Raw genomic sequence first — 55,439 nt, forward strand, 5'->3', positions numbered from 1 at the left:
CGGCCGCTATCGGCGGCGCGGCGACCGGGCCGATCACCGGCGCGGAGACCAGGCTCAAACCGGCGACGGCCGCCGAGGCCGCCACCGCCTTCCAGGGCGAGGCGGAGCGCATATCTTTCAGTATTCCTCTCGACAAATCCGTGACCTCACCTTTTAAGGGAGGCCTTAGTAAGGCAACACTACTCCGCGCCCCGCGAACCGTAAAGCATATTTCTCGGCCCCGGCACAGCTATCATCGCCAAAACTACTCGGGCCTCGTCGCACCCGCTAACATCGACAGGGTTCGTGTCGATACATCCCACAGGGGTTCCACGAGCCCGATGAACCGATCGCCTCCCATAGTGTGAAAAGTATCTGTATGCCGCGCAGCCCGCTCCACCGCATCCGCGTTTTTAGCCCCACGACCCTCGCCTTTGCCTTCCTCTTCGGCGTGGCCAACGCGGCGCTATGGTTCCACCGCCAGACCACCGATGACTGGGCCTCCCTGTGGATCGCCGGGGAGATGGTGACCCGCGGCGATACCCACCTGCTCTACGACATCTGGGAGAAGGACTTTTCCCGATGGACCTCCCGCGTCTGGGACGCCTACGTGGAGGGCAACGATGACTACCGCTTCCCCCACCCCTTCGTGCACATCCCGTTCGTGGCGTGGTTCATCTCCCCGTTCACCCGGATCATGAGCTACGACGCCTCGCAGGCACTGCTGACCTTCGCCCAGGGCTTCTGCCTGGTCACGCTCGTGGCCTCCGCGTATACCCTGTGGTTTAAGAAATCCATGCGGCTGCCCCACCTCGCGGCGGCCACCTCCCTGCTGTGGCTAACCGCCGCCTTCCAGCTGTCCTCGAGCATCGGCCAGACCACGCCTCTGATCCTGGCGGCCGTCGCCTACGGCCTGGCCATGGCGGCGTCGCGTCCCCGGCTTTCGGGCTTCATACTGGGCATCGCCGCGGCCATCAAACTCACCCCGCTGAGCCTGCTGATCCCGCTGAGTATCTTCCGCCCCACCCGCAGGGCGGGCGCGGTCACCGCCGTCACGGCGGCGTCGATCGTGATGCTGTCCTGGCTGCTCGCCGGCAAGGAGGTCTTCCAGGAGTGGATGCACACCCTGACCTGGCTGGGCAGCAGCGGGATCGTGGACAAGGTGAACCAGAGCTTTGTCTCCGTGCTCCTGGAACCCAGCACGCAGCACAGCATCCAGATGGGCAAGCGCACCGAGGAGCTCTTCGTGCCCATCGTGGCCGACGTTCCCGCCTGGATCACAACGATCCCCCGCGCCATCACCGTGGCGGGGCTGATCGGGGTGTGCTGGGCGGCGCTGCGCAACCGGGCGCGCGCCTTCGAGATCCTCTCCGTGGGTGGCTTTACCCTGGCCACGCTGACCGCGGGGATCATGTGGACGCACTACCTCATCATCGTGGCCCTGCCGATCATGGGTACCCTGGCGCTGACCCCCCGCCACCGGGCCCGGATCGTCTACCCCGCCCTGGCGCTATGCACCGCGCTGCTCCTGCCGCCCTTCGCTCAGGAGTCCCCGTTCTACGTGCCGTGGCTGGGCCTGGTCTCCCTCTCCCTGCACCTCGTCCTCTTCCTGCTGGTGGCGGGTGCGCCGCGCACCCGGTACGGCTCCTCGCCCGCGCAGCACGACCCACCGGCCGCCGAGCCCCTCCCCCTCCTCCGAGAGCAAGAAAGGATCGCCCCCATCGTATGAGTTCTCCTACGGATTCCCCCCGGACGCTCAGCCCCGCGATCCTCGCCGTGGCCACCGCGATGGGCCTGGCCAACGCGCTGTTGTGGTTCACCCAGGCCGATGGCGGCCGGCTCGACGCCATCTGGGCGGCCGGCGAGCACGTCCGCTCCGGCAATACGTTCCTGCTCTACCGCTCCTCCGCCTATCCCGATCAGCCCTTCTTCTACCCGCCCCTGCTCGCGGCCCTCGCCGCGCCGATCACCGCCGCGCTTCCCCTGACCGCCGCGCAGTTCCTGCTGGCGCTGGGGCAGGGATTGTGCCTCGTGGTGTTCCTGGCCTGCGCCTACACCCTGTGGTTTCGCCGCACCATGCCGCTCACCTGGCTGATCCCCGCCGCGCTGGCGGTCTGGTTCAGCGAGGCCTTCCAATCCAGCAGCGCCGACGGCCACCTCACCGTGTTCGCCCTGGCCGCGGCCACCTGGGCGCTCACCGCGGCACACAGGCGCCCGGTAGTCTCCGGGCTGCTGTTGGGAGGGGCCTGCTGCCTGGCCGGCCCCCCGCTGGTGCTCATCGTTCCGCTCCTGCTGTGGGCCGGCACCCGCCTGGCCGGGGCGTGGGCCATCGTGGGGGCGGGAGCCACGGTGGTACTCTCCGCGCTGTGTACCGGGCTGTTCAGCGTGCGCGAGTGGGTCGCGGCCCTGCGCGAGGTTCTCGGCGGGGCCGTCCTCCACGAGGAGAGTCAGGCCTTCAGCGCCCTCGTCCTGGCCCCCCGGCACCCCCTGCCGCGCGGCATCCACACCCGGGTGCTCACCGAGGCCCCCCTGTGGGTTCACCTGATCGTCCTGCTCGCGGTGCTGCTCCTCGCGGCCGCCACCTGCTGGGTGGCCTGGCTCAACACCCGGTACGCCCAGCAGATCCTGCTCGTCGGGTGGCTGTGCACCGCCTTCCTCGCCTCGCCGCTGCTGTGGACGCACTCCCTGCTGGTGTTGGTGCTGCCCATCGCCGGCATCCTGGCGATGGTGCGCACCCGCCGCTACCAGGACGCCCTGTGGACCCCGCTGGCCATCGCGGTGCTTCTGCTCTTCTGGCCGCTCGCCTCCACCACCAGGCTCGCCGACGGCGGCATGGGGTTCCCCTGGGGCGGCCTGCTGGCCGCCACCGTCATCACCGTGCTCTTCTTGCTGGCCGCCGTGGCCCCCACGCAGGAACCGGGCCGGGCACTGCGCGAGGCAGCCGCTCGGCGCGAGATCGCCGCCGACGTCCGAGAGCGGTACCGCCGCGGTTCCCAATACGTGCGGGAGGCCTGGGAATGCCGGGGCACACGGGCGGAGCCCACGGACGACGACGCAGCCTCCGCGTCGCGGGAATAACGCGCCGGGCGCCCCGGTTGGGGTATGGCGGAATAATCGTTTCGCCCCGCGATGCGGGGCCCGTGGGAAAGGATCCCATGCTCGCCATCGGTTTCGCTTTTGCCCTCCTGGCCGCGCTCCTGCACGTGTTCATCTTCTACCTCGAGTCCTTCGCCTGGGAGAGCGAGCGCGCCCGCGCGCTCTTTGGCACCACCCCGGAGACCGCCCGCCTGACCAAGTTCAACGCCTACAACCAGGGCTTCTACAACTTCTTCCTGGCCGCGCTCGTGGTCGCCGGGCTGGTGGCCCTGCCGTGGAGCCACACCGTGGGCATCACCCTGGCCCTGGCGGGCGTGGCCCCCATGCTGGCGGCCGCGATCGTATTATTCGCTAGTTCCCCCGCGCACCGCCAGGCCGCCCTCAAGCAGGGCACGCTCCCGCTGCTGGCCGCGCTCTTCCTGGTGATCGCCGCCTGGTAAAATCCGACGCCCGGCGCGACCGTGCGCTAGACTAAGCCTGATTTTCTACCCAGAGGAGAACCTATGTTGAGTGTGAGCTTGAGCCTGATCGACGTCGCGGGGGACATCGTCTCCTACGCCCTGGCCGGCATCGGCAGCCTACTGCCGGGCTTCCCGCCGGCGCCGCCGCTGTCCTAAGCAGACGCCCTCACCCCGCGCCTCCCCGCCCTGCCCGGCGGGGAGGCGCGTTTGTTTATGGGTACCATCCGCGGCGGCCTCCCCCGGACGGCCCGTCAAGATTGCGTTAAGATCCACCCCGGCCCGCCGCGGGCGCGCCTAGGTTGTTGCGCATGGTTAGTGATCTTTGCTTCCTCGCGCTTAGCGGTGCGGTCTTTTTCTGCCTGCTCCTGGCGGTGAAGGGGGTGGATTCCCTATGACCTGGGATTGTCTGCTCGGCCTGTTGCTGGGGGTCGCCGCACTGGGCTACCTCGCGGTGGCGCTGGTGCGCCCGGAGGACTTCTCATGATCGCGGCGCTCGTCCCAGCACTCGGCACCGTGGCGCCGATCGCGCTGGTGCTTGCCGCCCTGGCCGCCGCCTACCTGCCGCTGGGAGGGTACCTGGCCCAGGTCTTTTCCAGCCCTCGGCATACGCTCCCGGAGCGCGCCCTGTACCGGCTTATGGGGGTTCGCCCGGATACCGCGCAGCGGTGGCCGCGCTACGCCGCGAGCGTCCTGGTGTTTTCCGCGCTGGGCCTCGTGGCCTTGTACCTCCTCCAGCGCGCCCAGGCGGCCCTGCCCCTGGCCCAGGGCATGGGACCGGTGGCCCCGGCCACGGCGTGGAACACCGCGGCCTCCTTCATCACCAACACCAATTGGCAGTCCTACGCGGGGGAGGCCACCATGAGCCCGCTGACCCAGATGATGGGCCTGGCGGTGCAGAACTTTCTGTCCGCGGCGGTGGGGCTGAGCGTGGCGGTGGCCCTCATCCGGGGGTGTGCCTGCCACGACGAGCAGGGGCGCATCGGGAACTTCTGGGTGGATCTCACCCGCGGCGTGCTGCGCGTTCTCCTGCCCCTGGCGGTGCTCGCGGCGGCGGTGCTGCTCTCCCAGGGGGTGATCCAGAACCTGCACCCGGCGGCGACCGTGAGCACCTTCACCGGCGGCAGTCAGGTGATCCCGGGCGGCCCGGTGGCCTCCCAGGAGGCGATCAAGGAGCTGGGCACCAACGGCGGCGGGTATTTCGGTGCCAATTCCGCGCACCCCATGGAAAACCCCACGGCGTTGTCCAACGCGGTAGAGGTCTTCCTGCTCCTACTCCTGCCGGTGTGCCTGACCCGCACCTTCGGCGTGATGGTGGGAGATCGTCGCCAGGGCTGGGCGCTGCTGGGGGCCACGAGCGTGCTGTTTTTTACCTCCCTGGCGGCGGTGGTGGCCCTGGAGGGCGGCGCGGCGGGCGGCCTGGAGGGCCGGGAGATGCGCTTTGGCACCGTGCCCTCGGCGTTCTTCGCGGTGGCCACCACCATGACCTCCACGGGGGCAGTGGATTCCGCCCATTCCAGCTATAGCCCGCTGGGCGGCGGGGTGCTGCTGCTGAATATGCTGCTGGGCGAGATCTCCCCCGGCGGGGTGGGCTCGGGCCTCTACGGCCTCCTGGTCGTGGCGCTGCTCGCGGTGTTCGTGGCCGGGCTGATGGTGGGGCGCACCCCGGAATACCTGGGCAAGCGCATCGGCCTGCCGCAGATCATCAAGATCTGCCTGTACCTGCTGGTCATGCCCGCTCTGGTGCTCGGCGGGGTGGCGCTGTCGGTGGTGCTCCCGGGAACGCGGGCGAGCCTGTCCACCGCCTCGGATGCCCCGCACGCCCTGACCGAGCTGGTGTACGCCTTTGCCAGCGCGGCCAACAACAACGGCTCCGCCTTCGCCGGATTGCAGGCCGATGCCTCGTGGTTCCAGATCTCGCTGGGGGTGGTCATGCTCCTGGGGAGGTTCCTGCCCATGATCGCGGTGCTCGCCCTGGCCGGCTCGCTGGCCGCCCAGGCCCCGCGACCGGTCACCGCGGGCACCCTGCCCACCCATCGCCCGCTCTTCGTGGCCCTGCTGGTGGGAGTGGCGCTCGTCGTGGGAGCCCTGACGTTCCTGCCCGTCCTCGTTCTCGGCCCGCTCGTGGAGGCCTCATCCCTATGACTTCTCGTGCCCTTTTCTCCGCCGTACCCGTGGCCGTGCGCAAGCTCCACCCGCGCCGCCTCATCGGTGTGCCCGTCCTCTTCCTCGTGGAGGTGGGCGCCGCCTTCACCCTGCTCATCGGGGTGATCCAGCCCCGCTTCTTCACGTTCTTCCTCTCCGCCTGGCTGTGGGCCACAGTCTTTTTCGGCGTCCTGGCCGAGGCGGTCGCGGAGGGTCGCGGCCAGGCGCAGGCGGCGTCGCTGCGCGGCGCCCAGGGCCAGCTCACCGCCCGGCGCGTGGAGCCCGACACGCCCCTCGACGCCCCCGTGGTACAGGCCAGCACGAGCGCCCAGGCCCTGCGCCGGGGCGATCACGTGCTGGTGCTCGCCGGCGAGGTCATTCCCGCCGACGGCGACGTCGTGGCCGGGAGCGCCAGCGTGGACGAATCCGCGATCACGGGGGAATCGGCCCCGGTGATCCGGGAGGCCGGGGGCGATCGCTGCGCGGTCACCGGGGGCACGACGGTGCTTTCGGATCGCATCATCGTGCGCATCAGCAACGAGCCGGGCCAGGGCTTCATGGATCGCATGATCGGCCTGGTGGAGGGCTCGCGGCGGCACAAGACCCCCAACGAATTGGCGCTGAACACGCTGCTGACGGTGCTGACCGTCATCTTCGTCCTGGTGGTGCTCACCCTGGCCCCGGTGGCGGCCTTCGCGGGGGCGGTACAACCCACGACGATCCTGGTGGCGCTGCTGGTGTGCCTGATTCCCACCACCATCGGGGCGCTGCTCTCCGCGATCGGGATCGCGGGCATGGATCGCCTGGTGGAGCGCAACGTGCTGGCCATGTCGGGCCGCGCGGTGGAGGCCGCGGGCGACGTATCCACCCTGCTGCTGGACAAGACCGGCACGATCACCATGGGCGATCGCCGCGCCGTGGAGCTGCTACCGGTAGGTGCCACCACCACGGCGGAGCTCGCCCTGGCCTGCCAGCTTTCCTCCTATGCCGATGACACCCCGGAGGGGCGCTCGGTGCGCGCCCTGGCGGACTCCCTCACCGCTCCCCTCAACCCGCGGGATTATCCCGACCTCAGCTTCCTGGCCTTTAGCGCACAGACCCGCACGAGCGGGGCGCGGATCGGTCGGCGCGAGCGGATCCTCAAGGGCGCGGCCAGCGAGGTCTGCGGCCGCGTGGCCCGCCTGGGCGGGGTGATACCGGCGCGCGCGACCCAGGTGATCGAGGAGATCAGCGCCTCCGGCGGCACGGCCCTGGCGGTGACCCGGATCAGCGAGGATGATGCGGGCGCGCCCACCTCCGCCGCGCTACTGGGGGTCATACACCTCAAGGACGTGGTCAAGCCCGGCATGGCGGAGCGCTTCGCGCAGCTGCGCCGGATGGGCATCCGCACCGTGATGGTCACCGGTGATAACGCCCTGACCGCCCGGGCCATCGCCGCGGAGGCGGGCGTGGACGACGTGCTGGCGGAGGCCACCCCGGAGGACAAGCTGGCGCTGATTCGCCGGGAGCAGGCGGCCGGGCGCCTGGTGGCCATGACCGGCGACGGCACCAACGACGCCCCGGCCCTGGCGCAGGCGGACGTGGGGGTGGCGATGAACACGGGCACCTCCGCGGCCAAGGAGGCCGCCAACATGATCGACCTGGATAGCGACCCGACCAAACTCATCGACATCGTGCACGTGGGCAAGCAGCTGCTGATGACCCGCGGCGCGCTGACCACCTTCTCCATCGCCAACGACGTCGCTAAGTACTTCGCCATCATTCCCGCCATGTTCAGCACCGCCTTCCCCGGGCTGGCGGCGCTCAACGTCATGGGCTTACACAGCCCGCACAGCGCCATCGCCGCGGCGGTGATCTTCAACGCCCTGGTGATCGCGGGACTCATCCCCCTGGCGCTGCGCGGGGTGGCGTATCGCCCGCGCGGGGCGGCGGCATTGCTGCGGCGCAACCTCGCCGTGTTTGGGCTCGGCGGCGTGCTCGTGCCCTTCCTAGGCATCAAGGCCCTGGATCTCCTGCTTTCTCTTCTCCCCGGAGGTGTCCTGTCATGATGTCCGCTCGGTTGAGGCGCACCGTGCGCGCGGGGGCCGTGGCCCTGGCCGTGTTCACCCTGATCCTGGGATTGTGCTATCCGCTGGGCATGGTGGGGTTCGGCGCATTAGTGCTGCCGCATCAGGCGGCGGGCAGCCTGCTCTACGACGCTGCGGGGACCCCGCGTGGCTCGGTGCTACTGGCGCAGCCCGCCCCCGACGGCGGCGCGGCGAACGGCCCCGCCCGGGCCTGGTTTTATCCCCGCCCCAGCGCGGGGGAGGGACGAGCCTCCCACGCCTCGCCCGCCGATCCCGCCTACCGGGAGACGGTGGAGCACCGCCGCCGGGAGGTCGCCGCGCGCGAATCCCTACCCCCGAGCGAGGTACCGCCGGAGGCCCTGGCCGCCAGCGGCTCGGGGCTCGACCCGCACGTCTCGCGGGCCTATGCTGAGGCCCAGGTTCCCCGGGTGGCGCGGTACTCGGGGCTGCCCGAGGAAACGCTGCGCAACCTCATCGCCCGCCACGGCCACGGCAGCCTGGTGAACGTCACCACACTCAACGCCGCCGTGGCCCAGGCCGGGGCCGCGCGTTTCCCGGTACACGAATAACGTCAGGCGCAGGGAGGTTCCGTGGACGCAACGCACCATCCCGCAGACCCAGCCTCGGCCGTGCGGCGGGGTCGGCTCAAGATTTACCTGGGCTTTGCCCCCGGCGTGGGCAAGACCTGCGCCATGCTCCACGAGGCCCACGAGCTGGCCGCCCAGGGCCGCGACGTGCTCGTGGGAGTGGTGGAGGATCACGGCCGCCCCCGCACCGCCGCCCTGGTGGAGGGGCTGACGGTGCTGCCGCGCGCGCCGCGCCGCCCGGGCGAGGCCGAGCAGTACGGAGAGCTCGACGTGGCGGCGGTGCTGCGCGCCCGCCCGCACACCGTGCTCGTCGATGAGCTGGCGCACACCGTGGTGGGCGGCCCCGGCGCGCCGGAGACCAAGCGCTGGCACGACGTCCACCGGCTGCTCGATGCCGGGATCAACGTGCTGAGCACCCTGAATATCCAGCACGTGGAGTCCCTCAACGACGTGGTCTTTGCCATCACCGGGGTGCGCCAGCGCGAGACGCTGCCGGATCGGGTGCTGCGCGAGGCCGACCAGATCGAGCTGGTGGATCTCTCCCCCGATACGTTGCGGGTGCGCCTGGCCCAGGGGTTGGTCTACCGCCCCGAGGCCGCCCGGCGCGCCCTGGATAATTACTTCCGGCCGGGCAATCTCACCGCGCTGCGGGAGCTGGCCCTGCTGTGGCTGGCGGACAAGGTGGAGGAGGGCATGGCCCAGTACCGCGCCGAGCGGGGCGGACGGGCCGCCTGCCCCACCCGGGAGCGGGTGGTGGTGGGGGTTTCCGGAGCGCCCGGCTCGGAGGCGCTGATCCGGCGCGGGGCGCGCATCGCCGGGCGCGTGGCCGACCGCGAGCTGGTGGTGGTGCACGTGGCGGTGGAGGAGGCGCCCCCCGCCTGCGCCCCGGAGGATCTGCGTCGGCTCCAGCGCCTCACCGAGGACCTGGGGGCCACCTGGCGCGTGATCACCGGCGACGACGTGGCCGATACCCTCCTGGGCTTCGCCCACACCCAGGGGGCCTCCCAGCTCGTCATCGGGCTGGGGCCGCGCCGCCTGCGCCCGTGTCGCCTGCCCTCGCGCGGGGCGCAGTTAAGCCGTCGGATCATCGACCGGGCCGGAAACGTGGACGTGCACATCGTGGCCTCGCCCCGCGGGCGGCAGGATCATCCCGGGGAGGCGTCGCGGGGTTCCCACAGCTACCTGGGGGCCGGGCGGCGCGCAGCGGGCTGGGTGGTGGCGGCGCTCGCGCCGCCGCTGGTCACCCTGGGCCTGCTGGGGCTTGCGCCCGGGCCGGATTACCTGGGCGCGGTGCTGCTGGGCTACCTGACCATCGTGGTGTTCGCCGCCCTGGCCGGGGGCTTGCGCCCAGCGCTGCTGGCGGTGGCCTCGGGTTCGCTGCTGGTCAATTGGTTTCTCACCGCCCCCACGCGCACCCTGACCATCACAAAGCCGGAATCCCTGCTGAGCATCGTCTTTTTCCTCATCGTGGCGGTGAGCGTGGCGTGGGTGGTAGATCTGGCCGCGCGGCGCACGCACCAGGCTCAGCGCAGCCAAACCCAGGCCATCATCCTGGGGGACCTGGCCCGCGGAGCCCTTCACGAGGGCGACGACCTGCCCTTATTGCTGCGGCACATTCAGCAGACCTTCTCCCTCGATCGGGTGGAGATCCAGCGCCGCCACCCCGGCGGCCACCAGTGGGTCACCCTCGCCTCCACCGCGCCGCGGGGCCTAGGCGATGCCTGGGATCCCGGCCACGCCGGGCACGTGGAGCTGGGGCCGCGGCTGCGGCTGGTGCTGTCCGGGCGCGACATTACCCCGGAGCAGACCGCCATGATCGAGGCGCACGGCGCGCGGATCACCGCCGTAATGGATCGTCAGGAGATCGACGCCGCCCGGCGCGCCGCCGCGGCGCTGGCCACCAGCAATCGCGTGGGCTCGGCGCTGCTGGCGGCCGTCTCTCACGATCTTCGCACCCCGCTGGCCAGCATCAAGGCCGCCGTCTCCGGGCTGCTGTTGGGGGATGTTCCCCTCCCCGCCGAGGCGCGCGTCGCGCTCATCGAGAGCATCGAGGAATCCGCGGATCGGCTGGAAACCGTGGTGGGTAATCTCCTGGACATGAGCCGCCTCAACGCCGGGAGCATCGCCGTGCATCGGCGCCCGCTCAAAATCGCGGAGGTGGTCGCGGCGGTGCTCGCCGAGCAGCCCGAGTACCGAGAGCAGGTCGGCGTGGAGGCCCCCCCCGATCTTCCTTCCGTGTATGGCGACCACGGCCTGCTGCAACGCTGCCTGGCCAACCTCCTGCACAACGCGGTGACCCACGGGGCCGCACCCCTCGCGGTGTGCGCCGCCGCCGGACCGGACGAGGTGGAGATCCGGGTCATCGACCACGGTCCCGGCATCCCCGCCGAGCGGCGCGACTGCCTCTTTACCCCCTTCCGCCACCACACCGGCGCGGGCCTGGGGCTGGGCCTGGCCGTGGTGCAGGGATTCGCCGAGGCCATGCGCGGCACCATCCGCGCGACCGAGACCCCCGGCGGGGGCACCACCATGATCCTGAGCCTGCCCCGGGTGGTGCGCGATGCCTGAGCACCCCCGCATCCTGGTGGTGGAGGACGACGCCGCCCTGGCCCGCGTGCTGCTCATCCACCTGCGCGCTCGCGGGTACGACGTCACCGCCGCGGCCACCGCCGCCGAGGCGCTGCGCGCGGCCCGAGACCAACGTCCCCACGCCCTGCTGCTCGACCTGGGGCTTCCCGACGCCAGCGGGCTGACCGTACTGCGTTCGCTGCGCGCGTGGAGCGAGGTGCCCGTGCTCATCCTCTCCGCGCGCCACGATCACGAGGGCAAGATCAACGCCCTGGACGAGGGGGCCGACGACTACGTGACCAAGCCCTTCTCCCTGGGCGAGCTGCTGGCCCGGTTGCGCGCCGCGCTGCGGCGCTGCCCCTCGGGACCGGCCGCCCCGGTGGTCATCACCGCCGACGGGCGGCTGCGCATCGACCTCGCCCGGGCCCAGGTGCTGCGCGAGGGCCAGCCGGTGCACCTGACCCCACACGAGTGGGGCGTGGTGGCCCACCTCGCCGGGCGCGCGGGCCAGCTGGTGCGCAAGGCGGATCTGCTCCACGCCGTGTGGGGCGATGCCTACGAGCGGGAGACCAACTACCTGAGGGTTTACCTCTCGCAGGTGCGCCAGAAGCTGGAGGCCGACCCATCTCACCCCCGGTATTTTCTCACCGAGGCCGGGATGGGCTACCGCTTTGTGGGCTCAGCGGAAGATACACCCGCCCACCCGCGCGGCTAAACTCCTCGGATTTTTGGGCCATGCCCGCCTCGATCGCCTCCACGGAGGTCAGGCCGTGCTCGCGGGCGTAGTCCCGCACGTCCTGCGAGATCCGCATGGAGCAGAACTTTGGCCCGCACATGGAGCAAAAGTGGGCGGTCTTGGCCGGCTCCGCCGGGAGGGTCTCGTCGTGGAACTCCAGGGCTGTGTCGGGGTCAAGCGCCAGGGCAAACTGATCGTGCCACCGGAACTCAAAGCGCGCCCGGGAGAGGGCGTCGTCGCGCTCCTGGGCCCTCGGGTGTCCCTTGGCGAGGTCGGCGGCGTGCGCCGCGATCTTGTAGGTGATCACCCCCGTCTTGACGTCATCGCGGTTGGGCAGCCCCAGGTGCTCCTTGGGAGTGACGTAGCACAGCATGGAGGTGCCCGCCTGCCCGATGACCGCGGCACCGATCGCGGAGGTGATGTGATCGTAGCCGGGGGCGATGTCCGTGGTCAGCGGGCCGAGGGTGTAAAAGGGTGCGCCGTGGCACCAATCCTCCTCCCATTCCACGTTCACCGGGATCTTGTGCAACGGCACGTGTCCCGGCCCCTCGATCATGACCTGCACGCCCCGGGAGCGGGCCACCCGCGTCAGCTCCCCCAGGGTGCGCAGCTCCGCCAGCTGCGCCTCATCGTTGGCGTCCGCGATGGAGCCGGGGCGCAGGCCGTCGCCCAGGGAGAAGGTGACATCGTAGCGCGCCAGGATGTCGCACAGCTCCGCAAAGTGCGTGTAGAGGAAGGACTCCCGGTGCTCCTTGAGGCACCACGCCGCCATGATCGAACCCCCGCGCGAGACGATGCCCGTCACCCGCTCCGCCGCCAGCGGCACGTAGCGCAGTAGCACTCCGGCGTGAACGGTCATGTAGTCCACGCCCTGTTCGCACTGCTCAATGATGGTATCCCGGTAGATCTCCCAGGTGAGCTTGGTGGGATCGCCCTTGACTTTTTCCAGGGCCTCGTAGATGGGCACCGTGCCCACCGGCACCGGGGAGTTGCGCACGATCCACTCGCGCGTTTCGTGAATATCCGCCCCCGTGGACAGATCCATGATCGTATCGGCCCCCCAGCGGGTGGCCCACACCATCTTTTCCACCTCCTCCGCGATGGAGGAGGTCACCACGGAATTGCCCATGTTCGCGTTGATCTTCACCGCGAAGACCCGACCGATGATCATCGGCTCCAGCTCCGGGTGCCGCCGATTGGCGCAGATCACCGCACGCCCCGCCGCCACCTCGCGGCGCACGAACTCCGGCTCCATGCCCTCGCGCGCGGCGCAAAATGTCATCTCCGGGGTGATGATGCCCGCCCGCGCCCACGCCAGCTGCGTTTGCACCGCCAGCTCCGGGTGCTCCTTACTCGCCGCCACCGGTGCGGGACGCTCCCAGGACTCGCGCGTGCGCGGCAGGCCGCGCTCCAGGTCGAGGTCGGGGTGGGCCTCCGTGTAGGGCCCCGAGGTGTCATAGACCTCGAAGCCCTCCCCCGTGGTCAGCTCGATCACCCGAGTGGGCAGGCGCAGGGCGGTGACGGTGCCATCCGTGTTGCGGTGTACCACCTCCCGGTAGGTCTTGTGGCTGCGATACATAGGGCCAGTGGTAACGCGAGTAGGCATGATGAAAACAGGGCTCCTTCCCTACGCCGGCATGATCCGGACAGGTTCGAACGGTCGCCCCTCGATCCCGCTGGGGCCTCTCAGCGCGCGGCGTGCGCGCTCCCGTGGCTTTTCCTCACCGACGCTAGCAGACGCGGCGGCGGTAGCGCTGACCTGGCAGGCACTCCTCGGTAAGGTCTTTGCCCACGACCTCACCAGGTCTGCCCCCGCCGAGATCCTGCCGGTCGTCTCCTACCTCGGATACGAGCCCCGCCGCGCACCCCGATGACGCCGGGCTTGACCTTAAAGCCACCGAAAAAGTGCGAGCCGCCCCGTCTCCCGCGTGCTTACCCGCACCGGAGTACGAGTCGCCATCCCCGAGGGGTATGTCGGCCGCCGCTCCTCAAAATGACACTGGTGAATTCCTGCCAGACACCAAACGCAGCGAGGATGGGTTCGCCCACAGGGGATTAAGGCATTCTTTCTTGACCCTGCCCGATCCCCTCATGCATGATGGGTAATGGATGAGCCATCCCGCCTGTCCGATCAATACGAAAGGGCCTCACAGCCGCCAAGCACATGAGACCCTTTCAAGCGCTAGCCGGTGACCACCCGTAATACCTCGCGAATAGTATTCGCGAGTTCAGTGGCTACCAGCGTGACAAGTAGCTGGCGGGTCTTTTCGCGTATACGCCGAGCATAATGACGAAAACATGTCGTCGCACCTCCTCTCACCGCTGTAGAAATGGCCCGCACTACGGTGTGAGCCTCAGCGCTGCGGTGGCGCTAAGCACCGCAGTGAGGAACCAGGCTATGCCTGGTGGAGACAAATTACAGGCACGAGGTGATGAAGCCTAGCCCCGCCACTGGGAGGGCCGCTGGGCGTGCCACGCCCGCGCCCGCACCTCCGCAGCGTCCCACAGGGACGTGCGGGCATCTAGGTGCTCGGCAGGGCGGGAAACATGTCATTTCATTGCGGACGCACCCGTGCTAGGTGGACGAGCTCACCCTGCCATGCTCGGCGCACATCGCCCCCGTCCACCGAGCTCTCCCGGTGTCGCTATCCGCGATGAAGATGGTCATAGCGGTACTCAATCAGGGCGGCTCGGGTATCGAGCACGAGGCATAGCGTCGCCATGGCCGTGGTGGTCGCGATGATCACCGGATGGGCATGGGTGATGATCGTAGCGACGGCAACGATGACGGCAGCGGTGGTCATGGTGTCTCCCTAATATGTTAGTAGGGCGGTGGTTCCCGGCCAATTGGTCTAGCCGGGAACCTGTCCTCCGCCTCTCGCCTATTTACCCTGCTCAGAGAGCTGGAGATGGGACTCGAACCCACAACCTACGGTTTACAAGACCGTTGCGCTACCAATTGCGCCACTCCAGCACTGACACCACCGCGCGATCCCGAGATCGTCCGCGAGGCTATCGCCACAGAAATGCTACAGGATCGCCCACCCCGGTACCCCACCGATCCCCGTATATTGGGCCTTACCTGCCCGTATGCAGCCCGCCCCGGCGCGGCGCTAAAGTTTCTTCCACCGCGGTGCCCGCCCCGCGCGCATGCCCGCGCACCGCATCCCATCGCCCCATCTCACCCACCCAAGTAGAAAGGCCGCGAGATGCCCTCTATCCGCGAACGTCTGCGCGCCTGGCGTCATCAGTCTCCCCACGCGGCCACGATCGATACCGCCAAGGCCGCTCCCCCGCCGTCGCCCCTGGCCCCGGTGGATCTGACGGATTATAACCAGGTGGCCGGGGTGATGGATCTGGCGGCCCGGATCGGGGACATCTTGTTGTCCTCGGGAACGTCTAATAGCGATACCAAGGCGCAGATGCACGCCGTGACCTCGGCCTATGGCCTGTGGTGGTGTCACGTGGACATCACGATGAATAACATCACGGTGTCCACGCAGATCGGCACCTCGCGCAAGTCCCCGGTGACGGTGTTTCGGGTGGTGCGCACACTCACCACGGATTTTTCGAAGCTCTCCGCGGTGGATCGCCTGATTCGCTCCATTCAGGCAGGCGCCACGCCGCCCGAGGTAGCCGAGCGGATCCTTGACGATATCGAGGCCCAGCCCACGGCCTACGGGCCCACGACCTCCATCTTCGGCTGGGGCCTGATGGGTGGCGCGGTGGCCGTGCTGCTCGGCGGCACCATGCTGGTGGGCGCGATTGCCTTCATCACCTCGATGTCCATCATGGCGATGAGCCTCTTTCTTTCCCGGCACCACCTGCCGGTGTTCTTCCAGAACGTCATCGGCGGCATTATCGCCACCATTCCGGCGGCCCTGTCCTACGCCGCCGCGGCGGAATACGGGGTGGAGCTGCGCCCCAGCCAGATCGTGGCCTCGGGCATCATCGTGATGCTGGCAGGTTTGACGCTGGTGCAGTCCCTCCAAGATGGCATCACGGGCGCGCCGGTGACGGCCAGCGCGCACTTTTTTGAGACGCTCCTGTACACCGGCGCGATCGTGGCCGGGGTGGCCATCGGCCTGCAGCTGTCCTCCTCCGTGGGCATCGAGCTGCCCCCCATGGAATCGGTGGCGGCCCCCAATCCGGCCTCCGCCAGCGTGCGGGTCGTAGCCGGCACGCTGGCCTCGGTGGGCTTTGCCATCGCCTGTTACGCGGAGTGGTCGGCGGTGGCTCTCTCGGGCATCACCGCGATGACGGGGTCGATGTTCTATTACTTCCTCTTCTCCCCGCTGGGTATCACCACGGTGATGGCCGGTTCCATGGCCGCCGTGATCATCGGTTTTGCCGGTGGCCTGCTGGCACGACGGTTCCAGGTGCCCCCGCTTATCATCGCCATCGCGGGCATCACGCCGCTGCTGCCCGGCCTGGCGGTGTACCGGGGTATGTACGCGGCCCTCAACGAGCAGATGCTAGTGGGCTTCACCAACATCGCCACGGCCCTGGCCATTTCCTGCGGCCTGGCCGCGGGCGTGGTGCTGGGCGAGTGGATCGCCCGCCGGGTACGACGGCCGCAGCGGTTCAACCCCTATCGCGGCTTTCGGGTGGCGGGGCGGGCCACGCTGCAGGCCCAGCAGCCGCGACGCCGCGGCTCCCAGCGTCAATAATGCCGCTCAGCGCGGCTGGCGGGCCATAGCGTAGAATGATGGGCCGGAGTATTGCCCTACGCACCAGGAGGATTCGTGCCGCCCAAGGTTACTGATACCCGCCCGAGCACCGAGACCCTGCACCGGGTCGAGGAGGAGACGGCCGCCGCGGCGCGCCGCATCGTGGCGAGCTATGCCGAGAACATGCTCGATGGGGTGACCCTGATGTCCATGCTCGGGGTGGAACCGGCGGGGCTGGTGTACCGCAAGTTCGAAGAGGAATACAAGGAACCGGAGCCGAAGAAGCCCGCCAAGCGCACCCGGAAATCCACGAAGAAGACCGCGGCCAAGAAGTCCGCCGCAAAAAAGACCACCAAGAAAACCACCAAAAAGACGACGAAAAAGGCCACCAAGAAAACCACGGCTAAGAAAACGGCCAAGAAGTCCGCCGCAAAAAAGACCACCAAGAAGGCGTAGCGAGCAATATCGCAGAGAGAGAGCGACTACCCTGGTCAGCATGGGCGACAGCAAGAACGACTTTGTGGTGGTGGCCAACCGCCTGCCGGTGGACATGCAGCGCGACGAGGACGGCTCCCCGCGCTGGGTACCGAGTCCCGGTGGGCTCGTCTCCGCCCTTTCCCCCGTCCTGGAAAGCCACCGGGGCTGCTGGGTGGGCTGGCCCGGGGTGATCGGAGAATCCCCCGAGCCGTTTCGCACCGAGGCGGGCGTGCTGCTCTTCCCGGTGACCCTCTCCGCGGCGGATTACCGGGACTTCTACGAGGGCTTTTCCAACGCCACCCTGTGGCCGCTCTACCACGATCTCATCGTCACCCCGGAGTTTCACCGCGAGTGGTGGGCCGCCTACCGCGAGGTCAATCTCACCTTCGCCCAGGCGGTGGCGCGCGTGGCCGCCGAAGGGGCCACCGTCTGGGTGCAGGACTACCAGCTGCAACTCGTGCCCGGGATCCTGCGCCAGATGCGCCCGGACCTGACCATCGGGTTCTTCCTGCACATTCCCTTCCCCAGCCCCGATCTCTTCCGCCAGCTTCCCTGGCGCGAGGAGGTCATGCGCGGGCTGCTCGGGGCGGACGTCATCGGTTTCCACCTGGAGGACAACGCCCGCAACTTCCTCACCCTGGCCGCCCAGGTCTCCGGCACCGCGGGCAGCCACACCGGGCTGCCCGATACCCTGTGCACCGACGGCGAGGTGTCCACCCGGGCGATCACCGCCCACATCGCGGCCCCCGACGGCCGCCGGGTGGGCGTGGGCGCCTTCCCCATTTCCATCGACATCACCTCCATCCCCCATCCCCCGGCCGATTCCGTGGCGGCGCTACGCCGGGACTTGGGCGACCCGGACCTCCTCCTGCTCGGCGTGGATCGCCTGGACTACACCAAGGGGATCCTGCAGCGCCTGCGCGCCTACGAGGAGCTGCTGGAGGGAGGGGCGCTACCCCCCAAGACCGTCTTTTTGCAGATCGCCACCCCCTCGCGCGAGCGGATCGAGCACTATCGCCGCACCCGCTCCCGCGTGGAGGAGGCCGTGGGCCGCATCAACGGCCAGTACGGCACCCCGGGACACCCGGTGGTGGAATACCTGCACCGCTCGGTGCCCAAGGCCACCCTCGCCACCTACTACGCCGCCGCGGACATCATGCTGGTCACCCCGTTCAAGGACGGCATGAACCTGGTGGCCAAGGAATACGCCGCCGCCCACCCGGACGGCAGCGGCGCGCTGGTGCTCAGCGAGTTCGCGGGCGCCGCCGAGGAGTTCCCCCAGGCCTACCTGTGCAACCCCTTCGACCTGGAGGCCATCAAGCGCGGCATTCACCAGGCCGCCACGGATCTGCGCACCGCGCCCGACGACGCCCGCGCCCGCATGACCGCCATGCACCGGCAGGTGCGCGAGCACGACGTCGATCTGTGGGCGCAATCCTTCCTCGGCTGCCTGGCCCGGGCCCACGACGCGGCCGCCACGGGGGCATGATGCGCGCATTCCGCCGAGTCGCCGCGCTCTGCTGCCTGGGGCTAGGTTTTCTTCCCGGCTGCGCCGCCGAGCCCGACGCGCTCGTGGGCCCCACCTGGCAGGTCACCGGCCTCTACCTGAAACCGGGCGACAGCGGCGAGCTGCCCTCGAGCGCAGCGGGCCTGGCGGCGTTCTCCTTCGGGGAGACCACCGTCACCGGCTCCACGGGCTGCGCCCGAGTGCGGGGCATCGTACACTTCAGCAAGGACGGTTCCCCCGCCGCCGCCCGGGAGGCCGATGCGCTGGCCTTCGAGCACCTCGACGTCGAGGACGCCCAGGCGGACTGCCGGGGCGGGGCGGCCCACGTGGACGCCGCGCTGCGCGAGCTGCTGAGCGGCCCCTACGCGGTCTCCCGGCCCTCCGCGGCGGAGCTGGTGCTCACGCAACGCTCCGAAGCCATCGATGCCCCGGTCATTCGGCTGACCGCGGATGTGGGCTAAGGCCCCTCACGTTGAGCACCGCCCGCTACGGCATCCGGTCCTCGACCGTCCGCACGGTATCCATTATCGCCTTTTTCATCGCTCGCGAGGCGCCGTAACGGGCCAAGGAATCAGCCACCGCGTCGGGCACACGGCTCCATACCTCGGCAACTATCGCTAATACTCGCTCCGCGTCTTGCCCGGACTTTTCCGCGTAGTGCCGCCAATCCCGCCCCTGCACCCTATGAGCATGATATTGCTTCCCCACGCTCAACGCCAGTTCTTGGCTATACGCAGGGTAAGCGGCAACGGATAAAAGATCATACGCCGGGGCTAACCGGTTTCCCAGAGGGGTGATGAGGATAGAGTGATTTTTCGCGTGCGCATCGGCGTTGCCAATAGCCACGTTAAACGCAAGCAGCCGATTAAATTGGTCCACCTCTCCCACGGGATTGGCAACATTATCCCGCAAAAATGGAATAATATTCCGCAGCGCCGGCCCTTTTTCCTTCTGATATTTCGCCTGGGCACGGTACTCCAAGGCTTGGGCAAAATCCTCTTGGTGGATTCTTAGTATGTCTCCTCCCTGATCGCGAACCCTGTCATAGCGGGTGGTAACAAAAACGCGCTGCCCACCAATATTTTCCACTGCCGAGGCGCTGGTTTTGATTCCCACCGCAGCGGCGGCATGCATCATCGCAGCCTCATTGATATCAATGTCTGTGAGATTCTCAGGCGCGGGCTTCAGGATATGAGTGGAGGGCATGTCACCGTACGGCATTCGCCAGCCATCGGCATCCCGATAGAGCCCCAGCTTCGGCTGTTGCCCGGCGAGAGAGATGCGCGGCGCATATGTTGTATTCGGCATTGCACCACGATGGGCGCGTAAGTCTGCGAGGAAGGCTCCCACCTCAGCATCACTCAATGCGATGCTATGACGGAACCCATGTGGCTTCTTGCCCGCTGGCACAAATCTCGCCGCCCCCGCCATGTCTTCTCCCACCACGGCCAAGACCGAGGTCGGATCGTTCATATCCATTCCCCGATAGCGCTTCTGTCAATCCTCCAGAGTTCCGGTGTTCTCCGGCAGCAATGCCTCCAGATAACGCGTAGTCTTTTTTACATTATGTGGACGATCTTGCAGCGGCATGGACAAGGACAGGGGAAAGGCATCCTTTGCGGCTAACCACTGGCGGGTATAAGTAAGTTCCGGCGCCATCGCTCCATCGTCGGCGCGATGTCTGATGGTTCCCGCATGTACACCGGCCAGGTAGAGGTCAAGATCAACGCTCATACATTATCCGTCCACAAATGCGCCTGGGAGAGATCCGGCGGCGGAAATTCCTCGCTATAGATACTTTTCAGCGGCCCTATTGCCCGCGCGATCGCAAAGAAATTATCCTCCGCCAACCCCGGGTGCCCGTTTTCCAGACGAGATAAGGTGCGCCGGCTGATGCCGGTTTTCTCGGCTAGGGCGGCCTGGGTGAGTCCCCGTTCCTTCCGTGCCTCGGCCACCTCCCGGCCCAGGCGCTCACGGACGTACGCCGGCAAAAAAGGCTTCACCAGGCCCTGCAATGCCCGCATGTCCACCGCCTTTCTTCCTGTTGCGGAGTAAGCGGGCTCAACCGCACCCGCCATGCCACGGGAGATAAATACTCAGACCCCACATCGTACACCACATTTGCGCAGTTCAAAGCCCACTACGCCCCGTTCGAACAGGTCCGCCACGCCCGTTGGGTACCGTGGTTTTTATGTCTTTGAGCAGCACCGTCTCCCCCGCCGCCCGCGCCCCGCGCCTGCTGGTGGTCAGCGATTTCGATGGCACCCTCGCCGGCATCAGCGAGGATCCCATGAACGTACCCGTGCAGTCCTCCTCCATCGCGGCACTCAGCGCCCTGGCCGGTATGCCGGACACCCGGGTGGTCATCCTCAGCGGCCGCGACCTCGCGCAGTTGGACGTCGTGTGCCCCACCCAGCCGCCGATCCTGCGGGTGGGCTCGCACGGGGCCGAGCCGGAGGGCCACGAAGCCACGCTGAGCCCCACCCAGCGCACGACCCTCGACGCGCTCGCTACCGAGCTGGAGGCCCTGTGCGAGGGAGTCGAGGGGGCCTTCGTGGAATACAAGCCCTACCAGCGGGTTTTCCACTACATCCGGGTGCGCGACGAGGCCCTCATGCGCCGCTTGCTCGACGAGCTGGCCGCCCTCGACCCGCGCGGCACGCACGTGACCTGGGGCAAGCGGGTGGTGGAGTTCTCCGTGTCCACCGCCACCAAGGGCACGTGGCTGCGCGAGGAGATCGACCGGTGGCGCCCGGACGTCACGGTCTTCCTGGGTGATGACACCACCGACGAACGCGGCTTCGAGGCCCTCGGCACAGGAGATCTCTCCGTGAAGGTGGGGTCGGGGGACACGGCGGCGAACACCCGGGTGGCCGACATCGCCGAGGTCGGCAGTATGCTCGACGCCCTGGCCCGCGCCCGGGCCGGGCGCATCGACACGGCCGCGCTTGCCCCCGCCCGGCGCCGTGACCTCGCGGCGGCGGAGGTGGCCTCGGTGCTCGCGCAGCTGAGCCCGGAGCAGGAGGATCGGGCGCGCGCGGCCCTGGCCCCGCTGCTCGGGGACTGCGCGCACCCCGCGTCCGCGTGGGCGCGGTGGCGGGGGGACGCCGCACCGGAGCTGGCCGGGGAGATCATGCGGCGCGGCCACGCCCTGGCCGCCGAGGTCGGGGCGCGCACCTACTTTCCCGCGCTATGAGGCCCGCGGAGCCCCAACGGTGCGCCCGGGGAAGAACTCCGTGGGCAGGATCGTGCGGTGCGCCGGGGGCTGTTCCTGCCCCAGCTCCAGCAGGGCGGTGCCCGCCGCCACCCCCTTCATGCGGTTGGGCTGCACGACCGTGGTCAGCCCTTCCCACAGGGCCGAGGCCACGCCATCGAACCCGGTCACGGAGAGGTCCTCGGGGACCCGCCACCCACGCTCCCGGGCGTAGGCCAGCGCCCCGCTGGCCATCGAATCCGTGGTGCACAGCACGGCGGTGAGATCCGGGTGGGTGCTCAGCAGCTGCTCTGCGGCGGAGCGGGCGCGGGGGGCGTCGTTAATGTGCCTGGTCACCACGGGCACGGCGGCGGGGTCGATCCCCGCCTCCGCGAAGACGTCGAGCGCCCCGAGCACGCGGTCGCGCTGGATGTGCAGACTCGCCCGGTGCAGATCGCGGTGATCGATGAAGCCATCCACCGGATCGCGGTGGAGGCGGATCGCCAGGATGCCGACGCGCCGGTGCCCCGCCGCCACCAGGGCGCGCGCGGCCGGGGCGATCGCGCGGCGGTCGTCGATTCCCACAAAGGGCACCCCCTCGATGGTGGTGGGCTGCCCACAGATCACGGTGGGCAGCCGACGATCGAGCACCGCCCGCAAGTCGGGATCGTTCTCCGCCACGGAATACACCAGGAAGCCGTCCACCGCGGCCCCCGCCACGAGGCTGGTGCGACGCCGCCCCTGCGCGCCCACCGGGATGAGGGTAAGCGAGGTCTCGTAGTCCGCGCAGGCCTCGGCCACCCCGGCGAGGAAGTCTACCGAGGGCTGATCGTCAAAGGCGTAGGTGAGGTCCTCGGTGAGCACCACGCCGATAGCCCCGGCGCGACCGCTGCGCAGGCTGCGGGCGGTGGGATCGGGGCCGGCGTAGCCGCGCGCCTGAGCCACAGCCAGGATTTTGGCCCGCAACCTGGGGGAAAGCTGCTCCGGGTGGTTATAGGCGTTCGACACCGTGGTGCGGGAGACCCCCAACTCGGCGGCGAGGGAGGCCAACGTGGCCTTGTGAGCATTCCGGCGAGGCATAGGGGCAGGATACCTCCGCTCGGCGGATCCACCCGTGTTCCCAACATGTTCCCATATTGACAACTATTTGCAATAAAGGTTAGGTGGACGGCATGATTCAATCGCGCACCGCCCTCCTGGGCGCCCTCAGCCTCGCCGCGCTCACCACCCTAAGCGCCTGTTCCGACGATTCTTCGGATACCGCCCGCACCGCGCGGGGGGAGGACCACCCCACCATCGTCGCCTCAACCTCCGTGTGGGGCAGCCTGGCCGACAGCGTCACCGAGGGCACCGATGCGGAGGTCACCTCGATCATCACCGGCAACGCCACCGATCCCCACCACTTCAACCCGAGCGCCGCGGACATGGCGCGGGCCCACAACGCCTCCTTCGTGGTGGCCGGGGGCGGTGGTTACGACGCCTGGCTCTACGAGGGCCTCGACGACGCCAAGGTCATCCACGCCTTGCCGCTGACCGCCCATTCTCACGACCATCACAACCACGGGGATCACGACCACGACGCCACCAACGAGCACGTCTGGTTCGACCTCGACGCCGTCTCCGAGGTGGCCCAAGAGATTGCGGATCGCGTGGACGGGGCGAACGCCGCCGACACCAAGGCGGATCTCGCGCAGCTCAAGCAGCGCCTGGCCGCGCTGCCGGAGGCACGGGTGGCGCAGACGGAGCCCATCGCGGATTACCTCATCGAGGATTCTCCACTCAAGGAATCCACCCCCCAGGGGTATCGGCACGCCACCCTTGCTGAGAGCGAACCCGCAGCCGCCGACCTCGCAGAATTCCTGGAACTTATCAATTCCGGCGGAATTGATGCCTTAGTTTATAACCCGCAAACCGCCACGGACATGACCAAGCGCATCCGCCAGGCCGCGGAGGAGAAGGGCCTGACCATCGTCGAGATCGCGGAAACCCCAGCTGAGGGGCAGGATACCATCGATTTCCTTACCCAAGCGATTAATAATCTCGAATTGATTTAGTATTAAGAAGTGCTAGGTTTTCTCGACGGACACGTACTCCTCACCATCTTCCTCGTCATCACGGCGGGCACCATCTTCGGGGCCATTCCTTTTGGGCCGCTGCGCTTCGGCGCCGCCGGGGCGCTCTTCATGGGCCTGGCCATCGGCCCCTTCGTCGATGTGCCCGCCGAGTCCCTAGCGCTCTTCCAGGAGCTGGGCCTGGGATTATTTGTGTACATGCTCGGCCTGGAAGCCGGGGAGACCTTCTTCCGCGACCTCAGGGAGCAACTGGGCATGATGGTGGCGGCCATCGCCGCGGTGACGCTGGCCGCCGCCACGGCCATCCTCGGCTCCGGGCTGCTCGAGATCACCCGCGAGGTGGCCCTGGGCGTCTTCTCCGGCGCGCTGACCTCCACCCCCTCGCTGTCGCTGGCCCAAGAGCAGACCGGCTCGGATAGCCCCGCCGTGGGCTATTCCCTGGGTTATCCCACCGGGGTGATCCTGGCGATCCTGCTGGTGGCGCTCACCATCGGGCGCAATTGGAAGGCCACGCGGGACCGGGAGAACCCCGATGAGAAGGTCCTGCGCCTGGTGCGTATCTCCGTGACCAAGGAACCCCGCTGGGAGCGCCTGGACGAGCAATGGGCCGAGCAGTTCCGCCTGTGCACCATCCGCCGGGGCGGGCGCACCCGGGTGGCCACCGATCCCACCATCATCGAGCGCGGCGATACGGTGGTCATGCTCACTACCAAGGCCGCCCTGCCGCACCTGATCGCCACCCTGGGTCGCCGCCTGGGGCCGGTGTCGCACCAGCAGGGCGGCAACCTCACCGTGCAGCACTACCGGGTGTCCAACAAGGACATCGCCGGCAATGCCATCGCCAACCTGCCCCTCTACGACAAGCATCGCGCCCAGGTGGTGCGCATCCGACGCGGCGACGACACCATCCTGCCCACCGACGAGACCACGCTGGAGGCGGGCGACATCGTGGAGATGGTCATGCCCACCTCGCGCGCGGAGGACGTGCGCACCTACCTGGGCGATTCCATCCAGGCCTTTTCCGAGCTGGATTGGATCGCCGCGGCCGGCGGGCTGGTCGTGGGCTTCCTCATGGCTCTGATCGAGGTGCCGCTGCCCGGCGGCTCCTCCTTTGCCCTGGGCGCGGCTGCCGGCCCCCTGCTGGCGGGCATCCTGCTGGGTTCGCTGGGACGCACCGGGCACACCGCCTGGCAATTGCCCCGCACCGCCAATTACACGCTGCGCCAGTTTGGACTCATGCTTTTCCTCGCGGCGGTGGGCACGGCCTCTGGGCCGGCCTTCGCGGAGACCGCTTTTAGCGCGGACGGGGTGCGCGCCATCGCCCTGGCGGCCGCCGTGTGCCTGGCGGGAGCGGGTAGCTTCTTACTCATGTGCTGGGCCATGGGGCAGTCGTCTACCCGCTCCAATGGCGGCATGTCCGGCCTCCTGGGGCAGCCCGCGGTGCTGCAATACGCGCTGCAAAACGCCTCGGATTCCCGGATCATGTCCGGCTACACCGCCGCCTTTGCCATTGCCCTCGTGTACAAGATCGTGATTATCCCGGTGATGCTCGTTGTCTGACCCCCTCGTCCTGTCCCACGCCGCGCTCTCCCCGCTGTGGGAGGGCCTCGATCTCCGGGTGCGCCCTGGGGAGTTCCTCACCGTTCTGGGCCCCAACGGGGCGGGCAAGTCTACCCTGCTGTCCGCCATCATGGGTGCGCGTCGGCTCAGCGCGGGAACCGTCCGCACCACCGGCGCGATCGGCTATATCCCGCAGCAGCGCATGTTCCCCCCGGACCTGCCCCTGCGCGCCCGCGACCTCGTCTCCCTCGCCCTGCGCCACGGGGTGCTGCGCGCGCGCTCGCCCCAGCGCGGGGAGGTCGATGAGGCCCTGGCCGCGGTGGGGGCCACCGGCATCGCCGAGCACCGCGTGGGGCTGCTCTCCGGGGGCCAGCAGCAGCTGCTGCGCCAGGCCCAGGCGCTGGCCCGCCGCCCGGCCCTGGTGCTGGCCGACGAACCCCTGCTCAGCCTCGACCCCGCCGCCCAGGCGGCCACCGTGGCGCGCCTGGATGCCTATCGCCGCTCCCGCGACGCCGCCGTGGTCTTTGTCACCCACAGCATCAACCCCGTCCTGGGGGTGACCGACCGGGTGCTGTACCTGGGCCCGCGCGGGCACCTGGTGGGCACCGTGGACGAGGTGATGCGCTCGGAAACCCTCAGCGCGCTCTACGGTTCCCGCGTGGACGTGGTGCGCGTGAACGATCGACTGGTGGTGCTCTAAATGCTCACTGCGGATACCCTCTACCTGCTCGGCGTGGGCTTCGTGCAGCAGGCCCTCGTGGCCGCCACCCTGCTCGGCCTGCTTTCCGGGGTGATCGCCCCGCTGATCGTGGTGCGGCAGATGTCCTTTTCCGTGCACGCCACCAGCGAACTGGCCCTCATGGGGGCCTCGGCGGCCCTGCTGGCGGGCCTCAACATCGGCCTGGGGGCGGTGGTGGGTTCCATCGTCGCGGCGATCATGCTGGCGGTCCTCGGGCTGCGCGGCCAGCAGGACAGCGCCATCGGCGTGGTCATGAGCTTTGGCCTGGGGCTGTCGGTGCTGTTCATCCACCTCTACCCCGGCAACTCCGCCACGGCGCTGACCCTGCTCACCGGGCAGATCGTGGGGGTCTCCTCCGCCTCCCTGTGGTGGCTGGCCGCCACCACCGCGCTGGTGGTGGGCGCTGTGGCCCTGTGGTGGCGCCCCCTGCTCTTCGCCAGCGTCGATCCGCCCATGGCCGCCGCGGCCGGGGTGCCGGTGCGGCTGATCGCCGTGGCCTTTGCTGTGTTGGTGGGGCTCACCGCCGCGCAATCGGTGCAGGTGGTGGGCGCGCTGCTGGTGATGGCGCTGCTGATCACCCCCGGCGCGGCCGCCGTCCAGGTCACCTCCTCCCCCCTGCGCGCGGTGATCCTCTCCGTGGTGTTTGCGGAGCTGGCGGCGGTGGGTGGCCTGGTGTTCTCCCTGGCCCCGGGGCTGCCGGTGTCCGTGTTCGTCACGGCCCTAAGCTTCCTGATCTACCTCTTGTGCCGGGGTATCGGCTGGTGGCGGGGGCGCACGGTGCGCCGCGACGAGGTGCGCGCCCGCCGCTAGGATCGTGGGACATGGAAACCCACACCCTCGACTACCAGGGACGCACCCGCCGCTACCACGTGGTGGCCCCGCCTCACCCCACCGGGCACCCCGACCTGCTGCTCTACCTGCACGGTTCCCGGCAATCGGGGCGCATCTCCGCCCGCTTCACCGGGCGCACCTTCGAGGCGGTGGCACGGCGCGCCGGCGCGATCCTGGTCTATCCCGACGGGGTGGACCACCACTTCAACGACGCCCGCCGCGAGCTCGACGAGCAGTGCCGCCGCGAGGCCATCGACGACGTGGGCTTCCTGCGCGCGCTGGTGGCGCGCTTCTCCCCCGCGCGGGTTTTTGCCTGCGGCTATTCCAACGGCGGCCACATGGCCATGCGATTGCTGCTGGAGGCCCCCGGCCTGCTCGACGCCGCCGCGATCTTTGCCGCCACTGCCCCGGCCCCGGATAACCTGCTGGTTTCCACCGACGCCTACCGCCCCACGCCGGTGCTTTTCATGCACGGCACCGCCGACCTCATCGCCCCGTATGCGGGCGGGCGCGTGGAGCTGGCGGGGGCGGCCCGAGGGGAGATGACGTCCGCACCGGAAGGAGCGGCCTGGTGGGCCGGACTCAACGGCCACACCGGCCAACCACGGGTATCCCGCCCCAGCCCCAACGTGACGGTAAACGTCTGGACGGACGCCGCCCACCCGCCGGTGCAGCTGTGGGTCCTGCGCGGGGTAGGCCACGTGGTGCCATCCGGCAAGGACGTTCCCGAGATCCTGGGGTCGAGCACCGACGAGATCATCGGGGCCGAGGTGGCGGCGGGGTTCTTTGGGCTGGGCTAAGGGGCTCCCACACGGGCCTGGTACCATTTTAAAAATCGACAAGTGGTGGTATTGTCAGCGCGGCCCCAGATCTTGAGAGATCCTCTCCAGACTGCGGTTCCGCTATCGACCCTGCGGCACGAGCAGATGGTGCCGGAAGCGCAATTGCAGGTATTGCAGGATGATGAACAATCATACGCCGGTTCAGCTTTTCTCAAAGCTGGCAATTTCCGTAGCGGTAGGACTATTATTTGCCCTTTTGGTTCATTCCTTGGGATAGCAGGGCACAAAAAATATTTCAGTTTCGGGTCTCGTCGCTGGGGTACTATATCACCGCCCTCCTCCAGAATGGCCAAAAGAACAAGACGGTAGAAAAGTAATAGTACAGGCAACACGTGGGCAATCCACGCGGCGCCCCTTCTCCGTCCGGGTCACCCCTCACACCGCTTAGTCGCCACCATTCGCCAGCAAAAGATTCAACGGATCGCTGAGAAATAAACCTCTACCCCGCCACCCGCCGCTGCCGTGCAAACTCGGAGAGCACCGCCCCGGCCGCCACGGAGGCGTTGAGGGACTCCACCCAGGACTCCATGGGGATGGACATCAGCACGTCGCAGTTCTCCCGCACCAGGCGGGAGAGCCCCTTACCCTCGGAGCCGATCACGATCACCACGGGCTCGGTGCCGCCGTCGTAGGTGTCCAGGGTGTGCTGGCCTCCGGCCTCCAGGCCCACGATCTGGTACCCGGAGCGCTTGAACTGCTCGATGGTGCGGTTGAGGTTGGTGGCGCGGGCCACCGGCAGGCGCGCGGCGGTGCCCGCGGACGTGCGCCAGGTCACCCCCGTGACGGAGGCCGAGCGTCGTTCCGGGATGATCACGCCGTGGCCGCCAAAGGCGGCGGTGGAACGGATCACGGCCCCCAGGTTGCGGGGGTCGGTGATGTTGTCCAGGATCACCACCATGCCGGGCCGCCCGCTGTCCGCGATGGCGCCGATGAGGTCGTGCACGTCGGCGTACTTATAGGGAGGGATCTGGAGGCCGATGCCCTGGTGCAGGGTGTTACCGGTGAGCTTATCGAGTTCCGGGCGCGGCACCTCCGTCACGGCAATGCCCCGGGCGGTCGCGATGGCCACGGCCTCGGAGAGGCGGTCGTCGTGCCCGGTGCCCACCGCCACCAGCATCTGGGTGGCGGGCACCTTGGCGCGCAGGCACTCCACCACGGGGTTCCGCCCCACCACCAGCTCCGCGGCGTCCTTGTTTTTGACGTGCCGTCCGGAGTTGCGCCGCTCGCGCTCGATCTTGCGCTGATGCGCGGCGTGATACACCCGATCCTCGGCCTTGGGCGTGGGACCCTTGCCGCGCAGGCCGCGTCGGCGCTGGCCGCCGGAGCCCTTGGTGGCTCCCTTTTTGTTGCTCTTGCGCAGGGCCCCGCGCCGCTTATCGTTTCCGGGCATGTCCGTGTTCCTCCGTGTGCTTTTCGTCGTCTCGTCTCCGCAGCCTTAGCGGCTCAGCGGACCGCGAGCGCCCATTGCGCGCCCTCGGGGGTGTCGGTGACCTCGATGCCCGCGGCGGCCAGCCGGTCGCGCACCTCGTCGGCCACCGCCCAGTTCTTCTGCGCGCGGGCCTGGGCGCGGCGCTCCAATTCCGCCCGCACCAGGATCTCCAGCGCCCCGTGGGCGGCCCGGTCGCCGCCCGCCGGGGCCGACCAGTCGTGGGGATCCACGCCCAGCACGCTGGTCATGGCGCGCACCTGGGCCCCGAGCTCGCGGGCGCGCTGCTCGTCCCCGGACGCCAGGGCGGAGTTCCCAGCGCGCACGGCGGTGTGGATCTCCGCTAGCGCGCGGGGCACGGCGAGATCCTCGTTCATGGCGGCGTCGAAGGCCTCGGGGCGGGTACCCAGGGGCACCTCGCCCAGGCGGCGCAGGAAGTCCTCGATGCGCCGGTATCCCGCGGCGGCCTCCTGGAGGGCATCCTCGGAGTATTCCAGCACGCTGCGGTAGTGCGCGCTGCCCAGGTAATAGCGCAGCTCCACGGGGCGCACCTGGGTGAGGATGTGCGGCACGGAGAGCACGTTGCCCAGGGACTTGGACATTTTCTCTCCGGACATGGTCACCCAGTGGTTGTGCAGCCAGTAGCGGGCGAAACCGTCCCCGGCGGCGTGGGACTGCGCGGCCTCGTTCTCGTGGTGGGGGAACTGGAGGTCCAGCCCGCCGCAGTGGATGTCGAACTCCCCGCCCAGGTAGTAGGTGGCCATCGCGGAGCACTCCAGGTGCCAGCCGGGCCGCCCCGGCCCCCAGGGGGTGGGCCAGGAGGGCTCGCCCGGCTTGGCGGCCTTCCACAGGGCGAAGTCACGGGCGCCGCGCTTGCCGCGCCCCTCGGTCTCGCCCTGCTCCATCTCCTCAACGCGGTTGCCGGAAAGCGCCCCGTAGTCCGATCCCTCGGCGGCGGCCCAGGCAGCGACGTCGAAGTACACCGATCCCTCGGCGGCGTAGGCGAAGCCGGCGTCGATGAGCCGGCGCATGTACTCCACCATCTGGGTGACGTGCCCGGTGGCGCGCGGCTCCACGGAGGGCGGCAGCACCCCCAGGGTGTCATACGCCCGGGTGAACTCGCGCTCGTGGGTGCTCACCCACTCCCACCAGGGGCGTCCGTGCTCGGCGGCCTTGGCGAGGATCTTGTCGTCGATATCGGTGACGTTGCGAACAAACGCGACGTCGTAGCCCTGGGCCAGCAGCCAGCGGCGCAGGATATCAAACGCCACGCCGGAGCGCACGTGCCCGATATGCGGCTGCGCCTGGGGGGTGGCCCCGCACAGGTACACGCTGGCCTTTCCCTCGCGCAGGGGCCTGAACTCCCGCAGGCTGCGGGTACCGGTGTCATAGAGGCGGAAAGTCACGCCTCTTAGTGTAACGCCACCCCGGGACTAGTACTGCTGCCAGGCGGGCTTGTGTTCCTCCACGGAGCGGTAGTAGGAGGCATCGTGCAGCAAGGCGGCCGCCTCCTCGTCCACCAATACCGTGGCGTGGCGATGCCATTGCAGTATCGACGCCGGGCAGGACGCCGCCAGCGGCCCCTCCACGAGGCGGCGGACGGCCTCGGCCTTGCGACGGCCGGTGGCCAGCAACAGAAGGTGCCGGGCGCGTTGGATGGTGCCCAGACCCTGGGTGATGACCTGCCGGGGCACCCGCTCGGGGGAGTCGAAGAAGCGTGCGTTGTCCGCCACCGTCTGCGGGTGCAGGGTCTTGATCCGGGTAAGCGAGTTCAGGGAGCTGCCCGGCTCGTTGAAACCGATGTGCCCGTTGGTGCCCACGCCCAGCAATTGCAGGTCCACGCCCCCGGCGGCCTCGATGTCGCGCTCGTAGTCCGCGGTGGCGCGGATCAGATCCTCCGCCATGCCCGCCGGGGCATGAACGCGATCGTCGTGGACGTCCACCTGGGCGGTGAACTCGCGGCGGATCGTGGCGTGATAGCTCTGCGGATGATCGTAGGGCAGCCCGATGTACTCGTCGAGGAGGAACATCTGGGTGTGGGCAAAGCTCAACCCCTCCTCGCGGTGACGGCGAATCAACTCGCGATAGGTGGCCAGCGGCGTCGATCCGGTGGAAAGCCCCAGGGTGGATCCCTCGCGCGCGTATCCGCTGATGATGGTGGCGGCCTGCTCGGCCACCTCCTGCGGGGTTGGCCTGATGAGGATTTCCATGATCCCGCTCCTTAGATAATCGGTTCTTGTCTGTCCTCATTCTTACCGTCGCGCACCCCGCGGTGCCATACCCCCGTGATCTCCCCCCGATCGTCCATGACCGCGAACGTCGCGGGCATGCCGGGCCGCAGATCCCCGGCTTCCTCGGCCAGGCCCAGCAGGCGCGCGGCGTTCGTGGAGGTCAGCCGCACGGCCGCCACCGCCCCGTGACGGCGTCGATAGCGCCAGAACTGCTGCGCCAGGGTGCTCGTTCCCCCGGCGATGGCGCCCTGCCCCGCCCCCTCGGTGCGCAGGCGCGCCACCGAGGCGCACACCTCCACCCGCAGGGGGCCGAGCCGGTACTCGCCATCCGGCATGCCGGCGGCCTCCATCGCGTCGGTCACCGCCACGGCCCGGGTGGGCACGGCGGCGGCGACCAGGTCCACGGTGGCGTCGTGGAGGTGCACGCCATCGGCGATCACCTCCACCCAGGCCTCCCGCCGGGCGGCGGCCTCCAGCAGCGCCGCCACCGGCCCGGGGTCGCGGTGATGCAGCGGGGGCATGGCGTTGAACAGATGCGTGGCCGAGACCGTCACCCCCCGGGCCCGGGCGTGGCCCAGGATCTCTCGCACGCACTCGCCGCTGGCCTGCGTGTGCCCCAACGAAGCGACGACCCCATACTCCGCGCACACGTCCACCAGCTCCCGGGCCCGCCGGGTCTCTGGGGCGAAGGTCACCTGCCGGATGGTGCCGCGCGACGCCTCGATCAGGCCGCGCAGCATGGCCGGGTCGCCCGGCTGGATGCGGTCGGGGGCCTGTGCGCCGCAGCGGGCGGGGCTGAGGAAGGGGCCCTCCAGGTGAATCCCGTGGATTTCCCCCTGCTCCACCAGTTCGCGCAGGATATTCACCTGGCGGGTCAACTCCGGCTGGGTGCCGGATACCAGGCTCGCCAGCAGGGTGGTGGTGCCGTGGGCGCGGTGGAACCGCGCCGCGCGCAGGCAGTCCTGAACATCACCGGTGGGAAAGGCTCCCCGATACCCGCCGTGATTATGCACGTCCACGAAGCCGGGTACCGCCGTGGCGGCCTCTCGTGGCGCGGACCCGGGCAGCTCCTCCAGGGCCACAATCACGCCGTCGGCCCAGGTCAGGCGCGCATGCGGGTACTCGTGCTGGGCGGTGACCACGCGACCGATGAACTCATCCATGATCGCACTCTAGCCCACCGGGGGCTATTTTTCCCCGGCATCCTCCTCCGTGAGGAAGTTCCGTTCCTTGGCCTGCTCCAGGATCATGGCGCGCAACGGGGCGTAATGCTGGCGCACCGCCTCCTCGTAGGCCAGCACGTCCTCCGCCTTTAAGGCGTCCAGAATCTGAATGTGGGCCGCCACCGCATGCTTCAGGCTCTCGCCGGTCTCCAGGCCCAGAGCGGGGGCCACCACCGCGTACACGCGGCGAAACACATCGGTGAGCTCCTGAATCAGAGGGTTGGTTACCTTGGACATGAGCAGGTTATGGAACTCCTGGTCGCCGGAGGCGAAGGACTCTTCGGCCTCCATCCCCTCCTGCTGAGCCAGAGAATCCACGAGCGTGCGCAGCTCGGTTTCCGTCTCTTCGTCCATCGCATCGATGAGCTGACGGCCCAGGGAAATATCCAGGGCTTCGCGGGCGTCTACCAAAGACAATAGTCCGTCAAAGCTGCGCTCGGCCTCCAGCACGGTACGGAAGATCAGGCCATTGACCAGTGGCTCCAGCGACATCTGGGAAACGTACGTGCCGTAGCCGTGCCGCACCTCCACGATATCCAGGGTGGCCAGGATGCGCATGGCTTCGCGGATAGAAGAGCGCGAGTAACCGAGCTGCTCGCACAATGTCGCCTCGGAGGGCAGGACATCACCCGGAGCCAGCTGATTGGAACGGATATACTCCTTAATTCCTTCCATCACCGTCAAAGCGGCGGAAGGAGTCCTGGCATGGAGGCTCAGGGGCATACGATCAACACTCTTTCACTTACTCGCGACGCCGGGGTCAGGGGTGGCGATCCGCGGCACCGCCTAATCAGATGTCTGACGCTATGGGTTGATTATAACGAAAGATGTTCATTAACACCACCCTTTGCCACGAAGCCCCCCCGAGCCGTGGTCAGTGGCCTTGCGCGACAGAATCGCGGTGGCATACAGCGCCAGTATGACACCAGGGAAAGTGCGTAGAGACATGCGGGGCGCTGCCGACAGGTGCATCGACAACCGTGAAACCCTCAGCCCACAGGCGAGCGAGGGGCCAATCAACCTGGAATCCGCACCCGAAGAATTACCCAGCGGTCGCTCGCTAGTTGGCCCCTGGACAAGATCCGCCGCAGACTGGGCGCTCAATCTCCATCAGAGCCTACCCGCGGTAACGCTTTCCGACCACTGAACATCCCCAACACCATAACTACCCAGACACCGTGGGCGCCGCCTATCGATGCAAGGTGAAAAACTCGGCCAGAAAGAACCGGCTCTGAAGGCCTGTCCCCCAGCTCCGGTGCCCTGTACCTGCGGGTACTTGTCCCGCTATATGGGTGACACGGTAGCTCGCCCCTGAACGAAAGACTAGTACCCGGTGACCGGGCTGACATAATACTGCTTCGAGGCAAGGGGATCTAGCGCAGCGAACCCCGCGGCAGCGCATTTCTTCTCTCGACAGCGACGCTTGAAAGTCAATCTTCCCCGATGATCATCACCGACCGGCCCCCTTGCTCGGCGCACCGGCGACGAAAGCCGCCACACCGGGCCACCGCGAGGCCTTAAGACTCTACCGCGCGCCACACCACGGCCGTGGCCACCGCAGCACGCCCCTCGCCGCTTCCGGTAAAACCCATGCGGTCGGTGGTCGTGGCCGAAACGGACACCGGTGCCCCCACCGCCTCGGTCAGCACCGCCTCGGCCTCCTCGCGCCTCGGCCCCATCGCCGGGGTCTGGCCCACCATCTGCACAGCGGCGTTGCCCACCGCGTATCCGGCGCGCGCCATCGCCGCCGCCGCCTCACGCAGGATCTGCACCCCGGACGCTCCCTCATACTCGGGGCGTCCCACCCCCACCAAAGAACCGATATCGCCGAGATTCGCGGCGGAAAGCAGGGCGTCCACCAGCGCGTGACTCACCACGTCGCCATCGGAGTGCCCCTCGCAGCCGTCCGCGTCCGGAAATACCAACCCGGCGAGGTAGCAAGGCTTACCCGGCTCAATACGGTGCGCATCCGTCCCGATGCCCACGCGGGGAATGATCACGATGCTCCTCCTGGCACGTCAAAAACAGTCGGTTCCACCTCGTCCACGATGGTACGCGCCAGCATCATATCCATCGGCGTGGTCACCTTGAAGGCCATCGGATCGCCGGGAACGCACACCACCGGCTGGCCTCGCCATTCCAGCAGGGAGGCATCATCGGTAGCCTCGAAGCCGGGATTCTGCGCCGCGAAATAGGCGCGATTGGCCGCCCGCAGCGTGGCCAAGTCGAAGCCCTGGGGCGTTTGCACGGCGCGCAGCAGCGCCCGGGAGGGGGTCTCCGCCACGGCGGTCCCCCCCGGGGAATCGATCCGCTTGATCGTGTCCGCCACCGGCAGCACGGGAACCACGCCCACGTGCCCGGCCAGCACCTCGCGCGCCACCCTGGCCACCAGGCCGGGAGGGGTAAGGGCCCGGGCGGAATCGTGAATGAGCACCACCCCCTCGGTGTCGTCGATGGCCTGGAGGCCCCGCCAGACGGAATCGGCGCGCTCGCCGCCGCCGTGCACGAGGCGCACGGGCACCTCGCCGCCATCGAGGAGCCCCCGGCGGCCCAGCAGATCCGCCGCGTAGGCCTCCATCTCCGGGCTGATGAGCACGACGATCTCATCGACCACGCCGGAGGTTATCATCACGGCGATGGAGCGTTCGACCAGGGAGCGTTCGCGCAGCGTCACAAAAGCCTTGGGGACCTCCGCCCCCAGGCGCGTGCCCTTGCCCGCCGCCGCGATGAGGGCCGTGACCCTGCGGCGGGAGTTAGTCCTCGTCCTCATCGTCGAAGTTGAGGTCGTCCAGGTTCACGTCGAGGTCGTCGGCCTTGACCTCGGCGTCGGTGGTGGAGATGCCGGCGGCCTCCTTGTGCCGCTTGATCGCCTCGTCCACCTCGCCAAGGAAGGCGTCCGCCTTCTCCTTATCCTCGGTATCGGCCAGGGCGATTTCCCCCACTAGGATCTGGCGGGCCTTGGCCAGCATGCGCTTTTCTCCCGCGGAGAGGCCCCGGTCCTGATCCCTACGCCACAGATCGCGCACCACCTCGGCCACCTTATTGACGTCGCCCGAGGCCAGACGCTCCTGGTTGGCCTTGTACCGGCGCGACCAGTTGCCGGCCTCCTCCACGTCCGTCTCACGCAGCATGCCAAAGACCATGCGCAGGCCCTCGTCGCCCACCACGTCGCGCACGCCCACCAGCTCGGCGTTCTTGATGGGCACGCGCACCACCAGGTCGGATTGGTTGATCTTAAGGACGAGGTACTCTAGCGTCTCTCCACCGATCTCGCGGTGCTCGATGTTCTCGATGACGGCGGCACCGTGGTGCGGGTAAACAACGACGTCCCCGACCTTAAAATCCATTCCCCACTCCTTGAGGTCACTGAAGGTAAACGCGAGCACAGCTGCGGCCACGCGCCAAGAAAACCCTGCGTCAAGGCTCCCCGGCGAAGGGCATAACAGAAACCCCACCTTACCACGCAATCACCGAGAGACCCCTCCGCATTATGGCTACCCCTGCCGGCCGCACCCAACTAGGACAGCCCTGCGAGAAGGGTTAGGGTGGAGGGGTATTAACTGTGTTTTTCCGCAAGATCGCATGGAGGACAATCCCGTGAAGCCCCTGAAGTCCACCGCCCTGGGTGCCGTCGCCCTCTCCGCGCTCGCGCTGGCTTCCTGCTCCGCAGGCCAGGTGACGCAGACCTCGGGCCAGGTCGCCGCCGTCGATGGCGCCTCCGCCCACAGCGAAGACGAGGCGGTGGTCCTGCGCGATGTCACCGTGATCGTGGCCGACTCCGGCGAAGCCGCCCTCAAGTTCACCGCCATCAATCAGGATCCCCAGCCGGTTTCCCACCGCCTGCAGTCCGTGAGCATCAACGGCAAGCCGGTGCGGGTGGATCAGACCCCGGAGATCAAGCCCGGGTGCAGCCTGGTGGCCGACTCCGCAGCGGGCATCACCGACTTGAACAAGGACATCGACGCCGGGTGCATCGATTACACCGCCACCTCCGTGGACAACGATCACTTCGCCCCCGGCGGCAACGCCGAGGTGCAGTTCACCTTCGACACCGGCACCATCCCCGTCACCGCCACGATCTCCGCGCCGAACCTGGACTCCGGCACCGTCACCCGCGACTTCGACCGCTACGGCGAGCACGGGGCCGACCACGCGGGGCACGACCAGGGTCACGCAGGCCACTAATTTACGGATCGGGCGCGCGGAGGGATTTCCTCACAGCGGGCCCGTCCCGATTCCCCTGCGCCACAGACCCGCCCAGAACCGGCGATCATCAACATCCGCCACGCCCGTGAGGAACGCCGCCCCGGAGAACAGCAGGGGCAGGGCGACGTCCTTTTTCTCTAGGAAAAACCGATACGCGGCGGTGTACTCCATATTCTCAGGGCCGGAAACCTGTGATAAAGGGCCTCCTTGATCATGCCCCACCTCCCCTTCGGGGCATCGATGCCCACGTCCGACACCCGGGGATCAAGGAGGCCCAGCGCCCAGTCAAGCGCGCGATCGACCACCGGAAGCAGCTGCATCGCCACCAAGCCCACAAGAAAGGCTACGGCCGCACGCCGCGCCAAGGCGCGATAATTGACTTTCCTGAGCGCCCGCGTTACCTCGGGCGATTCCCCCTCAAAGTATGCCCGGGAGGCATACCCCTTAAAAACCGGGACGTCCCCCACTCCAGGCACGTCCTGCGCCGCGATCAGGGGCCGATCCCGGGAGTCGTTTTCTGCCCTTTTCCCAGCAAGAAAACCCAGACTATAATCCCCTCTTCTTCAACTTTTTCAGCGGCACCACCGCCGCCGGTGATTCCCCCAACCGCACGCGGACACCCCCCGGCGCACTTCCCCGGCCTCCACGATCACCGATATGGTTCCGTAACTGCCGTGGCGCAATGTCCATCTTCTGTCCTGCACGCCCCTGCTCCTCCACCATGCCTCGATGGACGCGGAAAAGTAACCCGCGCCCACCAGCTCCGCGTTTCCCCTCATGCTAGCCGCTCGCATCCACCCCTATCACTATGCTGTGCCTCATGGCGAAGAAACCCCGCAGCATCCACACCTGCACCGAATGCGGATATTCCTCCCCCAAGTGGTTGGGCCGCTGCCCCGAGTGCGGCGCCTGGGGATCCATGCAGGTCGCGGCGGTTCCGCTGAGCGCAGCCGGAGCGGTCAAGGGACGCGGGGCGTCGCTGAGCGGCGGGATCGCCACCCCCGGCACTGTGGGGCTCACACCCACCTCCCCTGCCGCCCCCATGACCACCATCAGCGCCCAGGCCACGCGCACCATCCCCACCGGCATCGGGGAACTCGACCGCGTGCTCGGCAGCGGGATCGTGCCCGGCTCCGTGGTGCTCATGGCCGGGGAACCGGGGGTGGGCAAGTCCACCCTGCTGCTGGAGGTGGCCGCCCGTTGGGCCGCGCAACCCGCAGCGGACTTCGATGCCACGGGCGCGACCCGCACCGCGCTCTACGTCACCGCCGAGGAGTCCGTGGGCCAGGTGCGGCTGCGCGCCGAGCGCACCGGGGCGGTGCGCGACACCCTCTACCTGGCCGCGGAACCCAACCTGGACGTGGTCTTCGGACACGTCCACCAGGTCAAGCCCTCCCTGCTCATCGTGGATTCGGTGCAGACCATGCAGGCCGACGGCGTGGAGGGGGTGGCCGGGGGTGTGGCGCAGTCGCGGGCGGTCACCGCAGCCCTGACCACCCTGGCCAAGACCACCGGTATTCCCATCCTCCTGGTGGGGCACGTGACCAAGGACGGCAACGTCGCCGGCCCGCGCGTGCTAGAGCACCTGGTGGACGTGGTGCTCAACTTCGAGGGGGATCGCCACTCCAGCCTGCGGATGCTGCGCGGGATCAAGAATCGCTTTGGGGCCACCGACGAGGTGGGCTGCTTCGAGCAGACCGCCGAGGGCATCCGGGAGGTTCCCGATCCCTCCGGGCTCTTTCTTTCCCACCGGGATCGCACCCCGGACGGTTCCGCCGTGACGGTCGCGATGGACGGGGTGCGCCCCATCCTCGCGGAGGTGCAATCTTTGGCCGTGGACTCCCCGGCCAAGAACCCTCGCCGGGTGGTCACCGGCCTGGATGCCACCCGGGTTCCGATGGTGCTGGCGGTGCTCACCGCACGAGCGCAGGTGGACACCCATACCAAGGACGTGTACGTGGCCACGGTGGGCGGCATGAGGATCGGGGAACCCGCCACCGACCTCGCCGTCGCCCTGGCCACCGTCTCCACCATCGAGGGCAGGCCGCTGCCTGCCCGCTGCGTCTTCATCGGGGAGGTGGGCCTGGCCGGGGAGCTGCGCCGCGTGCCCTCCCTGGAGCGCCGCCTCCAGGAGACCGCTCGGCTGGGATATACCCGCGCGATGGTACCCGCCGGGGAAAAGGTCTCGGTTACCGGGATACGCGTCAGCCCCGCCGCCACGGTGAGGGAGGCCATCGCAGCGGCGGGGTTGGGCGGCTAAGGCTCAGGCCAGGTTGAAGGGCTGCGCGGGTATTCGCGTATCCATTAGGCCCAAAAAATAGTAATAATGGCGCCTCAACGGGGAGATCTACCAAGATGAGCAGGCTTCAACACCCATCACTGGTAAGGATGTACGGGCAAGGAGCCGACGACGAAGATTGTTTCCTCTACCTTGACGAGTCCTACTCAATCCCCGATGCCTACAAAGACGGAGCATTCTATATTCTCTCCGCTGCCCAGGTTCGACATGCCGATCTTGCTGGCACCCGGCGCGAGCTACAGAAGATTGTCGGCGGTGGTTGGTGGCACACAACCGACGCGCTGCGATCAACTCAGGGACGTACAAAAACCAAGAAGTTATTGGAGCAGATCAACGCCTGGGCTGATCCCTACTTCATCACCATCGCCACTCCACTAGACGAAAGATTCGACTCAGAAAACGCGCGCAGGGACTGCCTTCGAGCACTCATCTCGTATGTGTACTCACCAGCGGTATCCACAACGCCGCGCGGAATCGTCTTCGAGGCACGCCACCACCAGAAGGAAAACAACAGGGATCGCCGCCTAGTGAGGTTGTTACGAGAAGAAGGCATCATGCCCGCCGACGTTCACGTTGCATGGGTTAGCCCAGCAGAAGAATGCCTGCTGTGGCTGGCTGATCTGACCTGCATGGCGTATCGTCGTCAACTCACTCATCAGGACGACACGAGCAGATACTTCGCTACGTACCTTGAGGCTCATGTACACGTCATTGAGGTTCCTCCCAGCAAGGGGCCTCCTTTCGTAGCATAAAAATGGCCCGCACCTGCCAGTAGCTCCGGTGCGGGCCGAGTCAAAGTTCACCACTCGGTGAAGATTAACTCCACGATCTCCACCATAGCGCGATTGCGTTTGTTGTCAATGAGGGGTGAGTCCACGCTAGAGCCCCGCCGCCACGGTGAGGGAGGCCATCGCAGCGGCGGGGTTGGGCGGCTAAGGCTCAGGCCAGGTTGAAGGGCTGCGCGGGGGAGGCATGCCTGCCGATCACCGCGTGCAGATAGTACGCGCCCGGCTCCACGGGAGCGCGGGACTCGCACTGCTTGGGCGCGGACGTGGTGCGCGACCACACGGATTCGAAGTGCCTCTCCTCCCCCGCGGGGAAGGAACGCCGACCGGATCCCTCGGAGGGATTGCAGTCCACGTCGGCCCACACGCGGGCATTATCCACCATCGAATACACCTCGAAGCGCAGCGTCTCCCTATCCAGGTCGATCTCGCAGTCCGCCGCGGTGGGGTTCTTCACCGTCATGTAGAAGGCGGGCTTATCCCCCTGGCGATAGGTGGCCTGCGAGGTGGAGGCGGTGATCTGCAGGTCGCTGAGCTCGCAGGTACGCTTGGCGGCGGCCTCGGTGCTCGGCGCCGCGCTGGGCTCCTGCGTCTCACGAGGCGGCTCCGTGGCCTCCCGGGTCTTGTCCGCGGAGGGCTCCGCGGTGGCCTGCGGGGAGGAAGTGGCGGTGGAGACGGGAGACTGGTCCTCCTCCTCACCACCGCCGAGGGCCACGGCGGCCCAGATCAGGGCGATCACCGCCACGAGGACGAGGACGGCGGCGGCCACGCGGCGGCGCACGTAGATCTCTTGGGGCAGGTGACCAGGTTGTTGCGTGCTCACGCTTGTCTACTTTATGCGCTTACGCCCTCCCCCGAGGCGAAGACCACGCCGAGAGACCCCCTAATGGCCGTCCTCGCGCAGAAAGCCAGGGTGATCCACGCGCCAGGTAATGCCCGTCATCACCAGCGCGCCGAGGGTAAGCAAGAACAGGGCGTCATCGACCCCGTGGCTGTAGAAAGCCATCCCGCCTCCGGCCGCTCCGACGAGAAAACCCAGATAGGTGGCCAGCTGAGGGAACCACATCCACTTCTGCTTCCCCGCCAGGTGCAGGGCGATGCCCTGACCGATCTTGACCAGCGTGCCGGTGACGTAGGACAGCGGCATCACCACCTGCCCGCGCCTACTGATCGAGGTATTGAGCGCGCCGAGCCCAAAGGCTAAAAAGAGGATGGGGATGGGGCTGAGCTCGTCGTACTGGGTGCCCAGCCACAGGTCGGAGACGAAGGCCCCGATGATCGCCCCGGTGGCCACCACCATCGCGCCGTGGCGCGCCTGCGACCACAGGTAGATGCGGGCCAGGGTGGCGGTCAACGCCCCGATCACAAAGACCACCACCGCGCTGAAGGCCGCCAACCCGGCCTCCGTGCCGCCCCGGATGGGTTCCAGCACCATGCGCTCGGTATTGCCCGTCATAAAAGTGACGTACCAACCGGAGGAATACAGCCAAGCCGCCGCGCCGGTGGCTCCGGCCAGACTCGCCAGCATCACGCCCAGGAAAAACTCACGGAAATTGTAATAGGGCGCCAGGTAATCCTGGGGGCTATTGAGCGCGCTCCGCCACAGCTCGGCCCTCTTCATCACCTCAGCTCACCCCGTGGGTGGCCACGGTCTCCACGCGACCGTCCGCGAGCAAGTAGCGCAGGCCCACCACGGCGATCTCGCCGCTGTCGATCTTTTCCGGCAGGTGCGGCAGGCGGTGCATGATTTGGCCGATGGTCTCCGTGACGTGTACTCGCTCGTAATCGCTCTTGGCGTGATTTCCCTCGCGGCGCGCCGCGAGGATCGAGGGGGCCACGCGCTCCACCAGGATGCGCTGCCACCCCTCGGGGATCGCCCCGGTATCCAGAGCATCGGAGGCGGCGGCCACCGCGCCGCAGCTCTCGTGGCCCAGCACGGCGATGAGCGGAACACCCAGGCCGTCCACGGCGTATTCCAGGGAGGCCAGCACCGCGGGGTCGGTGATCTCGCCGGCGGTGCGGATGACGAAGATGTCTCCGAAGCCGACGTCGAAAATCAATTCCACGGGCACGCGCGAGTCGGAGCACGCCAGCACCACCGCGGCCGGGTTCTGCCCCCTGCGCAGCGTCTCGCGACGGCGATCGTCGCGATTAGGATTCTTTTCCTGGGATTCACAAAAGCGCTTATTACCTGCTTGAAGGGCCTCCCAGATCGACTGGGGCGAAGCATCGGGATACAAAGTCATGATGTGAACCATCATACATAATCGCGCCCCCTATACTGCGGTAGTGACCACCCTCCAGCACGACGTGATCGCCTGGTACCGCACCCACGCCCGCGCCCTGCCCTGGCGCGCTCCCGGCACCACCGCCTGGGAGGTACTCCTCTCCGAGGTGATGAGCCAGCAAACCCCCGTGGCGCGCGTGGCCCCCGCCTGGGAGCAATGGCGGGGGCGCTGGCCCACGCCCTCGGACTTCGCCCGCGCGGGCCGCGACGAGGTACTGCGCGCCTGGGGTCGCCTGGGCTATCCCCGGCGCGCCCTGCGCCTGCACGAGTGCGCCGCCGAGATCGTCCGCCGCTTCCACGGCGAGGTGCCCGCCGAGGTGGAGGACCTGCTGACCCTGCCCGGCATCGGGGAATACACCGCCCGCGCGGTGGCCTGCTTTCACTTTGGCCGCAACGTGCCGGTGGTAGACACCAACGTGCGGCGGGTCTATCGGCGCGCCATCGAGGGCGCGTACCTGCCCGGAACCGCCTCCAAAAGGGAGCTCGCCCAGGTCGGCGCGCTGCTGCCGGAACACGACGGCCCCACCTTCTCCGTGGGGCTCATGGAAATCGGGGCGCTCGTGTGCACCGCCTCCTCCCCCGACTGCCCCGCCTGCCCCCTGCGCGCCCGCTGCGCGTGGGTGGCGGCGGGCTGCCCGCAGCCCAGCGCGGAGGAAAAGAAACAGCGCAGGGTGCAAAAATACGAGGGCACCGACCGCCACGCCCGAGGCACCATCATGGCCCTGCTGCGCGGCTCCAAGGCCCCCGTCACCCAGGACCAGATCGACGCGGCCTGGCCGGACGCCGCGCAGCGCTCCCGCGCGCTGTTCGGGCTGATCGACGACGGCCTCGCGGAGCAACTGGCCGACGGCACCTTCCGGCTGCCGCGCTGACGGGCCTACTGGAAAGCTACTTGAAAGCGGGCTTTCCAGTAGAAAAGGGCGCTGAGCAGTGCGTGTTCCGGTTACTTGAAACTACTTGAAAAATTTTCAAGTAGTTTCATCCGCTCCGCTACTTCCAGCGCCCCCGAAAGTTCAAACCTCCAGGCAGGTTCACCCACAACCCACCGCGGCTATTCACCGTCACCGGACCGATCTTGGTCGAGGCCGAGGCCCCCGAGCCGGAGATGTTGATCCAGCTATTCTTGCCGGTCTTTTTCTTCTGCCGATACTGCAAGCCCATCGGGTTGTGGTTCCTTTCCTCCGACTCGCTGTTTTACTTCGACCAATCCTACGGTGCTATGAGCCCCGTGGTGCTCAGGAGTCACACAAGGGTGAAGAAAACACTCACGAAGCCCCTCCGGGATTCACGGGAACCACACCCGTCACACGCCGGTGTAAAAAGTCGCGCCTACACCCGCAAGTCCCGGTACCTATTCACCGCCGCCATGATCTCGTGAGCGCGGGGCCGCGCGTACAGCCCGGGGTGCCCCCGGTGCGGGGAGAGGGCGCCGAGCCCCTGGGCGTCGATAAGCTCCATGACGTCATCCACCGCCGCGCGCAAGGACTCCCCCGCCCCCAGCCGCCGTTCCAGCAGGTCGATCGCGTGAGCGATGCCGGTGGTCTGCGCCTGGTCCACCAGTTGCTCGGCGGGGCCGAGGTCGATGGTGGCCTTGCCGTAGCGGATGAGGGTGCGCCCCTTGGCAGCGGCGGGCTTGCGCTTACCGGGGGCGCTCAATTCCACGGGCACGCGCGCGGCACCCCGGCGGAACCGCGCCGCCGCGTCCGGGGCCTCGCCGCCGAGGGCGTGGGCCCGCGCGGTGACGTCCGCGACCCGGTAGGCATCCAGCGCAATCACGTGATCGGCCACGGGGAAGAAAGCCCCGGAGCCCCCGGCCACGAGCACAGTGGAGACCCCGGCGTCGCGGTAGAGGGCGCGCACGGTGTCCACGAAGGGGGTGATCGGCTCGCGGTCGGCGCTAATCAGGGCGCGCATCCGCTCGTCGCGGATCATGAAGTTGGTGGCGGAGGTGTCCTCGTCGATAAGGAGGGTATCGGCCCCGGACTCAATGGCCTCCACCAGGTTGGCGGCCTGGGAGGTGGAGCCGGAGGCGTTGGTGGTGGAAAAGACGGCGGTGTCCTCCCCGGAGGGCAGGTTGTTGATGAACGCGGAGATGTCCGCCCCACTGACCGCCCGGCCGTCCTCAGCGCGCACGGATACCGCTCCGGGGCGGGTAATCACCCATTCTCGGCCGTCGCCCTCGATGTGGGGATACACGCCGCGCTGCAGGGCACGCAGCAGGGTGGACTTTCCGTGGTAGCCGCCACCCACGATCACGGTGACGCCCTCGGGCACCCCCATGCCGGTGAGCGTGCGCCCGCTGGGGAAGGTGACCTCGCGGCGCAGGCTGGGTGGGGAGGAAAAGGGCACCGCACCGGCCAGCGGTTCGTCGCTGTCGCCGGAGCGGCGCGGCAGCACGGCCCCTTCGCCCACGAAGGCCACCAGGCCCATCTCCGGCAGGCGCTCGCGCAACCACTGTTGATCCCAGTGCAGGCCCACGTGCCGATCCAGGGCACAGGCGTCGAGGTCGCGCACGGCGGCGGCCACGCCGGGCAGTGCCTCGGTGAGGATGGTGGCCGCCAGGCGCCCCTTGATGCGACGCCCCGCAGCGGGTAGCGCCACGGTGAACCTCACTAGGGCATAATCTCCGAGGGCTTCCGCGGTGGTGCGCTCAAGGATCTGCTGGCCGATGCGCCCGATCTGGATGTCCCTGCTCGCGCGCGCCGCCCGGTCGAACACGCGGGTGAGATAGTCGGCGGCGGCCACCCGATCGCCGCGATCCTGGTACCGCTCTAGGGGCAGGGGCACCCGCAGGTGCGCCAGCGACGGCGGCGCGTAGGGATCTACCTGGGCGCGGTCGAGAGTAAACTCCACCCCCTGGCCCAGGTCGTAGGTAGTTCCCGTCAGGTCGCGGTAGGCCCCGTAGGGCTTACCGTCGAGGCGGGTGAGGTCGCGGCGTAGGTCGGTGCGGTTCTTCATCGCCTCCCTGTTTACCAGGAAGACGCCTCGCGGCTAGTGCACCTCCTCCGCGATCTCCTCGAAGGCCTCCTCCGGCAGCGGCTTGGGGCGCGGCGTGAAGGTGAACGTGGCGTCCTGGGTCTCCTTGGATTCGCCGTCCCAGCCCTGCACGTCCACGGTGACGATCTCGCCCGCGCCCAGCTCGCCAAAGAGGATCTTCTCGCTCATGGCATCCTCGATCTCGCGCTGAATGGTGCGACGCAGCGGGCGTGCGCCCAGCACGGGGTCGAAGCCGCGCTTGGCCAGCAGGTTCTTGGCCTTCTGCGTGAGCTCGATGCCCATATCCTTGGCCTGGAGCATCTTCTCCACGCGGCCGATGAGCAGCTCCACCATCTGCACGATCTGATCCTGGGTGAGCTGGTGGAACACCACCGTGTCGTCGATGCGATTGAGGAACTCCGGTTTGAAGTGCTTCTTCAGCTCGTCGTGCACCTTGTTCTTCATCCGCTGGTACTGCGCAGCCTCGTCGTTCTCCGAGGAGCCCGTGAAGCCCATGCCCACGGCCTTAGAGATGTCCTGGGTGCCCAGGTTCGAGGTGAAGATCAACACGGTGTTCTTGAAGTCCACCACGCGCCCCTGGCCGTCGGTCAGCCGCCCTTCTTCGAGCACCTGAAGCAGGGTGTTGTAGATCTCCTTGTGGGCCTTCTCGATCTCGTCGAAGAGCACCACGGAGAACGGCTTGCGGCGCACCTTCTCGGTAAGCTGACCGCCCTCCTCGTAGCCGACGTACCCGGGGGGCGCGCCGAAGAGGCGCGAGGCGGTGAAGCGATCGTGGAACTCGCCCATATCGATCTGGATGAGGGCGTCCTCCTCCCCGAAGAGGAACTCCGCGAGCGCCTTGGACAGCTCCGTCTTACCCACGCCGGAGGGGCCGGCGAAGATGAAGGAACCGGAGGGGCGCTTGGGGTCCTTCAGGCCCGCGCGGGTGCGGCGAATGGCGCGCGCCACGGACTTGACGGCGTCATCCTGGCCGATGATCCGCTTGTGCAGCTCAGCCTCCATGTTGAGCAGACGCGCGGACTCCTCCTCGGTGAGCTTGAACACCGGAATGCCGGTCCAGGTGCCCAGCACCTCCGCGATCTGTTCCTCGCCCACCTCGGCGATGTCCTCCAGGTCGCCGTCGCGCCACTGCTTTTCCTTCTCCGCGCGCTCCTCACCCAGCTTGCGCTCCTTATCGCGCAGCCCGGCGGCCTTCTCGAAGTCCTGGGCGTCGATGGCCGCTTCCTTTTCCCGGCGCACGGCGGCGATGCGCTCGTCCACCTCGCGCAGCCCCTCGGGGGCGGTCATGCGCTTGATGCGCATGCGGGCGCCAGCCTCGTCGATGAGGTCCACGGCCTTATCCGGCAGGTAGCGATCGTTGATGTAGCGGTCGGAGAGCCGCACGGCGGCCTCCAGCGCGGAATCCGTGATGGACACGCGGTGATGTGCCTCGTAGCGATCCCGCAGGCCCTTGAGGATCTCCACGGAAAGCTCCACGGAGGGCTCGGGCACCTGCACCGGCTGGAAGCGGCGTTCCAGGGCGGCGTCCTTCTCGATGTGCTTGCGGTACTCGTCCAGGGTGGTCGCGCCGATGGTCTGGAGCTCGCCGCGGGCCAGCTTGGGCTTGAGCAGCGAAGCGGCGTCGATGGCCCCCTCGGCGGCACCGGCGCCGACAAGGGTGTGGATCTCATCGATGAACAGGATGATGTCGCCGCGCTGGTTGATCTCCTTGAGCACCTTCTTCAGGCGCTCCTCGAAGTCGCCGCGGTAGCGCGAGCCGGCCACCAGGGAACCCAGGTCCAGGGAGTAGAGCTGCTTGTCCTTGAGCGTCTCGGGCACCTTGCCATTGACGATGTCTAAGGCCAGGCCTTCCACCACAGCGGTCTTGCCCACGCCGGGCTCGCCGATGAGCACCGGGTTGTTCTTGGTGCGGCGGGACAGCACCTGCATCACGCGCTCGATTTCCTTCTCACGGCCCACCACGGGGTCGAGCTTGCCGTCCTTGGCGGCCTGGGTGAGATTGCGACCGAACTGATCCAGCACCAGGGAGTTCGAGCGCTCCCCCCCGGAACCGCTGCGGCCTCCGCCGCCGGGCCCGGCCGTCGCGCCCGCCCCCACGGGGCCGCCCTGGGGAGACTGCGTATTCTCCGGGTTGGTGCCCTGGCCGCCCTCGTAACCGGAGAGCAGCTGAATCACCTGCTGACGCACGCGCGGCAGGTCCGCCCCCAGCTTCACCAGCACCTGGGCTGCCACGCCCTCGCCCTCGCGGATCAGGCCCAGCAGCAGGAACTCCGTTCCGATGTACTTATGCCCCATCTGCAGGCCCTCGCGCAGGGAGAGCTCCAGCACCTTCTTGGCGCGGGGGGTAAAGGGGATGTGGCCGGTGTGTGGTTGAGAACCGTGACCGATAATCTCCTCGACCTCGCGGCGGACGTCGTCGAGCGAGATGCCCATGGATTCCAGGGCCTTGGCCGCCACGCCCTCGCCCTCGTGAATGAGGCCAAGCAGGATGTGCTCGGTGCCGATGTAATTGTGGTTAAGCATCCGCGCTTCTTCTTGCGCCAGGACGATGACGCGCCGCGCACGATCGGTAAACCTCTCGAACATATCTTGCTCTTCCTTCACTTCATCGTTGCTATTTATGTCCCCTCACTCTAACGCCCGGGTACGGCGAAAAATGGCGGTCGCGCTCCCCATCCCCGCCCCAGGTCCGGAAAAAACGACCTTTGTGCAGGTCATGGCGCTGTACGCCGGTAGCGAACAACCCCTTTGTCCGCGCCCTTCACACCGCGAGGGGCCGCGCCACCCACGCGGTGTGACCCCTCCACGATTGCCGGGGCGATCGGTCTTAATGGGCGGGCCCGGCCTCCCGGTGTCCCACCGGCACGCGGCGCACCAGGAGGGACAGCAGCAGCGCCACCACCGCAAAGGCCGTTCCCAGCAGGAAAGCCCAGTGGGTTCCGTGGGCGGTGGCAGCCTGCATCGTCGCGCCATCGGCCAGCGCCGTCTTGGTGCCCCGGCCCAGCATCATGATCAGCAGCGCGGTGCCCATGGCCCCCGCCAGCTGTTGCAGTGTGTTCAGCGAGGCGGAGCCGTGACCGTACAGGGTGGCCGGCAGCGCGCCCAGGGCGGTGGTCATCAGCGGGGTGATGGAAAGACCCAGAGACACCGAGAAACAGACGTGCATGATCATCACCGCCAGCAGGCCGCTGTGCTCGGTGAGGGTAGACATCGCCACCAGCGAGCCCACGAGCATCATCGCTCCGGGCACGAGCAGCGGGCGCGGGCCCACGCGATCAAAGATGCGGCCCACGAACGGGGAGAGCAGGCCGTTGAGCAGCCCGCCCGGCAGCAGGATCAACCCGGTGGTGCGCTCCGAGAAGTCCAGGGAGGTTTGCAGGTACAGCGGCAGGATGGTCACCGCGCCCAGCAGCGCGCCAAAGACCATGAGCAGCACGGAGACCGGAATGATGAAATCCCGCAGGGCGAAGACCCGCAGGTCCAGCAGGGCGCGGCCCGAGGGGATCAGGGCGCGCTGGCGCAGCACGAAGGCGACGAGAGCCGCCACGCCCACCACCGCCAGCGCGAGGACCCGACCGCGCGCGGTGCTCTGGGGATCGAAGAGCTCGCCCAGGGAACTCAACGCGTAGATCAGGGAGCCAAAGGCCACGGCGGAGAGCAGCACGGAGAGAACGTCCAGCGGGGTGCGGGAGGTCTCCCCGATGTTACGCAGGAAGATCAGGCCGCACACCAGCACGATCGCCACCAGCGGCACCATCACCCAAAACAGCCAGTGCCAGCTGTACGCCTCCAGGATGAGCCCGGAGACCGTGGGACCCAACGCCGGGGCCACGGCCATCACGATGGAGATGGTGCCCATCACCGCGCCGCGGCGCTGGGCCGGCACCACCGTCATGGCCACGGTCATCAGCAGCGGCATGATCAGCGCCGTGCCCGCCGCCTGTAACACGCGGCCGGCCAGCAGCACGCCAAAGACCGGGGCGGAGGCGGCCACCACCGTGCCGAGGAGGAAGGAGAACAGCGCCATCAGGAAGATGGTGCGGGTGCTCCACCGTTGCAGCACGTAGCCGGTGGTGGGGATCACGATGGCCATGGTGAGCATGAAGCCCGTGGTGAGCCACTGGGCCTCCTCCGGTTCGATGCCGAAGTCCGCCATGATGGCGGGCAAGGCCACCGAGAGGATCGTTTCATTGAGGAACATCATCATGACGGCAAAGACGAGCACCACCAGGACGACGATCACGGAACCGGGGATCTTCACGTCCTCAGAAGGGGAATCTAGAGGAGCGGAAGGCTCATTGTCAGACATAAAAAGAGGCCTTTCCACTTTTAACACAAAAGAGGATCGTTACCTTAGCATTCTGCGCAGCCCGTTCTCCACATGGAACAGGGGTTCGCCCAGCAAGGCGGACTGGACCAATGATCCCTGGGCCAGGGCCAGCACCAGGCCCGTGCCCTCCCGCGCGCGATCCGCCGGGTCGGGCGCGCCCTCCTGGACGTACCAGGCTTCCAGGTAGCCCTGCACCGCCTGGCGGGCCCCGCCGATCACCTCGCCCGCCACCGCCCGCATGTCCGCGTCGTGAACGGCCTGCCCCCACATCTGCACGATCATCCTCGATCCCTCTTCCCCCTCCCGCAGCACCGCGAAGAAGGCCTCCAGCGCCTCCTCGGGGGGAGGCACCTCGCCCGTGGGGGTGCGCTTAAGCACGCTCAGCCGCTGCCCCAGCACCTGGTGCGCGACAGCCTGAAAGAGCTCCTTCTTACCGGGGAAGTAGCCGTAGATCGCCCCGGCGGACATGCCGGAGGCCGCGATGATCTCCGCCATCGAGGCCCCGGCGAAGCCCCGCTCCTGCAGTACCTTCACGGCAGCGTCGATCACGCACTGGCGGCGCAATTGGCGGCGCTCCTCGCTGATTTTCGGCATGCCCCAACCATAAAAAGCGAACGTTCCGCTTGACAAGCGCCCGGGGCCGGGGCATCATCCCAAAAAGAACGAACATTCTTTTTTGAAAGGTGCGCACCATGCCCCACCAGACCCCTCACTCCGAGGACAAGCCCGCCTGGAGCAGGCCGCTGCTCGTCGCCCTGGCCGCCGCCCTCGCCGTCACCCTGGCCCTGCTGGCCTTCGCGTGGCCCTCCTTCACCTCCACCCCCAAGGACCTCCCCGTCAGCGTGGTTGCCAGCGAGCCCGCCTACGACGCCCTCACGCAGTCCATGCGGCAGCAGGACGCACCCTTCGAACTCGCCCGCGCGGATTCTCGGGAGGAGGCAGAAGACCTCATCGCCCGCCGCGAGGCCTACGGCGCGTTCCTCATCCCGCAGGACCCCGCCGCCCCCGCCGAGGTGCTCACCGCCCCCGCCGCGAACAACTCCGTGGCCACCATGATGGACACAGCGGGCACCGCCCTGCACAAGCAGCGCATCGGCGCCGCCCTCGCCTCCGGGAGCGTCACCGACCCCCAGGCCCTCAGCCGCCTCCTTCAGCAGAGCCTTAAAGGCCCCACCGTGACCGAGGTCGCCCCGCTCTCCGAGGACGACCCCCAGGGCAGCGGGCTGGCCGTGGCGGCCTTCCCCCTCACGCTCGGCGGCATCATCGGCGGCGTGCTCATCTCCCTCAAGGTGCGCGGGCGCGGCCCCCGCCTCGCCGCGATCCTGGCCTACTCGGCGCTGGCCGCCAGCGCCCTCCTGCCGATCCTGCACGCCTGGTTCGGCTTCCTCCCCACGGCGAGCGCGCCGCTCTGGGGCGCCCTCGCGCTCGGCATCGGCGCCACGGCCGCCCTGGTCACGGGCCTGCACAGCCTCCTGGCCTTCCTCGGCATAGGCCTCGGCGCCGTCATCACCATGTTCCTCGGCAACCCCCTCTCCGGGGCCACGCTGCCCCTGGAGTTCCTGCCCTGGCACTTCGACGCGATCGGGCGCTCCCTCGTCCCCGGCGCCACCCAGGAACTCCTGCGCACCCTCAGCTACTTCCCCGAGGCCAGCACAGCCCACGCCTGGTGGACGCTGACCGCCTGGACGGCCCTCAGCCTGCTGTGCCTCGCCGTGGGCAGGCGCCAGCGCTAGCCGCTGAGCACAATCGACGCCCTCCCTCCCGCACGTCATCTGCGCACGCGCGGAAGGGAGGGCGTCGATCTGCCCGGGGTTGCTACGCCTCCGGCTTGACCATCGGGAAGAGCACCGTCTCCCGGATTCCCAGGCCGGTCAGGGCCATGAGCAGGCGATCAATGCCCATGCCCGTGCCCGAGGTGGGCGGCATACCCTGCTCCATGGCGGCGAGGAAGTCCTCGTCGAGCACCATCGCCTCGTCGTCCCCGCCGGCGGCCAGGCGCGCCTGATCCTCGAAGCGCTCGCGCTGGATCACCGGGTCCACCAGCTCGGAGTAGCCCGTGGCCAGCTCGAAGCCGCGCACGTAGAGGTCCCACTTTTCCGTGACCCGGGGCTGGGAGCGGTGATCGCGGGTCAGCGGGGAGGTCTCCACGGGGAAGTTCTTGACGAACACCGGGCCGTCGAGCTGATCGGAGCACAGGTGCTCCCAGATCTCCTCCACGAACTTGCCATGGCCCCAGCCGCCCTTCTTCGGCCACTCCAGGCCGATGGCGTCTGCCAGCGCGCGCAGCTCCTCCACGGTGGAGTCCACGGTGACCTCCGGCTGGCCGGGGTACTTGCGGGCCAGGGCCTCGTTGAGGGAGGGATACATCTCCATCTCGCGCCACTGCCCACCCAGGTCGTACTCGGTGCCGTCGGCCAGCGTCACGGTGGTGGAGCCAAAGACCTCCATCGCCACGGCCTGGATCAGCTCGCGGGTCAGGCGCGCGCCGTCCTCGTAGGTGCCGTAGGCCTGATAGGTCTCCAGCATCCCAAACTCCGGGCTGTGCGAGGAATCCACGCCTTCGTTACGGAAGTTGCGGTTCACCTCGAACACCCGCTCCATGCCGCCCACCACGCAGCGCTTCAAGTACAGCTCCGGGGCGATGCGCAGGTACAGGTCGATGTCGAGGGCGTTGGAGTGCGTGATGAAGGGGCGCGCCGCCGCGCCCCCGTGGAGGGTCTGAAGCATCGGCGTTTCTACCTCCAGGAAGCCCTGCCCCTCCAGGAAGCGGCGCAGCGCCCGCATGACCTTGATCCTGGTGAGCGCGTTGGTGCGCGCCTGTTCCCTCATGATCAGGTCGGTGTACCGCTGGCGCACCCGGGTATCCTCGGCCATCTCGGCGAAGGAAACAGGCAGGGGCCGCAGCGCCTTGGACACCATCGCCCAGCCGCTCGCCATCACGGAGAGCTCGCCACGCTTGGAGGCCACCACCCGGCCGCGCACGGAGACGAAGTCGCCCAGATCGACGTCCGCCTTCCAGGAATCCAGGCTTTCTTGGCCCACCTCCGCGAGGGAAAGCATGGCCTGGATCGTGGTGCCGTCGCCCTCCTGCAGGGTGGCAAAGCACAGCTTGCCGGTGTTGCGCATGAACATCAGGCGGCCCGCTACGGAGACGACCTCCCCCGTTTCCTCGCCGGGGGTGAGCACCGTGGCCGTGATCGCCTCCGACGCGACGGAATCGCCTTCCCTGTCCACCCGGTACCGGGAGCGCAGATCCTGAATGGAGGTGGTGCGATCCACCTCCACCGGGTACGGCTCTATCCCCTGTTCCAGCAGGCGCGCGCGCTTGTCGCGGCGAATGCGCAGCTGCTCGGGAAGCTCAACCTGATCCTTGGTGTCCTTAGCGTTCGTCACGAGTGTCAAGGGTAGCCGATAGCACATCCGGGGCGTTGCCCTGGCGCGCGTGCCGCCCGGACGGTCCCTCCTCCTGCGCCGCCTCCTCGGCGTGCGCCTCAAGGTGACGGAAACCGATGCCCACCGGCACGCCCACGTTATCGATCAGGCGCACCTTCCCGAACTTGGCCGCTACCAGCAGCCGGGCCTCGCCCTTCTCCGGGGGTTCGCCCATGCCCATCGAGCGCAGCTCCAGGTATTCCGGGGTCACCTTCGCGGCCTCCAGCACGCCGCGCGCGGCGTCGAGCACCGCGGCGGCCCCGCCCTCGGCGGCGTGGGCACCGGCGGTCAGCGCCGCCGAGAGCGCCAGCGCCTTGGCGCGATCCTTTTCCGGCACCCGGGCGTTGCGCAGAGACACCGCCAGGCCGTTGGGCATCCGCACCGTGGGAACCCCGTGCACCCGCACCCCCATGTGGAAGTCCGTCATGGCGGTCTGCACGCATACCGCCAGCTCGTAGTCCTTCTCCCCCACCATCACATCCGTGGCCTGGGTAATCTGCGTGAGGATGACGATCCGGGTGAGGTCGATGGCCAGGTCGTCCACGAACTCCAGGCCCCAGTCCCGGGGATAGACCACGGTGCGCACGCCCTGCGGGTGTAGATCCTGCCGCGTGTATCGATAAATCACATCGGTATCGAGCACCGCCAGCCGGGAGCGATCCACCTCGCCCGAGACCGCCACGATCACCACGGCGCCCGGCACCCGGCGCGCCGCGCGCACCAGGGATATGTGCCCCGCGTGAATAGCCGATCCCAGGGGAACCAGCACCACCGGCTTGCCCGTCTTGCGAAATGCCCGGGCGATCATGGCAACCCGATCCGCGGAATGCACCTCGGTGGCCTCGCCCCTTCGGAACGTCATGGTTTGTCCTCCTGCATCGCCCACAGCTCCACTTCTTCTCTTCCGTCTCGCTCCGCCGCTCGGCGCGCGAGCTGCGCGAACAACCGCGCCCGTCCCGGATCGACGATGCCGGAAAGCTGACGATCCAACTCGGGGGCATCGGCCAGCACCGAGATACTACTCGGGACACGGGCGACCCACTCTGCGGCCTCAGCAGAACCCTCCAGGGCCGCGCGCAGCGCGCGATCGGCCTCCTCCTGCACGTCCCGGGCGAAGCGATACCAGCTTAGCCCCGTGGCCAACGCCAGGCGGCGCTCCCCCGGCACCAGCACGGCCTTCCCGCCCAACTCCCGGGCCAAGAGCTCCAGCACCGTCTTGGCTAACTCATCTCCGTAGTCCACCGCCCACCAGCCCGGCGACAGGGGAACCAGGCTGCCCACCACCGCCCCGGCCCTCGTGGCCGGGGCCAGCGGCTCCAGCGATGCCCCCGGCAGTACGTGGAAAACGATGTGGTGGGGGCGAAGATGCGGCTCCACGAGGGTCACCGCCCCGGGCAGTTCCCGCTCCCCCACCCCCAGCAGGATCGCCTGGAGGGCCTCCGCCCGGGCCGCCCCCTCCTCGGTGGGCGCGAGCCGGGTAAGAGCGTGCCCCGCCCGGCCTAATCCCTGCGCTATGTACTCAGCGACCCGCCAAGCGCCGCTTTGCTCCCGCCCGGGCCATACCCCCACCCTCATCCGAGGGGGCTTCACTGCTCCCCCCGACGCATGTTCGCCATCAGTTCCGCCACGGACAGCCCCCCGGAGTGCTCATCGGCGCGGCGCCGCCCCCGGCCGCCCACAGCGGACGCCTCGGTCTCCGGCGGCACGACCGCGATCTCCGCGGTGTCCTCCACGCTCGGTTCGAGGGGCGAGGCCGCCTCGTGGTGACCCGCGGACTCATTCGGCCGGGGAACCTCCGCCGCGGCGGCGCGACGGCTGCCCCGATAGGCATGGGCCTCGGAGTCCAGCACGTGCGCCAGCTCCGGGGAGATGGAGCGCGCCGCCTCCGCCGCGCCGTCGGTATGTCCGAGCCTGCCCGCCACCGCGTCCACGGAGGGGGCACCGGCGATGTGGCCGGTCTTCTCGGTCACCACGGGGGGCACCGCGTTTTCCAGTTCCTGGAGCCGCCAGGCCTGCGCGCGCAGGGCGGCTGGCTCGTATTCGAAGGCATGGCCCTGAAGATCCTCAAGCTTGCTGCGCACCTCGTCGATCCCGGCGCGAATCTCACCGAGCAGCGCGATCTCCTCCTCGCTGAGGCCCCGGGAGTCCGCATCACCGCGCCGGCTCTCGGCGACCTGCGCCCGCGCCTGGGCCTCGCGCAGCTCGGAGCGGTGCAGACGCTGCTCATAAGCCAACTGTTCGCCGGCGCGCTGCACCTGGCGCCGATACCGGCTAACCAGGAAAAACCCGATGACGCAGGCCCACAAGGCCGCCAGGAGGGCCAATTTTAAGGCCGCGTGGGAATCGGTGAACTGCATGACGACGCTGGCCGCCAGCGCCAGGACCACCAGCACCACCAGGAGCACCTGGCCGCCATCGGTGCCCGCGCCACGACCGTGGCGGCGCGTGTGTGCGCCGTGGGCGGCGCGACGCGAGGTGGGCTCGGGGTTCCGGTCCGACTGCGGCGTACTCATGCCGTCTAACTTACCTAACCCCCTCCGAACCGGAGGGAGGCGACACCTCGCAACTGCGCTCCAGGAACACCCCGGCGGCGGCCAGTACCACCCCGCCCAGGGCGGAGGCCACCACGCCCGGCGCATCCTGTCCGGCCGCCGCGAGTTCCTCGGCCCGGGGCACCACGTAAACGCCCATGCCCAG

The 55,439-nt window shown here is 68.2% G+C and carries 53 protein-coding genes, 1 tRNA gene and 1 riboswitch (2 of these 55 cut by a window edge); of the genes, 24 read left to right on the top strand and 30 right to left on the bottom strand.

Going from position 1 to position 55,439, the window contains the following annotated elements:
• Positions 1–112: the 5' end (the start) of an HtaA domain-containing protein gene (locus tag H7347_RS03560; protein ID WP_152821438.1), read on the bottom strand. 2,321 nt of this gene lie to the left of the window's left edge; only the first 112 of its 2,433 coding nucleotides appear in the window; its start codon is at positions 110–112; its stop codon lies beyond the left edge, outside the window.
• Between the two features lie 246 nt (positions 113–358).
• Between H7347_RS03560 and H7347_RS03565 the strand changes: the two genes are divergently transcribed.
• The 9 genes from H7347_RS03565 (at position 359) to H7347_RS03605 (ending at position 11,614) form a co-directional block, all read left to right on the top strand.
• A complete protein-coding gene (locus H7347_RS03565; protein ID WP_152821440.1) occupies positions 359–1,708 on the top strand; it encodes a glycosyltransferase family 87 protein in 1,350 nt (449 codons plus the stop codon).
• Positions 1,705–3,057 carry a glycosyltransferase 87 family protein gene (locus tag H7347_RS03570; protein WP_186337203.1) on the top strand — a complete coding sequence of 451 codons (1,353 nt, stop codon included), beginning with the start codon at positions 1,705–1,707 and terminating at the stop codon, positions 3,055–3,057. Before H7347_RS03565 ends, H7347_RS03570 begins: the two co-directional genes overlap by 4 nt.
• Before the next feature lie 77 nt (positions 3,058–3,134).
• On the top strand, positions 3,135–3,515 hold the full coding sequence (locus H7347_RS03575; RefSeq protein ID WP_152821444.1) for a DUF1304 domain-containing protein: 381 nt from the start codon (positions 3,135–3,137) through the stop codon (positions 3,513–3,515).
• Between the two features lie 412 nt (positions 3,516–3,927).
• A complete protein-coding gene (locus tag H7347_RS03580; RefSeq protein ID WP_152821446.1) occupies positions 3,928–4,020 on the top strand; it encodes a potassium-transporting ATPase subunit F in 93 nt (30 codons plus the stop codon).
• The gene (kdpA, locus tag H7347_RS03585; protein WP_152821448.1) at positions 4,017–5,678 is read left to right on the top strand and encodes a potassium-transporting ATPase subunit KdpA; all 1,662 of its coding nucleotides are present in this window, start codon (positions 4,017–4,019) and stop codon (positions 5,676–5,678) included. The genes H7347_RS03580 and kdpA overlap by 4 nt, the downstream gene beginning before the upstream one ends.
• Positions 5,675–7,726 (top strand): potassium-transporting ATPase subunit KdpB, encoded by a 2,052-nt coding sequence (gene kdpB / locus H7347_RS03590; RefSeq protein WP_152821450.1) that lies wholly within the window; start codon positions 5,675–5,677, stop codon positions 7,724–7,726. Before kdpA ends, kdpB begins: the two co-directional genes overlap by 4 nt.
• Positions 7,723–8,313, top strand: a complete 591-nt coding sequence (locus tag H7347_RS03595; protein WP_222129904.1) for a potassium-transporting ATPase subunit C — start codon at positions 7,723–7,725, stop codon at positions 8,311–8,313. The genes kdpB and H7347_RS03595 overlap by 4 nt, the downstream gene beginning before the upstream one ends.
• Positions 8,314–8,334: 21 nt before the next feature.
• The gene (locus tag H7347_RS03600) at positions 8,335–10,899 is read left to right on the top strand and encodes an ATP-binding protein (RefSeq protein WP_370513903.1); all 2,565 of its coding nucleotides are present in this window, start codon (positions 8,335–8,337) and stop codon (positions 10,897–10,899) included.
• A complete protein-coding gene (locus H7347_RS03605) occupies positions 10,892–11,614 on the top strand; it encodes a response regulator (RefSeq protein ID WP_152821452.1) in 723 nt (240 codons plus the stop codon). Before H7347_RS03600 ends, H7347_RS03605 begins: the two co-directional genes overlap by 8 nt.
• On the opposite strand, the gene thiC is transcribed toward H7347_RS03605, so the two are convergent.
• The 3 genes from thiC to H7347_RS03620 all read right to left on the bottom strand — a co-directional run bounded on the left by thiC (position 11,544) and on the right by H7347_RS03620 (position 14,609).
• On the bottom strand, positions 11,544–13,241 hold the full coding sequence (gene thiC, locus H7347_RS03610; protein ID WP_152821454.1) for a phosphomethylpyrimidine synthase ThiC: 1,698 nt from the start codon (positions 13,239–13,241) through the stop codon (positions 11,544–11,546). The two genes, H7347_RS03605 and thiC, sit on opposite strands and share 71 nt — an antisense overlap.
• A riboswitch (TPP riboswitch) is annotated at positions 13,242–13,357 on the bottom strand.
• A gap of 923 nt (positions 13,358–14,280) precedes the next feature.
• On the bottom strand, positions 14,281–14,439 hold the full coding sequence (locus H7347_RS03615; RefSeq protein WP_186337204.1) for a hypothetical protein: 159 nt from the start codon (positions 14,437–14,439) through the stop codon (positions 14,281–14,283).
• 97 nt (positions 14,440–14,536) lie between these two features.
• Positions 14,537–14,609 (bottom strand) — tRNA-Thr (locus H7347_RS03620).
• A gap of 235 nt (positions 14,610–14,844) precedes the next feature.
• Between H7347_RS03620 and H7347_RS03625 the strand changes: the two genes are divergently transcribed.
• The 4 genes from H7347_RS03625 to H7347_RS03640 all read left to right on the top strand — a co-directional run bounded on the left by H7347_RS03625 (position 14,845) and on the right by H7347_RS03640 (position 18,750).
• Positions 14,845–16,305, top strand: a complete 1,461-nt coding sequence (locus H7347_RS03625; RefSeq protein WP_152821456.1) for a threonine/serine exporter ThrE family protein — start codon at positions 14,845–14,847, stop codon at positions 16,303–16,305.
• Between the two features lie 75 nt (positions 16,306–16,380).
• Positions 16,381–16,761, top strand: coding sequence for a hypothetical protein (locus H7347_RS03630; protein ID WP_186337205.1), 381 nt, complete (start codon positions 16,381–16,383; stop codon positions 16,759–16,761).
• 40 nt (positions 16,762–16,801) lie between these two features.
• The gene (locus tag H7347_RS03635; RefSeq protein WP_152821460.1) at positions 16,802–18,271 is read left to right on the top strand and encodes a trehalose-6-phosphate synthase; all 1,470 of its coding nucleotides are present in this window, start codon (positions 16,802–16,804) and stop codon (positions 18,269–18,271) included.
• Positions 18,268–18,750: a hypothetical protein gene (locus tag H7347_RS03640; RefSeq protein ID WP_152821462.1), complete on the top strand. Its 483-nt coding sequence runs from the start codon at positions 18,268–18,270 to the stop codon at positions 18,748–18,750. The genes H7347_RS03635 and H7347_RS03640 overlap by 4 nt, the downstream gene beginning before the upstream one ends.
• A gap of 25 nt (positions 18,751–18,775) precedes the next feature.
• Here H7347_RS03640 and H7347_RS03645 read toward each other — a convergent pair whose 3' ends face one another.
• From H7347_RS03645 to H7347_RS03650, 3 genes are read right to left on the bottom strand one after another with little or no spacing between them, the layout of a single operon-like run.
• Entirely contained in the window at positions 18,776–19,762 is a 987-nt protein-coding gene (locus H7347_RS03645; RefSeq protein WP_227658993.1) for a HipA domain-containing protein, read from the bottom strand.
• Positions 19,763–19,786: 24 nt separating this feature from the next.
• Complete coding sequence (locus tag H7347_RS10680) at positions 19,787–20,023, bottom strand: HipA N-terminal domain-containing protein (protein WP_227658994.1); 237 nt, start codon at positions 20,021–20,023, stop codon at positions 19,787–19,789.
• Positions 20,020–20,313: a helix-turn-helix domain-containing protein gene (locus H7347_RS03650; RefSeq protein ID WP_152821463.1), complete on the bottom strand. Its 294-nt coding sequence runs from the start codon at positions 20,311–20,313 to the stop codon at positions 20,020–20,022. Before H7347_RS03650 ends, H7347_RS10680 begins: the two co-directional genes overlap by 4 nt.
• 167 nt (positions 20,314–20,480) lie before the next feature.
• On the opposite strand from H7347_RS03650, the gene otsB reads away from it, so the two are divergent.
• Positions 20,481–21,485 carry a trehalose-phosphatase gene (otsB, locus tag H7347_RS03655; protein ID WP_227658995.1) on the top strand — a complete coding sequence of 335 codons (1,005 nt, stop codon included), beginning with the start codon at positions 20,481–20,483 and terminating at the stop codon, positions 21,483–21,485.
• Here otsB and H7347_RS03660 read toward each other — a convergent pair.
• Complete coding sequence (locus H7347_RS03660; protein ID WP_152821465.1) at positions 21,480–22,562, bottom strand: LacI family DNA-binding transcriptional regulator; 1,083 nt, start codon at positions 22,560–22,562, stop codon at positions 21,480–21,482. The genes otsB and H7347_RS03660 overlap by 6 nt on opposite strands.
• A gap of 92 nt (positions 22,563–22,654) precedes the next feature.
• On the opposite strand from H7347_RS03660, the gene H7347_RS03665 reads away from it, so the two are divergent.
• The 5 genes from H7347_RS03665 to H7347_RS03685 are packed head-to-tail and all read left to right on the top strand — an operon-like array spanning position 22,655 to position 27,484.
• On the top strand, positions 22,655–23,536 hold the full coding sequence (locus H7347_RS03665) for a metal ABC transporter solute-binding protein, Zn/Mn family (protein ID WP_152821467.1): 882 nt from the start codon (positions 22,655–22,657) through the stop codon (positions 23,534–23,536).
• Positions 23,537–23,545: 9 nt separating this feature from the next.
• The gene (locus H7347_RS03670; RefSeq protein ID WP_186337206.1) at positions 23,546–25,114 is read left to right on the top strand and encodes a TrkA C-terminal domain-containing protein; all 1,569 of its coding nucleotides are present in this window, start codon (positions 23,546–23,548) and stop codon (positions 25,112–25,114) included.
• Positions 25,107–25,814, top strand: a complete 708-nt coding sequence (locus H7347_RS03675; protein ID WP_152821468.1) for a metal ABC transporter ATP-binding protein — start codon at positions 25,107–25,109, stop codon at positions 25,812–25,814. The genes H7347_RS03670 and H7347_RS03675 overlap by 8 nt, the downstream gene beginning before the upstream one ends.
• On the top strand, positions 25,815–26,663 hold the full coding sequence (locus tag H7347_RS03680; RefSeq protein WP_152821470.1) for a metal ABC transporter permease: 849 nt from the start codon (positions 25,815–25,817) through the stop codon (positions 26,661–26,663). It begins immediately after the preceding gene.
• A gap of 11 nt (positions 26,664–26,674) precedes the next feature.
• Positions 26,675–27,484, top strand: a complete 810-nt coding sequence (locus H7347_RS03685) for a PHB depolymerase family esterase (protein WP_152821471.1) — start codon at positions 26,675–26,677, stop codon at positions 27,482–27,484.
• A gap of 481 nt (positions 27,485–27,965) precedes the next feature.
• Here the strand turns inward: H7347_RS03685 and rlmB are convergent, their stop codons facing one another.
• From rlmB to H7347_RS03725, 8 genes are all read right to left on the bottom strand, one after another.
• Positions 27,966–28,916, bottom strand: coding sequence for a 23S rRNA (guanosine(2251)-2'-O)-methyltransferase RlmB (gene rlmB / locus H7347_RS03690; RefSeq protein ID WP_152821473.1), 951 nt, complete (start codon positions 28,914–28,916; stop codon positions 27,966–27,968).
• 53 nt (positions 28,917–28,969) lie between these two features.
• Complete coding sequence (gene cysS, locus H7347_RS03695; protein WP_186337207.1) at positions 28,970–30,358, bottom strand: cysteine--tRNA ligase; 1,389 nt, start codon at positions 30,356–30,358, stop codon at positions 28,970–28,972.
• A gap of 27 nt (positions 30,359–30,385) precedes the next feature.
• Entirely contained in the window at positions 30,386–31,162 is a 777-nt protein-coding gene (nagB, locus tag H7347_RS03700; protein WP_152821475.1) for a glucosamine-6-phosphate deaminase, read from the bottom strand.
• Between the two features lie 11 nt (positions 31,163–31,173).
• Positions 31,174–32,346, bottom strand: a complete 1,173-nt coding sequence (locus H7347_RS03705) for an N-acetylglucosamine-6-phosphate deacetylase (protein WP_152821477.1) — start codon at positions 32,344–32,346, stop codon at positions 31,174–31,176.
• Between the two features lie 24 nt (positions 32,347–32,370).
• Complete coding sequence (locus H7347_RS03710) at positions 32,371–33,129, bottom strand: FadR/GntR family transcriptional regulator (protein ID WP_227658996.1); 759 nt, start codon at positions 33,127–33,129, stop codon at positions 32,371–32,373.
• Between the two features lie 794 nt (positions 33,130–33,923).
• Positions 33,924–34,406: a 2-C-methyl-D-erythritol 2,4-cyclodiphosphate synthase gene (gene ispF, locus H7347_RS03715; RefSeq protein WP_186337208.1), complete on the bottom strand. Its 483-nt coding sequence runs from the start codon at positions 34,404–34,406 to the stop codon at positions 33,924–33,926.
• Positions 34,403–35,176, bottom strand: coding sequence for a 2-C-methyl-D-erythritol 4-phosphate cytidylyltransferase (ispD, locus tag H7347_RS03720; RefSeq protein ID WP_152821479.1), 774 nt, complete (start codon positions 35,174–35,176; stop codon positions 34,403–34,405). Before ispD ends, ispF begins: the two co-directional genes overlap by 4 nt.
• Positions 35,160–35,753 (bottom strand): CarD family transcriptional regulator, encoded by a 594-nt coding sequence (locus H7347_RS03725; protein ID WP_152821481.1) that lies wholly within the window; start codon positions 35,751–35,753, stop codon positions 35,160–35,162. The genes ispD and H7347_RS03725 overlap by 17 nt, the downstream gene beginning before the upstream one ends.
• A gap of 235 nt (positions 35,754–35,988) precedes the next feature.
• On the opposite strand from H7347_RS03725, the gene H7347_RS03730 reads away from it, so the two are divergent.
• On the top strand, positions 35,989–36,591 hold the full coding sequence (locus H7347_RS03730; RefSeq protein ID WP_152821483.1) for a hypothetical protein: 603 nt from the start codon (positions 35,989–35,991) through the stop codon (positions 36,589–36,591).
• A 30-nt stretch (positions 36,592–36,621) separates the two neighbouring features.
• Here the strand turns inward: H7347_RS03730 and H7347_RS03735 are convergent, their stop codons facing one another.
• The gene (locus H7347_RS03735) at positions 36,622–36,783 is read right to left on the bottom strand and encodes a hypothetical protein (RefSeq protein ID WP_186337209.1); all 162 of its coding nucleotides are present in this window, start codon (positions 36,781–36,783) and stop codon (positions 36,622–36,624) included.
• A gap of 649 nt (positions 36,784–37,432) precedes the next feature.
• Between H7347_RS03735 and radA the strand changes: the two genes are divergently transcribed.
• Both radA and H7347_RS03745 read left to right on the top strand, forming a co-directional pair.
• Positions 37,433–38,872 carry a DNA repair protein RadA gene (radA, locus tag H7347_RS03740; RefSeq protein WP_152821486.1) on the top strand — a complete coding sequence of 480 codons (1,440 nt, stop codon included), beginning with the start codon at positions 37,433–37,435 and terminating at the stop codon, positions 38,870–38,872.
• A 95-nt stretch (positions 38,873–38,967) separates the two neighbouring features.
• Complete coding sequence (locus H7347_RS03745) at positions 38,968–39,663, top strand: DUF3800 domain-containing protein (protein WP_152821488.1); 696 nt, start codon at positions 38,968–38,970, stop codon at positions 39,661–39,663.
• Between the two features lie 187 nt (positions 39,664–39,850).
• On the opposite strand, the gene H7347_RS03750 is transcribed toward H7347_RS03745, so the two are convergent.
• The 3 genes from H7347_RS03750 to H7347_RS03760 are packed head-to-tail and all read right to left on the bottom strand — an operon-like array spanning position 39,851 to position 41,942.
• Complete coding sequence (locus tag H7347_RS03750) at positions 39,851–40,519, bottom strand: hypothetical protein (protein WP_186337210.1); 669 nt, start codon at positions 40,517–40,519, stop codon at positions 39,851–39,853.
• Positions 40,520–40,579: 60 nt separating this feature from the next.
• The gene (locus H7347_RS03755; RefSeq protein WP_152821750.1) at positions 40,580–41,317 is read right to left on the bottom strand and encodes a YoaK family protein; all 738 of its coding nucleotides are present in this window, start codon (positions 41,315–41,317) and stop codon (positions 40,580–40,582) included.
• Positions 41,318–41,321: 4 nt separating this feature from the next.
• Entirely contained in the window at positions 41,322–41,942 is a 621-nt protein-coding gene (locus H7347_RS03760) for a carbonic anhydrase (RefSeq protein ID WP_186337211.1), read from the bottom strand.
• Positions 41,943–41,985: 43 nt separating this feature from the next.
• On the opposite strand from H7347_RS03760, the gene H7347_RS03765 reads away from it, so the two are divergent.
• Complete coding sequence (locus tag H7347_RS03765; protein WP_186337212.1) at positions 41,986–42,855, top strand: A/G-specific adenine glycosylase; 870 nt, start codon at positions 41,986–41,988, stop codon at positions 42,853–42,855.
• Between the two features lie 118 nt (positions 42,856–42,973).
• Here the strand turns inward: H7347_RS03765 and H7347_RS03770 are convergent, their stop codons facing one another.
• The 5 genes from H7347_RS03770 to H7347_RS03790 all read right to left on the bottom strand — a co-directional run bounded on the left by H7347_RS03770 (position 42,974) and on the right by H7347_RS03790 (position 49,904).
• Entirely contained in the window at positions 42,974–43,144 is a 171-nt protein-coding gene (locus tag H7347_RS03770) for a DUF4236 domain-containing protein (RefSeq protein ID WP_018117967.1), read from the bottom strand.
• Positions 43,145–43,312: 168 nt separating this feature from the next.
• Positions 43,313–44,941 (bottom strand): ABC-ATPase domain-containing protein, encoded by a 1,629-nt coding sequence (locus H7347_RS03775; protein ID WP_152821490.1) that lies wholly within the window; start codon positions 44,939–44,941, stop codon positions 43,313–43,315.
• 33 nt (positions 44,942–44,974) lie between these two features.
• Positions 44,975–47,566, bottom strand: coding sequence for an ATP-dependent Clp protease ATP-binding subunit (locus tag H7347_RS03780; RefSeq protein ID WP_152821492.1), 2,592 nt, complete (start codon positions 47,564–47,566; stop codon positions 44,975–44,977).
• Between the two features lie 241 nt (positions 47,567–47,807).
• On the bottom strand, positions 47,808–49,289 hold the full coding sequence (locus H7347_RS03785) for an MDR family MFS transporter (RefSeq protein WP_152821494.1): 1,482 nt from the start codon (positions 49,287–49,289) through the stop codon (positions 47,808–47,810).
• Between the two features lie 39 nt (positions 49,290–49,328).
• Entirely contained in the window at positions 49,329–49,904 is a 576-nt protein-coding gene (locus tag H7347_RS03790; RefSeq protein WP_152821496.1) for a TetR/AcrR family transcriptional regulator, read from the bottom strand.
• A gap of 98 nt (positions 49,905–50,002) precedes the next feature.
• Here H7347_RS03790 and H7347_RS03795 point away from each other — a divergent pair, with 98 nt between their 5' ends.
• A complete protein-coding gene (locus tag H7347_RS03795) occupies positions 50,003–51,043 on the top strand; it encodes an ABC transporter permease (RefSeq protein ID WP_152821498.1) in 1,041 nt (346 codons plus the stop codon).
• Between the two features lie 82 nt (positions 51,044–51,125).
• Here the strand turns inward: H7347_RS03795 and lysS are convergent, their stop codons facing one another.
• The 5 genes in view from lysS to H7347_RS03820 are tightly spaced (at most 10 nt apart) and all read right to left on the bottom strand, a layout consistent with a single transcriptional unit that may run on beyond the window.
• Positions 51,126–52,703, bottom strand: a complete 1,578-nt coding sequence (gene lysS / locus H7347_RS03800) for a lysine--tRNA ligase (RefSeq protein ID WP_186337213.1) — start codon at positions 52,701–52,703, stop codon at positions 51,126–51,128.
• Entirely contained in the window at positions 52,690–53,604 is a 915-nt protein-coding gene (locus tag H7347_RS03805) for a pantoate--beta-alanine ligase (RefSeq protein ID WP_152821501.1), read from the bottom strand. Before H7347_RS03805 ends, lysS begins: the two co-directional genes overlap by 14 nt.
• Positions 53,601–54,332: a hypothetical protein gene (locus tag H7347_RS03810; RefSeq protein ID WP_152821503.1), complete on the bottom strand. Its 732-nt coding sequence runs from the start codon at positions 54,330–54,332 to the stop codon at positions 53,601–53,603. The genes H7347_RS03805 and H7347_RS03810 overlap by 4 nt, the downstream gene beginning before the upstream one ends.
• Positions 54,329–55,255, bottom strand: a complete 927-nt coding sequence (locus tag H7347_RS03815; protein WP_152821505.1) for a DUF6779 domain-containing protein — start codon at positions 55,253–55,255, stop codon at positions 54,329–54,331. The genes H7347_RS03810 and H7347_RS03815 overlap by 4 nt, the downstream gene beginning before the upstream one ends.
• Positions 55,256–55,265: 10 nt before the next feature.
• On the bottom strand, positions 55,266–55,439 hold the 3' portion of the coding sequence (locus tag H7347_RS03820; RefSeq protein WP_152821507.1) for a DUF3180 domain-containing protein. Its footprint extends 294 nt past the window's final position; 174 of the gene's 468 nt are visible here — the last part of the coding sequence; its start codon lies off the right edge, out of view; its stop codon occupies positions 55,266–55,268.

Source organism: Corynebacterium sp. zg-331, assembly GCF_014267345.1.
Classification (GTDB): domain Bacteria; phylum Actinomycetota; class Actinomycetes; order Mycobacteriales; family Mycobacteriaceae; genus Corynebacterium.

Excerpts from the sequence above, each read along its gene's own strand:
- H7347_RS03565 (WP_152821440.1), top strand. The coding sequence starts at position 359 with ATGCCGCGCAGCCCGCTCCACCGCATCCGCGTTTTTAGCCCCACGACC.
- H7347_RS03570 (WP_186337203.1), top strand. The coding sequence starts at position 1,705 with ATGAGTTCTCCTACGGATTCCCCCCGGACGCTCAGCCCCGCGATCCTC.
- H7347_RS03575 (WP_152821444.1), top strand. The coding sequence starts at position 3,135 with ATGCTCGCCATCGGTTTCGCTTTTGCCCTCCTGGCCGCGCTCCTGCAC.
- H7347_RS03580 (WP_152821446.1), top strand. The coding sequence starts at position 3,928 with ATGACCTGGGATTGTCTGCTCGGCCTGTTGCTGGGGGTCGCCGCACTG.
- kdpA (WP_152821448.1), top strand. The coding sequence starts at position 4,017 with ATGATCGCGGCGCTCGTCCCAGCACTCGGCACCGTGGCGCCGATCGCG.
- kdpB (WP_152821450.1), top strand. The coding sequence starts at position 5,675 with ATGACTTCTCGTGCCCTTTTCTCCGCCGTACCCGTGGCCGTGCGCAAG.
- H7347_RS03595 (WP_222129904.1), top strand. The coding sequence starts at position 7,723 with ATGATGTCCGCTCGGTTGAGGCGCACCGTGCGCGCGGGGGCCGTGGCC.
- H7347_RS03605 (WP_152821452.1), top strand. The coding sequence starts at position 10,892 with ATGCCTGAGCACCCCCGCATCCTGGTGGTGGAGGACGACGCCGCCCTG.
- thiC (WP_152821454.1), bottom strand. The coding sequence starts at position 13,241 with ATGCCTACTCGCGTTACCACTGGCCCTATGTATCGCAGCCACAAGACC.
- H7347_RS03615 (WP_186337204.1), bottom strand. The coding sequence starts at position 14,439 with ATGACCACCGCTGCCGTCATCGTTGCCGTCGCTACGATCATCACCCAT.
- H7347_RS03625 (WP_152821456.1), top strand. The coding sequence starts at position 14,845 with ATGCCCTCTATCCGCGAACGTCTGCGCGCCTGGCGTCATCAGTCTCCC.
- H7347_RS03635 (WP_152821460.1), top strand. The coding sequence starts at position 16,802 with ATGGGCGACAGCAAGAACGACTTTGTGGTGGTGGCCAACCGCCTGCCG.
- H7347_RS03640 (WP_152821462.1), top strand. The coding sequence starts at position 18,268 with ATGATGCGCGCATTCCGCCGAGTCGCCGCGCTCTGCTGCCTGGGGCTA.
- H7347_RS03645 (WP_227658993.1), bottom strand. The coding sequence starts at position 19,762 with ATGAACGATCCGACCTCGGTCTTGGCCGTGGTGGGAGAAGACATGGCG.
- H7347_RS10680 (WP_227658994.1), bottom strand. The coding sequence starts at position 20,023 with ATGAGCGTTGATCTTGACCTCTACCTGGCCGGTGTACATGCGGGAACC.
- H7347_RS03650 (WP_152821463.1), bottom strand. The coding sequence starts at position 20,313 with ATGCGGGCATTGCAGGGCCTGGTGAAGCCTTTTTTGCCGGCGTACGTC.
- otsB (WP_227658995.1), top strand. The coding sequence starts at position 20,481 with ATGTCTTTGAGCAGCACCGTCTCCCCCGCCGCCCGCGCCCCGCGCCTG.
- H7347_RS03660 (WP_152821465.1), bottom strand. The coding sequence starts at position 22,562 with ATGCCTCGCCGGAATGCTCACAAGGCCACGTTGGCCTCCCTCGCCGCC.
- H7347_RS03665 (WP_152821467.1), top strand. The coding sequence starts at position 22,655 with ATGATTCAATCGCGCACCGCCCTCCTGGGCGCCCTCAGCCTCGCCGCG.
- H7347_RS03680 (WP_152821470.1), top strand. The coding sequence starts at position 25,815 with ATGCTCACTGCGGATACCCTCTACCTGCTCGGCGTGGGCTTCGTGCAG.
- H7347_RS03685 (WP_152821471.1), top strand. The coding sequence starts at position 26,675 with ATGGAAACCCACACCCTCGACTACCAGGGACGCACCCGCCGCTACCAC.
- rlmB (WP_152821473.1), bottom strand. The coding sequence starts at position 28,916 with ATGCCCGGAAACGATAAGCGGCGCGGGGCCCTGCGCAAGAGCAACAAA.
- nagB (WP_152821475.1), bottom strand. The coding sequence starts at position 31,162 with ATGGAAATCCTCATCAGGCCAACCCCGCAGGAGGTGGCCGAGCAGGCC.
- H7347_RS03705 (WP_152821477.1), bottom strand. The coding sequence starts at position 32,346 with ATGGATGAGTTCATCGGTCGCGTGGTCACCGCCCAGCACGAGTACCCG.
- H7347_RS03710 (WP_227658996.1), bottom strand. The coding sequence starts at position 33,129 with ATGCCCCTGAGCCTCCATGCCAGGACTCCTTCCGCCGCTTTGACGGTG.
- ispD (WP_152821479.1), bottom strand. The coding sequence starts at position 35,176 with ATGAGGACGAGGACTAACTCCCGCCGCAGGGTCACGGCCCTCATCGCG.
- H7347_RS03725 (WP_152821481.1), bottom strand. The coding sequence starts at position 35,753 with ATGGATTTTAAGGTCGGGGACGTCGTTGTTTACCCGCACCACGGTGCC.
- H7347_RS03730 (WP_152821483.1), top strand. The coding sequence starts at position 35,989 with ATGGAGGACAATCCCGTGAAGCCCCTGAAGTCCACCGCCCTGGGTGCC.
- H7347_RS03735 (WP_186337209.1), bottom strand. The coding sequence starts at position 36,783 with ATGGAGTACACCGCCGCGTATCGGTTTTTCCTAGAGAAAAAGGACGTC.
- radA (WP_152821486.1), top strand. The coding sequence starts at position 37,433 with ATGGCGAAGAAACCCCGCAGCATCCACACCTGCACCGAATGCGGATAT.
- H7347_RS03745 (WP_152821488.1), top strand. The coding sequence starts at position 38,968 with ATGAGCAGGCTTCAACACCCATCACTGGTAAGGATGTACGGGCAAGGA.
- H7347_RS03755 (WP_152821750.1), bottom strand. The coding sequence starts at position 41,317 with ATGAAGAGGGCCGAGCTGTGGCGGAGCGCGCTCAATAGCCCCCAGGAT.
- H7347_RS03760 (WP_186337211.1), bottom strand. The coding sequence starts at position 41,942 with ATGACTTTGTATCCCGATGCTTCGCCCCAGTCGATCTGGGAGGCCCTT.
- H7347_RS03770 (WP_018117967.1), bottom strand. The coding sequence starts at position 43,144 with ATGGGCTTGCAGTATCGGCAGAAGAAAAAGACCGGCAAGAATAGCTGG.
- H7347_RS03775 (WP_152821490.1), bottom strand. The coding sequence starts at position 44,941 with ATGAAGAACCGCACCGACCTACGCCGCGACCTCACCCGCCTCGACGGT.
- H7347_RS03780 (WP_152821492.1), bottom strand. The coding sequence starts at position 47,566 with ATGTTCGAGAGGTTTACCGATCGTGCGCGGCGCGTCATCGTCCTGGCG.
- H7347_RS03785 (WP_152821494.1), bottom strand. The coding sequence starts at position 49,289 with ATGTCTGACAATGAGCCTTCCGCTCCTCTAGATTCCCCTTCTGAGGAC.
- H7347_RS03790 (WP_152821496.1), bottom strand. The coding sequence starts at position 49,904 with ATGCCGAAAATCAGCGAGGAGCGCCGCCAATTGCGCCGCCAGTGCGTG.
- H7347_RS03795 (WP_152821498.1), top strand. The coding sequence starts at position 50,003 with ATGCCCCACCAGACCCCTCACTCCGAGGACAAGCCCGCCTGGAGCAGG.
- H7347_RS03805 (WP_152821501.1), bottom strand. The coding sequence starts at position 53,604 with ATGACGTTCCGAAGGGGCGAGGCCACCGAGGTGCATTCCGCGGATCGG.
- H7347_RS03815 (WP_152821505.1), bottom strand. The coding sequence starts at position 55,255 with ATGAGTACGCCGCAGTCGGACCGGAACCCCGAGCCCACCTCGCGTCGC.